The sequence below is a fragment of the Pseudomonas sp. JE3303 genome, from assembly GCF_056312565.1.
In genome coordinates this window covers 55,126-112,436 of record NZ_JBWGIF010000012.1, presented here as the reverse complement: position 1 = coordinate 112,436, position 57,311 = coordinate 55,126, and the positions used below count along the sequence as shown (strand labels likewise).

The 57,311-nt window shown below is 63.6% G+C and carries 48 protein-coding genes and 1 riboswitch (2 of these 49 only partly in view); of the genes, 28 read left to right on the top strand and 20 right to left on the bottom strand.

Annotated features, from left to right (window positions below; translation table 11 throughout):
- Positions 1-2,065: the 5' portion of a TonB-dependent receptor gene (locus tag AC0ZZU_RS17910; RefSeq protein WP_476342477.1), read on the bottom strand. Its footprint begins 104 nt before the window's first position; the window shows 2,065 of its 2,169 coding nt (coding positions 1-2,065); it begins with the start codon at positions 2,063-2,065; the stop codon falls past the left edge of the window.
- A 256-nt stretch (positions 2,066-2,321) separates the two neighbouring features.
- On the opposite strand from AC0ZZU_RS17910, the gene AC0ZZU_RS17905 reads away from it, so the two are divergent.
- From AC0ZZU_RS17905 to AC0ZZU_RS17885, 5 genes are all read left to right on the top strand, one after another.
- Complete coding sequence (locus AC0ZZU_RS17905) at positions 2,322-3,173, top strand: CAP domain-containing protein (protein ID WP_476342476.1); 852 nt, start codon at positions 2,322-2,324, stop codon at positions 3,171-3,173.
- Between the two features lie 231 nt (positions 3,174-3,404).
- Complete coding sequence (locus AC0ZZU_RS17900; protein ID WP_476342475.1) at positions 3,405-5,630, top strand: TonB-dependent receptor; 2,226 nt, start codon at positions 3,405-3,407, stop codon at positions 5,628-5,630.
- Positions 5,631-5,807: 177 nt separating this feature from the next.
- Positions 5,808-8,225, top strand: a complete 2,418-nt coding sequence (locus tag AC0ZZU_RS17895) for a glucose/quinate/shikimate family membrane-bound PQQ-dependent dehydrogenase (protein ID WP_476342474.1) — start codon at positions 5,808-5,810, stop codon at positions 8,223-8,225.
- A gap of 108 nt (positions 8,226-8,333) precedes the next feature.
- Entirely contained in the window at positions 8,334-9,620 is a 1,287-nt protein-coding gene (locus AC0ZZU_RS17890) for a carbohydrate porin (protein ID WP_476342473.1), read from the top strand.
- A 114-nt stretch (positions 9,621-9,734) separates the two neighbouring features.
- Entirely contained in the window at positions 9,735-11,543 is a 1,809-nt protein-coding gene (locus AC0ZZU_RS17885) for a GAF domain-containing protein (protein ID WP_476342472.1), read from the top strand.
- On the opposite strand, the gene AC0ZZU_RS17880 is transcribed toward AC0ZZU_RS17885, so the two are convergent.
- On the bottom strand, positions 11,540-13,756 hold the full coding sequence (locus tag AC0ZZU_RS17880; RefSeq protein WP_476342471.1) for an ATP-binding protein: 2,217 nt from the start codon (positions 13,754-13,756) through the stop codon (positions 11,540-11,542). The genes AC0ZZU_RS17885 and AC0ZZU_RS17880 overlap by 4 nt on opposite strands.
- A gap of 176 nt (positions 13,757-13,932) precedes the next feature.
- Here AC0ZZU_RS17880 and AC0ZZU_RS17875 point away from each other — a divergent pair, with 176 nt between their 5' ends.
- From AC0ZZU_RS17875 to AC0ZZU_RS17865, 3 genes are all read left to right on the top strand, one after another.
- The gene (locus AC0ZZU_RS17875) at positions 13,933-14,199 is read left to right on the top strand and encodes a hypothetical protein (protein ID WP_476342470.1); all 267 of its coding nucleotides are present in this window, start codon (positions 13,933-13,935) and stop codon (positions 14,197-14,199) included.
- Between the two features lie 69 nt (positions 14,200-14,268).
- On the top strand, positions 14,269-15,579 hold the full coding sequence (locus tag AC0ZZU_RS17870; protein ID WP_476342469.1) for a substrate-binding domain-containing protein: 1,311 nt from the start codon (positions 14,269-14,271) through the stop codon (positions 15,577-15,579).
- A 172-nt stretch (positions 15,580-15,751) separates the two neighbouring features.
- Positions 15,752-16,753 carry a TerC family protein gene (locus AC0ZZU_RS17865; protein WP_476342468.1) on the top strand — a complete coding sequence of 334 codons (1,002 nt, stop codon included), beginning with the start codon at positions 15,752-15,754 and terminating at the stop codon, positions 16,751-16,753.
- Here AC0ZZU_RS17865 and AC0ZZU_RS17860 read toward each other — a convergent pair.
- Positions 16,750-17,955, bottom strand: coding sequence for an acyl-CoA dehydrogenase (locus AC0ZZU_RS17860; RefSeq protein WP_476342467.1), 1,206 nt, complete (start codon positions 17,953-17,955; stop codon positions 16,750-16,752). The two genes, AC0ZZU_RS17865 and AC0ZZU_RS17860, sit on opposite strands and share 4 nt — an antisense overlap.
- A 136-nt stretch (positions 17,956-18,091) precedes the next feature.
- Here AC0ZZU_RS17860 and AC0ZZU_RS17855 point away from each other — a divergent pair, with 136 nt between their 5' ends.
- Together AC0ZZU_RS17855 and AC0ZZU_RS17850 are read left to right on the top strand one after the other, a co-directional pair.
- Positions 18,092-19,033 (top strand): LysR family transcriptional regulator, encoded by a 942-nt coding sequence (locus AC0ZZU_RS17855; RefSeq protein ID WP_476342466.1) that lies wholly within the window; start codon positions 18,092-18,094, stop codon positions 19,031-19,033.
- Positions 19,034-19,261: 228 nt separating this feature from the next.
- Positions 19,262-20,416: a cysteine desulfurase family protein gene (locus AC0ZZU_RS17850; RefSeq protein ID WP_476342465.1), complete on the top strand. Its 1,155-nt coding sequence runs from the start codon at positions 19,262-19,264 to the stop codon at positions 20,414-20,416.
- A gap of 93 nt (positions 20,417-20,509) precedes the next feature.
- Here AC0ZZU_RS17850 and AC0ZZU_RS17845 read toward each other — a convergent pair whose 3' ends face one another.
- The 3 genes from AC0ZZU_RS17845 to AC0ZZU_RS17835 are packed head-to-tail and all read right to left on the bottom strand — an operon-like array spanning position 20,510 to position 24,023.
- Entirely contained in the window at positions 20,510-21,613 is a 1,104-nt protein-coding gene (locus AC0ZZU_RS17845) for a glycoside hydrolase family 1 protein (protein WP_476342588.1), read from the bottom strand.
- A 56-nt stretch (positions 21,614-21,669) separates the two neighbouring features.
- On the bottom strand, positions 21,670-22,863 hold the full coding sequence (glf, locus tag AC0ZZU_RS17840) for a UDP-galactopyranose mutase (RefSeq protein ID WP_476342464.1): 1,194 nt from the start codon (positions 22,861-22,863) through the stop codon (positions 21,670-21,672).
- Positions 22,851-24,023: a glycosyltransferase family 1 protein gene (locus AC0ZZU_RS17835; protein ID WP_476342463.1), complete on the bottom strand. Its 1,173-nt coding sequence runs from the start codon at positions 24,021-24,023 to the stop codon at positions 22,851-22,853. The genes glf and AC0ZZU_RS17835 overlap by 13 nt, the downstream gene beginning before the upstream one ends.
- Before the next feature lie 317 nt (positions 24,024-24,340).
- Here AC0ZZU_RS17835 and galE point away from each other — a divergent pair, with 317 nt between their 5' ends.
- Positions 24,341-25,387 carry a UDP-glucose 4-epimerase GalE gene (gene galE, locus AC0ZZU_RS17830; protein WP_476342462.1) on the top strand — a complete coding sequence of 349 codons (1,047 nt, stop codon included), beginning with the start codon at positions 24,341-24,343 and terminating at the stop codon, positions 25,385-25,387.
- Between the two features lie 47 nt (positions 25,388-25,434).
- Here the strand turns inward: galE and AC0ZZU_RS17825 are convergent, their stop codons facing one another.
- Positions 25,435-26,850 (bottom strand): amino acid permease, encoded by a 1,416-nt coding sequence (locus AC0ZZU_RS17825; RefSeq protein WP_476342461.1) that lies wholly within the window; start codon positions 26,848-26,850, stop codon positions 25,435-25,437.
- Between the two features lie 462 nt (positions 26,851-27,312).
- Here AC0ZZU_RS17825 and AC0ZZU_RS17820 point away from each other — a divergent pair, with 462 nt between their 5' ends.
- The 3 genes from AC0ZZU_RS17820 (at position 27,313) to AC0ZZU_RS17810 (ending at position 30,944) form a co-directional block, all read left to right on the top strand.
- Positions 27,313-28,737, top strand: coding sequence for an aminotransferase-like domain-containing protein (locus AC0ZZU_RS17820; protein ID WP_476342460.1), 1,425 nt, complete (start codon positions 27,313-27,315; stop codon positions 28,735-28,737).
- A gap of 85 nt (positions 28,738-28,822) precedes the next feature.
- The gene (locus AC0ZZU_RS17815) at positions 28,823-29,581 is read left to right on the top strand and encodes a response regulator (protein ID WP_476342459.1); all 759 of its coding nucleotides are present in this window, start codon (positions 28,823-28,825) and stop codon (positions 29,579-29,581) included.
- Positions 29,582-29,606: 25 nt separating this feature from the next.
- Positions 29,607-30,944: an ATP-binding protein gene (locus tag AC0ZZU_RS17810; protein ID WP_476342587.1), complete on the top strand. Its 1,338-nt coding sequence runs from the start codon at positions 29,607-29,609 to the stop codon at positions 30,942-30,944.
- Positions 30,945-30,954: 10 nt separating this feature from the next.
- On the opposite strand, the gene AC0ZZU_RS17805 is transcribed toward AC0ZZU_RS17810, so the two are convergent.
- Positions 30,955-32,916: a TonB-dependent receptor domain-containing protein gene (locus AC0ZZU_RS17805; RefSeq protein WP_476342458.1), complete on the bottom strand. Its 1,962-nt coding sequence runs from the start codon at positions 32,914-32,916 to the stop codon at positions 30,955-30,957.
- Between the two features lie 610 nt (positions 32,917-33,526).
- Here AC0ZZU_RS17805 and AC0ZZU_RS17800 point away from each other — a divergent pair.
- The 7 genes from AC0ZZU_RS17800 to AC0ZZU_RS17770 all read left to right on the top strand — a co-directional run bounded on the left by AC0ZZU_RS17800 (position 33,527) and on the right by AC0ZZU_RS17770 (position 40,142).
- Positions 33,527-34,306: a transporter substrate-binding domain-containing protein gene (locus AC0ZZU_RS17800; protein WP_476342457.1), complete on the top strand. Its 780-nt coding sequence runs from the start codon at positions 33,527-33,529 to the stop codon at positions 34,304-34,306.
- A 51-nt stretch (positions 34,307-34,357) separates the two neighbouring features.
- Entirely contained in the window at positions 34,358-35,104 is a 747-nt protein-coding gene (locus tag AC0ZZU_RS17795; RefSeq protein ID WP_476342456.1) for an amino acid ABC transporter permease, read from the top strand.
- Positions 35,105-35,142: 38 nt separating this feature from the next.
- A complete protein-coding gene (locus tag AC0ZZU_RS17790) occupies positions 35,143-35,919 on the top strand; it encodes an amino acid ABC transporter permease (RefSeq protein ID WP_476342455.1) in 777 nt (258 codons plus the stop codon).
- A 25-nt stretch (positions 35,920-35,944) separates the two neighbouring features.
- Positions 35,945-36,685 (top strand): amino acid ABC transporter ATP-binding protein, encoded by a 741-nt coding sequence (locus AC0ZZU_RS17785; RefSeq protein WP_476342454.1) that lies wholly within the window; start codon positions 35,945-35,947, stop codon positions 36,683-36,685.
- A gap of 78 nt (positions 36,686-36,763) precedes the next feature.
- Positions 36,764-38,815, top strand: a complete 2,052-nt coding sequence (locus AC0ZZU_RS17780; protein WP_476342453.1) for an oxidoreductase — start codon at positions 36,764-36,766, stop codon at positions 38,813-38,815.
- 105 nt (positions 38,816-38,920) lie between these two features.
- On the top strand, positions 38,921-39,823 hold the full coding sequence (locus AC0ZZU_RS17775; protein ID WP_476342452.1) for a LysR substrate-binding domain-containing protein: 903 nt from the start codon (positions 38,921-38,923) through the stop codon (positions 39,821-39,823).
- A gap of 64 nt (positions 39,824-39,887) precedes the next feature.
- Positions 39,888-40,142, top strand: coding sequence for a hypothetical protein (locus AC0ZZU_RS17770; RefSeq protein ID WP_476342451.1), 255 nt, complete (start codon positions 39,888-39,890; stop codon positions 40,140-40,142).
- Positions 40,143-40,546: 404 nt separating this feature from the next.
- Here AC0ZZU_RS17770 and tenA read toward each other — a convergent pair whose 3' ends face one another.
- The 3 genes from tenA to AC0ZZU_RS17755 all read right to left on the bottom strand — a co-directional run bounded on the left by tenA (position 40,547) and on the right by AC0ZZU_RS17755 (position 43,188).
- A complete protein-coding gene (gene tenA / locus AC0ZZU_RS17765; RefSeq protein WP_476342450.1) occupies positions 40,547-41,203 on the bottom strand; it encodes a thiaminase II in 657 nt (218 codons plus the stop codon).
- Between the two features lie 3 nt (positions 41,204-41,206).
- A complete protein-coding gene (locus tag AC0ZZU_RS17760; RefSeq protein ID WP_476342449.1) occupies positions 41,207-41,854 on the bottom strand; it encodes a TenA family protein in 648 nt (215 codons plus the stop codon).
- Between the two features lie 79 nt (positions 41,855-41,933).
- Positions 41,934-42,049, bottom strand: a riboswitch (TPP riboswitch).
- A gap of 92 nt (positions 42,050-42,141) precedes the next feature.
- Positions 42,142-43,188 (bottom strand): class I SAM-dependent methyltransferase, encoded by a 1,047-nt coding sequence (locus AC0ZZU_RS17755; RefSeq protein WP_476342448.1) that lies wholly within the window; start codon positions 43,186-43,188, stop codon positions 42,142-42,144.
- 192 nt (positions 43,189-43,380) lie between these two features.
- Between AC0ZZU_RS17755 and AC0ZZU_RS17750 the strand changes: the two genes are divergently transcribed.
- Together AC0ZZU_RS17750 and AC0ZZU_RS17745 are read left to right on the top strand one after the other, a co-directional pair.
- The gene (locus tag AC0ZZU_RS17750; protein ID WP_476342447.1) at positions 43,381-43,641 is read left to right on the top strand and encodes a hypothetical protein; all 261 of its coding nucleotides are present in this window, start codon (positions 43,381-43,383) and stop codon (positions 43,639-43,641) included.
- Entirely contained in the window at positions 43,638-44,075 is a 438-nt protein-coding gene (locus AC0ZZU_RS17745; protein ID WP_476342446.1) for a DUF1810 domain-containing protein, read from the top strand. The genes AC0ZZU_RS17750 and AC0ZZU_RS17745 overlap by 4 nt, the downstream gene beginning before the upstream one ends.
- 15 nt (positions 44,076-44,090) lie before the next feature.
- On the opposite strand, the gene AC0ZZU_RS17740 is transcribed toward AC0ZZU_RS17745, so the two are convergent.
- The 6 genes from AC0ZZU_RS17740 to AC0ZZU_RS17715 all read right to left on the bottom strand — a co-directional run bounded on the left by AC0ZZU_RS17740 (position 44,091) and on the right by AC0ZZU_RS17715 (position 49,994).
- The gene (locus AC0ZZU_RS17740; protein ID WP_476342445.1) at positions 44,091-44,498 is read right to left on the bottom strand and encodes a heme-binding protein; all 408 of its coding nucleotides are present in this window, start codon (positions 44,496-44,498) and stop codon (positions 44,091-44,093) included.
- A 34-nt stretch (positions 44,499-44,532) separates the two neighbouring features.
- Positions 44,533-45,750 (bottom strand): glycolate oxidase subunit GlcF, encoded by a 1,218-nt coding sequence (glcF, locus tag AC0ZZU_RS17735; protein WP_476342444.1) that lies wholly within the window; start codon positions 45,748-45,750, stop codon positions 44,533-44,535.
- Between the two features lie 8 nt (positions 45,751-45,758).
- Complete coding sequence (gene glcE / locus AC0ZZU_RS17730; protein WP_476342443.1) at positions 45,759-46,811, bottom strand: glycolate oxidase subunit GlcE; 1,053 nt, start codon at positions 46,809-46,811, stop codon at positions 45,759-45,761.
- The gene (gene glcD / locus AC0ZZU_RS17725; RefSeq protein ID WP_476342442.1) at positions 46,811-48,310 is read right to left on the bottom strand and encodes a glycolate oxidase subunit GlcD; all 1,500 of its coding nucleotides are present in this window, start codon (positions 48,308-48,310) and stop codon (positions 46,811-46,813) included. The genes glcE and glcD overlap by 1 nt, the downstream gene beginning before the upstream one ends.
- A 63-nt stretch (positions 48,311-48,373) precedes the next feature.
- Positions 48,374-49,156 carry a cache domain-containing protein gene (locus AC0ZZU_RS17720; protein ID WP_476342441.1) on the bottom strand — a complete coding sequence of 261 codons (783 nt, stop codon included), beginning with the start codon at positions 49,154-49,156 and terminating at the stop codon, positions 48,374-48,376.
- Positions 49,157-49,241: 85 nt separating this feature from the next.
- Positions 49,242-49,994 (bottom strand): FadR/GntR family transcriptional regulator, encoded by a 753-nt coding sequence (locus AC0ZZU_RS17715; RefSeq protein WP_476342440.1) that lies wholly within the window; start codon positions 49,992-49,994, stop codon positions 49,242-49,244.
- A 250-nt stretch (positions 49,995-50,244) separates the two neighbouring features.
- Between AC0ZZU_RS17715 and AC0ZZU_RS17710 the strand changes: the two genes are divergently transcribed.
- The 5 genes from AC0ZZU_RS17710 (at position 50,245) to AC0ZZU_RS17690 (ending at position 55,806) form a co-directional block, all read left to right on the top strand.
- The gene (locus AC0ZZU_RS17710) at positions 50,245-51,669 is read left to right on the top strand and encodes a gamma-aminobutyraldehyde dehydrogenase (protein WP_476342439.1); all 1,425 of its coding nucleotides are present in this window, start codon (positions 50,245-50,247) and stop codon (positions 51,667-51,669) included.
- Positions 51,670-51,903: 234 nt separating this feature from the next.
- On the top strand, positions 51,904-52,509 hold the full coding sequence (locus AC0ZZU_RS17705; protein WP_476342438.1) for a dimethylamine monooxygenase subunit DmmA family protein: 606 nt from the start codon (positions 51,904-51,906) through the stop codon (positions 52,507-52,509).
- Entirely contained in the window at positions 52,506-53,474 is a 969-nt protein-coding gene (locus AC0ZZU_RS17700; RefSeq protein ID WP_476342437.1) for a PDR/VanB family oxidoreductase, read from the top strand. Before AC0ZZU_RS17705 ends, AC0ZZU_RS17700 begins: the two co-directional genes overlap by 4 nt.
- A gap of 17 nt (positions 53,475-53,491) precedes the next feature.
- Entirely contained in the window at positions 53,492-54,535 is a 1,044-nt protein-coding gene (locus AC0ZZU_RS17695) for a heme-dependent oxidative N-demethylase family protein (RefSeq protein WP_476342436.1), read from the top strand.
- Between the two features lie 68 nt (positions 54,536-54,603).
- Positions 54,604-55,806: an MFS transporter gene (locus AC0ZZU_RS17690; RefSeq protein ID WP_476342435.1), complete on the top strand. Its 1,203-nt coding sequence runs from the start codon at positions 54,604-54,606 to the stop codon at positions 55,804-55,806.
- Between the two features lie 60 nt (positions 55,807-55,866).
- Here AC0ZZU_RS17690 and ureG read toward each other — a convergent pair whose 3' ends face one another.
- The 3 genes in view from ureG to AC0ZZU_RS17675 are tightly spaced (at most 11 nt apart) and all read right to left on the bottom strand, a layout consistent with a single transcriptional unit that may run on beyond the window.
- Entirely contained in the window at positions 55,867-56,490 is a 624-nt protein-coding gene (ureG, locus tag AC0ZZU_RS17685) for an urease accessory protein UreG (RefSeq protein WP_476342434.1), read from the bottom strand.
- 11 nt (positions 56,491-56,501) lie between these two features.
- Positions 56,502-57,176, bottom strand: coding sequence for an urease accessory protein UreF (locus tag AC0ZZU_RS17680; protein WP_476342433.1), 675 nt, complete (start codon positions 57,174-57,176; stop codon positions 56,502-56,504).
- Positions 57,176-57,311, bottom strand: partial view of a HupE/UreJ family protein gene (locus AC0ZZU_RS17675; RefSeq protein ID WP_476342432.1) — the final stretch only. Its footprint extends 410 nt past the window's final position; only the last 136 of its 546 coding nucleotides appear in the window; the start codon falls outside the window, past its right edge; the stop codon is at positions 57,176-57,178. The genes AC0ZZU_RS17680 and AC0ZZU_RS17675 overlap by 1 nt, the downstream gene beginning before the upstream one ends.

The window sequence follows — 57,311 nt, the reverse complement described above, 5'->3', positions numbered from 1 at the left end:
CGTTCATCCGCAGGGTGACGGCCTTTTCCTGCACCTTGAAACGATAACGCGCGCCGATGTCGAAACGATTCCAGGTGGGCAGGCTCAGCGTATTGGCAGGATCGGCATACTGCCCACCGGTACGCAGCATGCGCGCATTGAGCGCAAGGCCCTCAAGCCCGGGCACATCCCAGTCGACGCTGGCATTGAGCTGGAAGGTCGGCACGCCGACCGCATGGTTGCCATCGTTGGCGCCGTCCTGGGTATTCTCGAGCTCGGTGTCCATGCGCGTACCACCAGCGATCAGGCGCAGGCCGGGGATCGGTTCGCCAAAGACGCTCAGCTCCACTCCGCGATTGACCTGCTCGCCATCCTGGACGAACACTCCGTTCTGGTTGTAACCATCGGTGGGCCGCTCGATGCGGAACACTGCAAGGCTGGCGCCGTAGGTTTCGCGGTCAAGCTTGATCCCGGCCTCGACCTGCTTGGTCTCCGCCGGCGGGAATATCTCACCCACGTTGACCACATCACCCGAGGCGGTGGCACCCTGGGCCAGGCCCTCGATGCGATTGACGTACAGCGACACCGATGGCGTGGGCTTCCACACAATGCCGTAGACCGGGGTCGTCACCGCCTCGTCATAGAACGCCGTGCGCCCGGCATCAGGTCCCTCCCCGTCATAGGCGTACCCCTCCACTCGCAATTGCTGGCGTCGAACACCGGCGGTCAGCAACAGGGTGTCATCGAACAGGCCGACGGTGTCGGAGATGGCGAGGCTGCGGTTGCGGGTCTTGCCCGTCACGCCGGGATCACCCAGCTTGCCGCCGGTGAAGGTGGCCGTGGTCGGCTTGGGCAATGGATCGGTGTTGTAGATATTGGTGTCGGCACTGTCGTAGAAGACAAAGGCGTTTTCCTGCTGGGCCCAGATACTCGCGCCGCCGATATTCAGCTGATGGCTCACCGGGCCAGTCCAGAAACGGCCATTGATTCCTCCCATGACAGTGGTGCTGTCTTCGTTGTGCGGGATCAGCGAGCCGCCGATGCTGGCGGCGCCGCTGGCGGCATCGGTCAGCACAGGGGTTCCGTAGAAGCCGGTTTCGCGGGTGTGCTTGGCACCACCGGCCAGATAGGCGCTCCAGTCATCGTTGAAGTCCCAGTCGCCGCGCAGCATGCCGAAGGTGTCCTCGGTTTCGGTATGCGTCCAGTCCTGGCCATAGTTGTGATCGGCGTCCGGCGCCCGCGGGATGTGCGTGACACCGGGCCCAAGGCGCACCGAGTTGCGCAGGAAGTTGACCCGTTGCTTCTGGTAGCCGAAGTCGGCGGATACGCGGAAGTCGTCGCCACGGTAGTCCAGTCCTGCGATGAACAACTTGCTGCGGTGGTGCTGGTCTTCGATGCCTGTCTCCCCTTCGCGCTGGGACAGGTTCAGGCGCGCGCCAAAGCGGTTTTCCGGGCCGAAGCGCTGGCCGATGTCCAGATGTTCGCCCAAGCGGCCATCGGTGCTGATGTCCTGGGTATAGCGCCGGGTAGGCGTGTCGCCAGCCCGCTTGGGCTGAAGATTGACGTTGCCGCCAAGGCCGCTGCCGGTGGGGCTGGCACCGTTGATGAAGGCATTGGGCCCCTTCAACACCTCGACACGCTCCACCGCATCGGTGGAAATCATCTGCCGGGGCAGCACGCCATACAGCCCGTTGAACGACACATCGTCGCCGCTCAGCGGCAGGCCACGTATGACAAAGACCTGGGACTGGTTGGCGAAGCCGAAGGACTGGCGCACCGAGGGATCATTGAGCAGGACATCGCCGATGTCCTCCGCCTGCTGGTCCTCTATCAGCTGCGAGGTGTAGCTGGTCATGGTGAACGGCACATCCATCATGTCCTGGTTGCCCAGCACGCCCATCTGGCCGCCGCGGGCCACCTGGCCACCGGCGAACGGTTCGGGCAACTCGCCACGCGGTGCGCCGAGGGCGTCGGCACTGACCGAGGTGGCGCCGAGTTCGATGGCGCCATCGGCTGCGGGTGCGGCGACGCTGACGGAACAGCACAGGGCAAGCAAGGTCGGATGTATAGGACGGAATCGTGACATGGAAGGCTCCCGAGGATTGATGGAGGGCCTTCATGGCAATGAGAGTGCTTCCCAACGATGCTTGAGGCTAGCAGACGCTAGTGGAAACAATTACCAATCCGATGCACTTTTTCGTTTACCGTGGGTCTACCCCCTCTTGTGACGCTTGCGATCCAATGCCCTGGGCCGATGTTCCGATCGACCGGGCGCAGTGAGACGCGCTTGTGTAGGATGGGCACGGCATATCGAGGCCGCTGCCAGCCATAGGGAGAGTTAAATGCGCGTCCTGTCATCCGTTGTCTGCCTTGCCACCTTGTCGCTGGGCCTGGCTTGCCCTGCCAGCGCCTTGGCAGGTGAAGAGGCGCAACTGATCGATTCGATCAACGCCTTTCGCAGTCAGGCTCGGCCCTGTGGGGGGGAGGCATCGCTGGAGCTTCCGCCGCTCAACAGCGACACTCGCCTGGCGCTGTCGCCGGAGGGTACCCGCGACCTGCAGCAGGCAATGACCCGGGCGGCCTATCCGATGGTCAACGTGCAGGCGATCAGCCTGTCCGGCCCGCGCGATGCACGTTCGGCCATGAGCGCCATCCGGGAAAGCTTCTGCCAGGTGGTGCTCGACCCCCAGTTCGTCGATATCGGCGTCAGCCAGGAGGGCCGTGACTGGCGTATCGTGCTTGCCCGGCCACTGCTCAGCGCCCGCCTGGGCGACTGGCAGGCCGAGGGCCAGAAGCTGCTGCAAGAGGTCAACGCCGCCCGCGCACAGCCGCGCCAGTGTGGCGGCCAGCCGTTTGCCGCCGCAGGCGCGCTGGGCTGGAACACCACCCTTGCGGGTGTGGCCGCCAACCATACCCGCTCGATGGCCAACCATAATTATTTCGACCATATCGACCGTGATGGCCGCACCCCTGGCGACCGCGCCGAACTGGCGGGCTACGCCTATCAGCAGGTCGGCGAAACCATCGCCGCCGGACGCGATACTCCCCGCAAGGTGGTTGATGGCTGGCTGGCCAGCTCCGGCCATTGCGCCACCCTGATGAACCCCGACTTCCGCGACCTGGGTGCTGCCTATGCCACCGATCCCAAGAGCGACGCCGGAATCTACTGGACCGCACTGTTCGGCGCCCCCTGAGCCTCGCGGTGGCGGGGCGGCCTGTCCCCCTGACGGCGTGGCGCTGGCGTTGACGCGCTCAGTACTGCAGCACGGTCCGGAAACATTCTGATTCGTCCCAGCTACGTGTCTCCGCGACCCATCCTTGAAATTGCGGAACGATCCTACAAGCCGCAGTGGCGCTCATGAACTGCCCGGACTTACGTGGCGACGCGATAGTGGAAGGCCTTCCCGCAACCCGAGGCCTGCTGCATGCCGCTTATCGAACACGCCCCCTCGTCCCTCCCCAGCCGTACCTCGCATCCGTTGATAGCATCCGCCCTTGGCCTTGCCGTCACTGCCGCGCCCATGGGCAGCCTGGCGGGCGACCTCCACCCGCCCATCCTGGAGCTGGACAACCTCAACATCGATGCCGAGCACTCTGGCAGCTACCGCACGGACCGCTCGGCGTCGACAAAGTACGCGGTTCCACTGCTCGACACTCCACAGACCATCACGGTGGTTCCTGGCCAGGTCATCCAGGAGCAGCAGGCATTGGGCCTGCGACAGGTGCTGGCCAATGTTTCGGGCATCACCTTCAACGCCGGCGAGGGCGGTGGCGGCTCGGGGGACAACATCAACATCCGGGGCTTCTCGGCCAACAGCAACATCCAGGTGGATGGGTTGCGCGACAGCACCCAGACCACCCGCTCCGACACGTTCAATATCGACCAGGTGGAGGTCATCAAAGGCCCCAACTCGGTATTCGGTGGCGCCGGCACCACCGGTGGGACGATCAACATCATTACCAAGCAGCCGCAACAGCACGCGTTCACCCACCTGGGCGGTGGCATCGGCACTGAGCAATACCGACGGCTGACCCTGGATACCAACCAGCCGCTGGAAGGCATCGGCCATGACAGCGCGATGCGCCTCAATCTCATGGCTCATCGCAATGACGTTCCGGGACGCGCGCAGGTCGAGCGTGGGCGCTGGGGCATTGCGCCAGCGCTGCGCCTGGGCCTGGACGAGTCCACGAGCCTGACCCTGACCGCGTTACACCTGGAAGACGACAATCTGCCCGACTACGGTGTCCCGGCCCTGGACGGCAAGAAACTGGACGGCGTCGACCGGCACGCCTACTTCGGCTGGAAAAACCTCGACAAGGAACGGATCCGGCAGAGCGCCCTGACGGCGGACTTCGAGCACGCGTTCAATGATGAGTTGCGCGTGCAGAACCTCACCCGCTACAGCCACACCGACCGTGACACCACGGTCTCGGCCTCCCACGTCAAAACCGAGGGCGTCTCCGCAGGCCGGTATTTGCCTGCCGGCCCTCAGGCCTACGGCCGCGATGCCGTCACGACACTGTGGATCAACCAGACGAACCTGACCGGCCAGCTGGATCTGGCCGGCATGCGCCATGACTTCGTCACAGGGGTTGAAGTCTCCCGAGAGACCCTGAACCTGGGTACCTACGACCATGGCCTGGGACGCGATTCGTATCCGGCCGATGGCTACGACCTCGGCAATCCGCCGGGGTACTGGTCGGGGCCGATCGCCAAGACCCGCAGCAGCCAGGCGCAGGCCGCGCTGACCAATCAGGCACTGTTTGTCTTCGACACCCTCGCGGTGCATGAGCAGTGGGACCTGAACCTGGGCCTGCGCTACGACAGTTTCAAGGGCGAAGTCGACAGCGCTGCCGTCGGCAAGTCAGCCTCGGGCTTCGAGTCAAGCGACAATGTGCTCAGCGGCCGAGCGGGCCTGATGTACAAGCCGTCCGAGAACGGCCGCATCTATATTGCCTGGGGTACCGCCTTCAATCCCTCCGCCGAGGGACTGGTGGGTTCCGGGCGAGGCCTCACCGCCGAGACCGAAGGCCTGTCGCCGGAAAAGAACCAGACCTGGGAGCTGGGCACCAAGTGGGTGCTGCTGGACAACCACCTCGACCTCGACGCGGCGCTGTTCCGGGTCGAGAAGCGCAATGCCCGCGAGAACATGGCCGATGGGTCCACCCAGCTGGCGGGGACGCAACGGGTACAGGGCCTGGAAGTCGGTGTGACCGGCCATATCAGCGACCAATGGGCGGTGTTCGCCAACTATACCTTCCTTGACAGCGAGACCCTCAAGGCCGCCGACACCCCAGCGGGTATCGCCCGTGAGGGCCAGGCACTGGGCAACACTCCACGGCACTCGATGAACCTGTGGTCCACCTATGCGCTGCCGGCGGGCTGGACCCTGGGCTACGGCGCGCGCCATGTGGGCGAACGCAACGTCACCTCAAGTACCACGGCCAAACTGGATGCCTACTGGGTGCACAACGCCATGGCTGCCTATCGGGTGAACGACAAAATGGACCTGCAGCTCAACATCAACAACCTGTTCGACAAGGCCTACGTAGAGCGGGTGCGCCAGCAGAGCGGTTCCACGTCGCGCTCCTCCGCGATCGAGTATGGCGATGCGCGGTCGGCGATCGTTTCCGCCTCCTATCGTTTCTGATCCGGCATGCCCTGTCGCACCGCGCCAGGGCGCAGCCCCCTGATGATCTATGCTTCAAGGTCCGGCCAGTGTCCAATTGTCGCAGCGACAACCGGTCTCAGTTTAATTATGTACTAACTTGTTAATTAGCTTGCTAAGGGTATAAACTTCGCCTATTCAACAGCGAGACTTTTTGGCATGAAGCAAGTACAGCGCGCCTCTGGCGCCACCTCTTTGATCCTGGTCGGCCTGGGCGTCATCATCGCCTTGCTCGGTCTTGCCCTGGCGGCCGGCGGCATCAAGCTCGCCGGTCTCGGGGGCTCGTGGTACTTCCTGATCGGCGGCGTGGTCATGGCCATAGCCGGTATCCTTGTTGCCCTGCGCAAGACGGCGGGTGCCTGGCTCTTCGCGGCGTTCCTGGTCGGTACCGCCGTGTGGGCAGTGGCCGATGTGGGCCTGGTGTTCTGGCCGCTGTTCTCGCGCATCTTCATGTTCGGCGCGATCGGCATGGTGGTGGCGCTGGTCTATCCCATGCTGTCGCGCGCCAATGGTGGCGCGCCGGGCCGCGCTGCCTACGGCGTGGCGGGTGTGATGGCGGTGGCGCTGGTGATCGCGGCGGGCAACATGTTTGTCGCCCACCCCACCGTCGCCCCGACCGGCACCGGCCCAGGCCTGACCCCCGTGGAGCCTGAGCAGGCGCAGAAGAACTGGGCCCACTACGGCAACACCGAGGGTGGCAGCCGCTTCGCAGCGCTGGACCAGATCAACCGCGATAACGTCGACAAGCTCAAGGTCGCCTGGACCTACCACACCGGTGACATCGCCGAGAGCGATGGCAATGGCGCCGAAGACCAGTTGACCCCGCTGCAGATCGGCAACAAGGTGTTCATCTGCACCCCGCACAACAACCTGATCGCCCTCGATGCCGACACTGGCAAGGAGCTCTGGAAAAACACGATCAACGCCAAGGCCGCTGTCTGGCAGCGTTGCCGGGGCATGGCCTACTTCGATGCCGCTGCGCCACTGGCCCAGCCGTCGCAACCCAACAGCTCGCAGGTGACCGCAGCGGTGGTACCTGCCGGTGCCAACTGCCAGCGCCGCCTGCTGACCAACACCATCGACGCCCGCCTGATCGCGGTCGACGCCGACACCGGCGAGTTCTGCCAAGGCTTCGGCAGCAACGGCCAGGTCGACCTGAAAGCCGGCCTGGGCAATGTGCCCGATGCCTATTACCAGCTGTCCTCCGCACCGCTGATGGCGGGTACCACCGTGGTAGTCGGCGGCCGCGTGGCCGATAACGTCCAGACGGACATGCCCGGCGGCGTGATCCGCGGCTTTGACGTGATCACCGGCGCCATGCGCTGGGCCTTCGATCCGGGCAACCCGCAAGACCGAAATGCTCCGGCCGATGGCAGCACCTATGTGCGCAGCACGCCAAACAGCTGGGCGCCGATGTCCTACGATCCAGCGATGAACACCGTGTTCCTGCCGATGGGCAGCTCCTCCACCGACATCTACGGCGTCGAACGCACCCGCCTCGACCACACCTATGGTGCCTCGGTGCTGGCGCTGGATGCGACCAGCGGTGAAGAAAAGTGGGTCTACCAGACCGTTCACAACGATCTGTGGGACTTCGACCTGCCGATGCAGCCGAGCCTCATCGACTTCACCAAGCCGGACGGCCAGACCGTGCCAGCGCTGGTCATCGGGACCAAGGCCGGGCAGATCTACGTGCTCGACCGTGCCACCGGCCAGCCGCTGACCAAGGTCGAGGACGTCAAGGTCAAGCCAGGCAATATCCCCAACGAGCCCTACTCGCCTACCCAGCCCAAGTCGGTCGGCATGCCGCAGGTCGGCGCGCAGACCCTGTCTGAATCCGACATGTGGGGCGCAACCCCGTACGACCAGCTGCTGTGCCGCATCGACTTCAAGCAGATGCGCTACGACGGCCTGTACACCGCGCCGGGCACCGACAAGTCGTTGAGCTTCCCGGGTTCGCTGGGCGGCATGAACTGGGGCAGCATTTCCACCGACCCGGTGCACGGCTTCATCTTCGTCAACGACATGCGCCTGGGACTGTGGATCCAGATGGTTCCCGCGCAGAAGAACGCCCAGGCGTCGTCCGGTGGTGAAGCACTGAACACCGGCATGGGCGCGGTACCGCTCAAAGGCACCCCGTACGCGGTAAACAAGAACCGCTTCCTGTCGGTCGCCGGTATTCCGTGCCAGGCACCGCCGTTCGGTACCCTGACCGCCATTGACATGAAGACCCAGAAAGTCGCCTGGCAAGTGCCGGTCGGCACTGTCGAAGACACCGGCCCGCTGGGTATCCGCATGCACCTGCCGATCAAGATCGGCCTGCCTACCCTGGGCGGCACCCTGTCGACCCAAGGCGGCCTGATCTTCATCGCCGGCACCCAGGACTTCTACCTGCGCGCCTTCAACAGCGGCAACGGCGAAGAAGTCTGGAAAGCCCGCCTGCCCGTTGGCAGCCAGGGTGGCCCAATGACCTACGTTTCGCCCAAGACCGGCAAGCAGTACGTCGTCATCACCGCGGGTGGCGCCCGCCAGTCCAGCGACCGTGGCGACTACGTCATGGCCTACGCCCTGCCGTAAGCCAGCGCACCCACCCCTTGCGGGTGGGTGCCGCGTTTGCGCGCGGTGCCCCAGGGCGCCGCGCTTTTATTTCCAACCCCCCGTTCGCGATTCCGTGGAAGTTTGCGCATGTCCTCCCCTATCCGTTTTTCCCCTGCCCGCCTCTTGCTGGCAGTCACCTGCAGCACAGCGCTGCCCGCCCTGGCCGACACCGGCTCGGACATCCTGACCCGCAACACCCTGACAGGTGACTGGGGCGGACTGCGCCATGAACTGGATGACGACGGCGTCCGTTTCACTGGCGACTACAGTGGTGAAACCGCCTACAACGCCCATGGCGGCATTCACCGTTCGGCTCGCTATTCGCAGAACATCAAGCTGGGCGTGCAGTTCGACCTGACCAAGCTGTACGGCCTGGAGAACGGCGGCAAGGTACAACTGACGATCAACGACCGGCGCGGCAACAGTGCCTCCGAAGACCTGGTTGGCAACCGCCTGCCCATCCAGGAAAACTACGGTGGCCTCTACACCCGCCTGACGGAGCTGAGCTACGAGCGCACCCTGTTCACCCCAGCGCTCAACGTCAAGCTTGGCTACATGGCGATGGGCAATGACATCGGCGTGCTCGACACCGGCATCCTGTGCAACTTCATGAACGCCGGCTTCTGCGGTCACCCGCTGAACATGTCGGGTGGCAGCGGCTGGACCAACTATCCGAATGCCCGCCTGGGCGTGCGCGTAAAATACGACTTCTCGCCCTCATGGCAACTGCGCGCCGCCGCTTTCAACGTCGACCCCGAAAGCAACGGCAACTCCAGCCGTGCCTGGCACCTGGGGCCCAAGCACACCACCGGCACGGTGGTACCCCTCGAACTGGTCTACAAACACCAGAGCGAGCTGCCTGGCGAGTACAAGCTGGGGTATTACTACGACAGCTCAGACGTCAAGCGCATTGGCAATGATGAGGAAGTGGCAGGGCGCGGTGGCCATTACTTCGTGTTCGACCAGGCTGTCTGGAACTCCGAATCCTCACCAGGCCGCACCCTGCACGCCTTCGGCCAGTACTCGGCAGCCAGCAGCGCGGCGTCCCCGTTCTCCAAGTGGTATGGCACCGGCGTGGTGCTCTACAAGCCATTTGCAGGCCGCCCGCGCGACACCGTGGCCCTGGGTTATGGCCGCGCCGTTCCCAACCCCCGCAGCCGGGATGTGCTGCAGGATGCAAGCCTGTCCCAAGGCGAAGCGTTCCCCAACCTGGACAGCGCCGAGCAACTTATCGAGCTGAGCTATGGGTATCAGGCGACGCCATGGCTGCTGCTGCGCCCGGACGTGCAGTACATCATCGAGCCGGGCGCGTTCTCGGGTGACAATATCGACAACGCACTGGTGCTGGGTCTTCAGGTCAGGGCGAGCTTCTGACCTGAAATTCTCCACGAACCTGCTCGTCAAGGCCTGACCTGCGCTACCATCGCAACAGCAGGCGCCCGCTGCTTCATCGCGGGCGCCAACCATTGTGGGGCGTTAGGGATAGACATGGCGAAATGGCTTGAAGGCGGCGGACTGATGGCTGAGCACATCCGCCGATACAACTGGGCGTCCACCCCACTGGGCCCACTGGAAGGCTGGCCGGATTGCCTCAAGACCACGGTGGCGCTGTGTCTGGCCTCACGCTTCCCCCAGGCAATCCTGTGGGGCCCAGAACTTGTAACCCTGCACAACGACTCCTTCTCGAGCATCCTGGGTGGCAAGCCCCTGGCGCTCGGGCGCCCCTTCCGGGACGTCTGGCAGGAAGCCTGGAGCGATATCGCCACCATGACAGAACTTGCCATGGCCGGCCAGGCGGTGTTCATCGAGGACTTCCCGCTGGTCATCCAGCGTAGCGGTGAGCCTGAGCAGGCATATTTCACGTTCTGCTACAGCCCCATCCGCGATCAGGATGGACAGGTGGTCGGCATGCTCGACACCGTTACCGAAACCACAGCGGCGGTACTGGCCAATCGTCGCCTGCGCTTTCTCGATGAACTGGGTCGCACGGTGACCGATATCACCGACCCTGGCGTGATCATGGCCACCACCACACGAATGCTCGGAGAACACCTGCAGCTATCGAGCTGCGCCTATGCACTGATGGCCCCGGACGAAAATGCCTTCACCATTTGCGGGGACTGGGTAGCGCCGGGCTCGCCGCACCTGCTGGGCGAATACCGCCTGGCTGACTTCGGGCAGCTGGCGGTCAGTAAACTGCGCGCCGGCCAGCCGTTGGTGATCAACGACAACCTCACGGAGCTGGCGCCTGATGAAGCGGCCACCTTCCAGGCCATCGGCATCACCGCGACGATCTGCATGCCGCTGGTCAAGTCCGGCCGCTTGACCGCACTCATGGCAATCCACGACAAGTCCCCGAGAGCCTGGACCCCCTACGAGCTGGGCTTGCTCAGCGAAGTGACCGAGCGCTGCTGGGCGCACATCGAGCGGGTGCAATCCGACGCCGAGGTGCACCAGACACTGGCCGCGCTGGAGGCCTTGAATGCCACCCTCGAGCAACGCGTCGATGAGCGCACTTCACAACTGCTGCATACCGAGGCCGTGCTGCGACAGGCCCAGAAGCTCGAAGCGATGGGCCAGCTGACCGGTGGCGTCGCCCATGACTTCAACAACCTGCTCACCATCATCCGCTCCGCGCTGCATTTCCTGCAGCGCAAGGAGCTTGCCGATGACCGCCGCGAGCGCTATTTGAAAACGGTTGCCGATTCGGTCGAGCGCGGTGCCAAGCTCACCACCCAGTTGCTCGCCTTTGCCCGGCGCCAGGCCCTGACACCGGAAGTTTTCGACGCGGGTCACCGGCTTGAGGCGATTGCCGACCTTCTCGATACGGCCACCGGCGCGCGCGTGCACGTCGAACTCGACCTGCCGGACACCCCATGCTTTATCCGCGCCGACCTCGGCCAGCTGGACACGGCCATCATCAACATGGCGATCAATGGGCGGGATGCCATGGACGGCGAGGGCAAGCTGATTTTCAGGCTCGAGGCCGACCAGCGCATGCCGGCTGCCGAAGGCGACAGCCCGCAGGACATACCCTTCGCCGCCATTTCGGTTATCGACACTGGCACCGGCATCGCTCCGCAGTTGCTCGAGCGGATTTTCGACCCCTTCTTCACCACCAAGGCAGCCGGCCAGGGCACTGGGCTTGGTCTGTCACAGGTGTTCGGCTTCGCCAAGCAATCCGGGGGTGACGTGCTGGTGAGCAGCATCGAGGGGCGTGGCACCACCTTCACCCTCTACTTGCCCCATGGCGACCCACAATCCTCGGAAACCGGGGGCGCCACCGTCCACCACTAGCCTCCAGGTTGTCGGCGCGACAGCGACAGAGCCAGGCTCTTGGCCAGCTCGATGCGCCGAAACGGCTTGCGCAGCACTTCGAAGCCACGCAGCTCGCGTGGGCTGAGGTTGGCGTATCCAGTGATGATCAGCACTGGCATCTCGGGGAAGCGCTCGCGCAGTTCCTGCGCAAACTGCACCCCCGTCTTGTTTGCCATGATGTGGTCGCTCACGAGGGCATCCGGCCGTAGCCCGTCTTCGATCAGTTGCAGGGCCTGCGCCGCATCGGCGGCTTCGGTCACCTCGTACCCCAGGTCACGCAACTGGAGAGCCGTGGTGTGGCGAACAATCTCTTCATCATCGACCAGCAGCACCTGGGTTGCGCCAGGCGCCAAGGCTACCTCCAAGGCATCGGTGACAGTATCTGGAGCCACCACCTCGCTGACGGGCAGCCAGATCGTCGCTTCGGTACCCTCCCCAGCCTTGGAGTGAATGCTGAAGCCGCCCCCAGACTGAAGCGCGAGTCCCTGCACCATGGGCAGTCCCAGTCCAGTGCCCTTGCCCACCGTCTTGGTGGAGTAGAACGGCTCGATGCAACGCTTGAGCACTTCTTCATCCATGCCACTGCCGCTGTCGCTGATCTGCAGCCATACGTAGCGGCCCGCAGCCAGAGGCCCTTGCCGTCCGTCATGTCTGCGCTCCTCCCCCGCGCGCAACAGCACCCGCCCTCCCTCGGCCATGGCGTCGCGGGCATTGACGACAAGATTGAGAATGGCCAGCTCAAGCTGGTGAGGGTCGACTACAACCGCAGGCAACGCCGGATCGATGAGGGTCACCAACTCGACGGTTGGCCCGATGGAGCGAGACATCAATTCCTGCATTTCGCTGACCAACGCCGCCAGGGCCACGGCCTGGGGCTTGAGGGTCTGACGGCGGGCAAAGCTCAGCAGCCTTCCCACCAGCACCCGCGCCCGGTCCGCCGAGAGCAGCGCGCCGTCGATGAGCCTGGTGGAACGTTCATCCTCCTGGCGCCGCCGGATCAACTCCAACGACGAAATGATGGGCGTCAGCATGTTATTGAAGTCGTGGGCGATGCCCCCGGTGAGTTGCCCGACCATTTCCATCTTGCGCGCTTCGTGCAATTGCAGCATCGCCGCTTCGCGCTGCGCGAACATGGCGGCCGCACGCGCTTCCAGGGTTTCATTGAGCGCCAGCAGCTGCGCCTCGGCGTTGATCCTTGCCGTTACATCGGAGCGCAGGGCACGCTCGGCCCTGGCATGGGTGATCGCTGACCAGATGCGCTTGGCAGCCTCCTCGACCAGTTCGCATGCATCCTCGACGAATACATGAGGAGGTTGGAAGTGTACGGCGAGCATGGCCTCGAGACCGCCAGCGCGCAGAACGGGGACATGCAGCGTTGACGTCAGGTCGACGCTGCTGGACGCATAACCTCGCTGTGCGCTGCGGCCCTCGCGCAGGGTGGCACGCAAATCATGACCAAAGTCCAGGTACCGGTTCTCACCTACCACCGAGGGCATGCCGTTGACCCAGTCCTGACGGACATTGAAGCTGGCGCCATCGCCGTTGTCCTCCCCGATGAAGACCCGGGCGGCACCTAGCTCTTCGCCGAGCCTGCGTATGGCGTAGGCTTCGATCTCTTCCGGTTCGGCAAGCGTGGGCAACGCCTGGCCCAGTTCCAGCAAGAACGCCTGGCGCCGCTGGAACTGCACGCGTTCAGTGGTTTCGGTAACGATGCACAGGACCCCGCCGATGTCGCCATTGGCGTCGCGCACCGGCGAATAAGACACATCGAAGTAGGCAGTTTCCCCCAGCCCGCGCCGTTCGATGTAGAACGGCCGGTCCTTGGCCGAGAAGGTTTCGCCAGTCTCGCGCACTCCACGCAGAAGCGGGCCGAGGTCGTCCCAGAGCTCCAGCCAGTTCTCCATGGCCGGGCGGCCCAGCGCCCGCGGATGCTTGCCGCCGATCGTCGGCGCGTAGGCGTCATTGTAGAGCGCCACGAATTGCTCGCCCCAGAACAACACGATCTGCGCGTGGGCGGGGAGGATCGTGGCCATCATCATTTTCAAGCTGGGCGGCCAGGCGTGCGGCGGCCCCAAGGGCGACTCAGCCCAGTCCATGTCTTGCAGCAAGGCACTGACCATGCCGCCGTTGAGCAAGAAGCTCCCCGGTTTTCTCTGGACGCCATCCGGGTCGTTTTCCAGAAGTGATTTCATGTCGTATCGCACGTCAATGGCTGGGCTGGTGACACCCGTCTCTGAATAAGAGGGTGGTGAATCCCTGTCGTTCCGCTGGTCTGGAATCTTTGCGCGGAGCACGCCGCCCATCCGTCAGCAGGAACGTCAGGAAGGGTCGCGGATTCTCTCGTAAAATCGCAGAGGATTTCAGGGCCATGAGCATAACCCGAGGCGTCACACTCAGTGCAGCGGATCAGCGATTTCTGCAGGCGCTCGCCCGTTGGCGCGCTTTGCTGGAGGACCGTGCGCTGCGCATGGAATGTCCGGACGTGTACCATGACGTGTTGCTGCGCGAGGCCGATGAGCTCGAGCGCCGTGGCGTGATCGGCTGGGAGGAGTGGCGCGACCTTCGCGTGGAAGCGGATGCGGCATATGTGCAGGCCGTGGCCGGGGCGGACTTTCATGGCAACCGCACGCGTTGACGGAAATAATTTCGTAATCTGGCTGACGTAATCTTTGTAACACTTCTACGCCAAAGAGCCCTGACAGGCATGCCCCGCCTCCTCCTCTGGCTTTTCGGCCTGCTCCCGCTGTTGGCCCAGGCCGATCCCGCACACCTGCGTATCCAGGGTTCCAATACCATCGGCGCTGCGTTGGCCCCGGCACTGGTCATGGGATTGCTGCGCGCCCAGCACGCCAGTGCCATTGAAACCCTGCCGGGTCCAGGCATCAACGAACTGCAGGTCAGGGCCAATGACATGACGGGCCAACGGGTGCGAATCGACATTGCCGCCCACGGCTCCAGCACGGGCTTCAGTGCCCTGGGCAGGGGCGATGCGGACCTGGCCGCTTCTTCACGCCCGATCAGTGACAGTGAGGTTGTCCGGTTGCAGGCACTCGGCGATCTGCGCAGCGCGGCATCGGAACAGGTCATCGGCCTGGATGGAGTCGCGGTGATCGTGCATCCGGACAATCCACTGCCGCAACTGAGCACCGCGCAACTGGCGCGCATCTTCTCGGGGCAGGTATCGCGCTGGGAGCAGTTGGGCATCACCGGCGGGGCGATCCATCTCTACGCCCGCGACGACCGCTCCGGCACGTTCGAGACCTTCAAGGCATTGGTGCTCGACCCGCGGCAGGCCATCCTCGCCGACACGGCCCGACGCTTCGAATCCAGCGAACAGCTCGCCGAACAGATCACGGCCGATCGCCAGGCCATCGGGTTCAGCAGCCTGGCGGCGGTCCACGGTGCCAAGGTGCTGGCCATTGCCGAGGGCCAGGCGCCAGCGATGCTCCCTACGCCGGCCTTGGTGGCCAGCGAAGACTATCCACTGTCCCGGCGCCTATACCTATATCTGCCCCAAAACGGCGTCCGCCACCAGGCCCTGGCCCTCGCCGAGTTTGCGCAGAGTCCGGCGGGCCAGCGCATCGTGGCCGCACAGGGATTTGTTTCCCAGCAGGTCCATGCCCTGCCGGCACCCGTGCAGGCCGACATGCCGCCGCGCTACCGGGCCTTGGCCAGCGAGGCTCGGCGCCTGACAGTCAATTTCCGCTTCCAGGAAGGAAGCGCCAGCCGCGACAACAAGGCCCTGCGCGATATCCATCGGGTCACCCAATACCTGCGTCAGGTCGGCAAGCTGCAGGCCCAGGCCGTTCTGGTCGGTTTCGGCGACCCCAAGGAAACCCCCGGCCGGGCTGCGCTGCTCTCGCGGCTGCGGGCCATGGCCGTGCGCCGCGAACTTGCCCGCGCGGGCGTCGAGGTCCGTTCGGTCACAGGTTTTGGCGACGACATGCCCGTGGCTGGCAACGATCAGGAACAGGGCCGCCAGCGTAACCGCCGGGTCGAGGTATGGGTCTACTGATGCCGGCGCGAGTGCGAAAGGCTGCGCAAAGAAATGTTACAGCGCCCCATTCGGCAACCCTGACAAGTCGAACTAGGCTCACACACATGTGATGCCGGGCCCCTCTGACGGCTGCCAAGCCGCCATGTCGGATCACTGTTGCTTGGCAACGTCGACAATCAAGGAGGGGCGCATGGCGGCTCTACAGGCATTTCTCTCCACACCGTTCCTCGGCACCGATACCTGGCTCTGGCTGGTCTTCATCGGCATCGTCATCGGCTTGCTGGTCCTCGACCTCGGCGTGCTCCACCGCACGGACCGCGAGATCGAGATGCGCGAGAGCCTGCTGTTGTATTCAGGCTATTTCAGCGTGGGCGTACTGTTCGGCATCTGGGTGTGGTTCGAGCTAGGCTCGCAATCGGCGCTGGAGTTCTACACCGGCTTCCTGGTCGAACAGTCACTGTCCATGGACAACGTCTTCGTCATGGCGATGATCTTCAGCTTCTTCGCCATCCCCCGCCGCTACCAGCACCGCGTATTGTTCTGGGGCATTCTCGGCGTCGTGTTCCTGCGGGCGATCATGATCGGCGTCGGCGCCGCCCTGGTGCAGAACTTCGCGTGGGTGTTGTACCTGTTCGGCGCCTTCCTGCTGATTACCGGCATCAAGATGTTCTTCTCTCGCGAGGACAGTCATCCCGATCTCGCCAACAACCCGGTATTGCGCTTCGTCCGCCAGCACATGCGCGTCACCGAACAGATCCACGGCGCACACTTCTTCGTTCGCCTGACCCCGCCTGGTGCGACCCACTCCTTGCGCTACGCCACCCCATTGTTCCTCGCGCTGGTACTGATCGAACTGGCCGACCTGGTGTTCGCCGTGGACAGCGTCCCGGCGATCTTCGCCATCACCCAGGACCCTTTCATCGTCTACACCTCGAACATCTTCGCCATCCTCGGCCTGCGCTCGCTGTATTTCGCATTGGCCGCACTGATGCACCGGTTCGTCTACCTCAAGTACGCGCTGGCGCTGGTACTGATCTTCATCGGCTGCAAGATCTTCTACCACGGGCTGATCGGCAGCGTGCCGGCGCTACTGTCGCTTGGGGTGACAATGGCATTGCTGATGGGTGGGGTGCTTCTTTCGCTGTTCCGGACGCGGGGCGAGGCAGGTGAAAGGCAGCCCCATCAGCGCTAGGCCTCGTATTTCCCAATCTCATACTTTCCAATCGCAGCCCGATGCACCTCATCAGGCCCATCCGCCAGGCGCAACGTGCGCTGCATGGCATACATGTACGCCAGTGGAAAATCACCGCTCACCCCGGCCCCGCCATGCATCTGGATCGCGCGGTCAATCACCCGCAACGCGACGTTGGGTGCGACTACCTTGATCTGCGCGATCTCGCTGCGGGCAACCTTGTTGCCGACGGTGTCCATCATGTAGGCGGCCTTGAGAGTCAGAAGCCGCGCCATGTCGATTTCCATGCGCGAGTCGGCGATCTTGTCGATATTGCCTCCCAGGCGCGCCAGGGGGCGGCCGAAGGCGCTGCGCTCGACCGAACGCTTGCACATCAATTCGAGCGCACGCTCGGCCATGCCGACCGAGCGCATGCAGTGATGGATACGACCTGGGCCAAGGCGGCCCTGGGCAATCTCGAAGCCTCGGCCTTCGCCGAGCAGGACGTTTTCATAGGGCACGCGGACATCCTCGAACAGCACCTCCGCGTGCCCATGTGGGGCATCGTCGTAACCGAACACCGGCAGCGGGCGGACGATCTTCACGCCCGGCGCGTCGGTGGGCACGAGGATCATCGAGTGCTGCTGGTGGCGTGGGCCTTCAGGATTGCTCAGGCCCATGAAGATCATGATCTTGCAGCGTGGATCGCAGGCCCCCGAGGTCCACCACTTGCGCCCGTTGATCACCCATTCGCCGCCGTCGCGCACGGCGGTGGCGGCCATGTTGGTGGCGTCCGAGGAAGCGACTTCGGGCTCCGTCATGGCAAAGGCGGAACGGATCTCGCCGCGCAACAGCGGCTCGAGCCACTGGCGTTTCTGCGCATCACTGGCATAGCGCACCAGCACTTCCATGTTGCCGGTGTCGGGCGCCGAGCAGTTGAAGGGCTCGGGGCCCAGCAGCGAACGTCCCATGATTTCGGCAAGCGGAGCGTATTCAAGATTGGTCAGGCCGGCGCCGTATGCCGACTCGGGCAGAAACAGGTTCCAGAGCCCTTCGGCACGCGCCCTTTCCTTGAGCTCTTCCATGATCGCAGTGGGCTGCCAGCGGTCACCTTCGGCCACCTGGCGTTCGAATACGGGTTCGGCGGGATAGACATACGCATCCATGAACGCGGTAACGCGTTCGCACAGCTGCTGGACCTTGGGCGAATAGGCGAAATCCACGGGTACACCTCACGAGATCAGAGTCATGGGCAAAGCCTAGATCAGCGAACCCGATCCACCTAACCTATTTTCCACGTGTATTACCATTCATAACCCATATAAGATCGGCCGATAAGATCAACAACGAGCGGCGCACATGAATCTCAGCAAAGTCGACCTGAACCTGTTTATCGTCTTCGACGCGATCTACACCGAAGCCAACCTGACCCGCGCAGGTCAGATCGTCGGCATTACCCAGCCTGCGGTGTCCAACGCCTTGTCCCGGCTGCGCGAGACCTTCAATGACCCGCTGTTCGTGCGCACTGCCCAGGGCATGGTGCCCACCCCCATGGCGCAGAACATCATCGGCCCCGTGCGCAATGCCCTGGCCCTGCTGCGTACCTCGGTGCAGGAAAGCCGCATCTTCAACCCGCTGCAGGCCAACAAGACCTTTCGCATCAGCATGACCGACCTGACCGAGGCAGTGATCCTGCCGCCGCTGTTCCAGCGCCTGCGCCGGCTCGCCCCTGCCCTGGTGATCGAGAGTTTTTCATGCAAGCGCCGCGAGACCACCAAGGAGTTGGCTGCGGGGCGCCTCGACTTCGCCGTCGACGCTCCGCTCAACACCGACCCACAGGTACGCCACGTCAGGCTCATGCAGGACCGCTACGTGTGCGCCATGCGCCAAGGTCACCCGCTGACCGGCACGCAGCTGACACTGGACCGCTACCTGGGCCTGACCCACATCCACATCTCCAGCCGCCGCAACGGGCTCGGCTACGTAGACCTTGCGCTGGGCAAGATGGGTGTGCAGCGCAGGGTCGCCCTGCGTTCGCAGCACTACCTGATGGCCTCCCAGGTGCTGCAGCAAACCGACATGGTCATGACCGTCCCCGAGCGCTTCGCACGACGTCACCAGCTGCGCTACCTGGGTCTGCCGGTGGAGGTGCCAGCACTCGAGACGCATCTTTACTGGCATGAGAGCACAGACCAGGACCCGGCCAACCGCTGGATGCGCGAGCAGATCATCGAATTGTGTCAGGCGGTCGTGGCGCAGGATGAACGCGAGGCGGCGCAGGTGCAGCTGTGTGAATCCTAAAGCCTGGAAGTGCGTCAATCCACATATAACCAAAAAGAATATAGATTTATAAACTAAAACTGACCTTGAAAATATTTTCTATATAACAGCGTAAATTAAGAAAAAAATTTTTCAATTCCCACTATCCGCCCAATAAAATAATAAAAAATTTCCCCCTCATCCCTAGTACCATTTTTTTAGTGATCGCCGGACAGCGGCGCCCTTTCATTGAATGGATCCGCCGCCACCATGACCAGCTCCCCGCTTTATTTCGATTACGCCGCTACCACTCCCGTTGACGAGCGGGTCATCGAGACCATGGTCGCCTGTCTGGGGCTGCAGTCCAACTTCGGCAACCCTGCCTCGAGTGGGCATGCATTCGGTCAGGCTGCCCGGACGGTCGTCGAGCGGGCTCGCCAGCAGGTTGCCGAGCGTGTGGGTGCCCGGCCAGAGGATCTGGTATGGACCTCCGGGGCCACCGAATCCAACAATCTTGCCATCAAGGGCATTGCCCAGAATTCGGGTGAATGCCGTCATCTGATCACAAGTGTGCTGGAACACAAGGCCGTGCTGGATACCGTCAATGAGCTTGAACGGCTAGGCTTTGCGGTCACACGACTGGCGCCGGATGCACAGGGGTTGATCCAGCCCGAGGCGGTCCGCGCCGCACTGCGGCCAGACACAGTGCTGGTTTCGCTGATGGCGGTGAACAACGAGCTCGGGACGATCACCGACTTCGCCCGTATCGGCGCCATTGTCCGTGAACACGGCGCACTCTTGCATGTGGATGCCGCTCAGGCCGTAGGCAAGGTGCTGATCGACCTGGGGCAGGTGCCGGTGGACCTGATGTCGTTTTCCGCCCACAAGGTGTATGGCCCCAAGGGTATAGGCGCGCTGTATGTCGGACCCCGTGCGCGTCCGGCGTTACGGGCGCAGATCCATGGGGGCGGACATGAAGGCGGATTGCGCTCGGGCACGCTGGCTACTCACCAGATCGTCGGCATGGGCACCGCCTTCGCCCTCGCCGGCCGGCCCGGTGACAGCGAATTCCAGCGTATTGCCGAGCTCAGCCAGCGGTTGCGTGAAGGTTTGCTCAGCCTGCCCGGGGTGACGCTTAACGGCAGCCCCGAACAGTGCATTCCCCACACCCTGAACCTGCGTATCGAGGCCAAGGGTTTCAACAGCACTGCGCTGGCGGGCGACCTGGCGCTTTCTTCGACCTCCGCCTGCAATTCCGCCGCCAACGCCGCTTCACATGTGCTGCTCGCCCTGGGCCTGGATGAAGCCCAGGCACGCAACAGCGTGCGGCTGAGCCTCGGGCGCTACACCGACCTGGCGCAGGTGGATGAGGCAATCGCAGTGTTCAAACGGGTGATCGGGGCAGGTGCGACGGCGCTCTGGTAGCTGTCATACGGCGTCGACCGGCGGCTGCAGGAGAAATTCGGTCAAGGTCGCGGCGCAGGCCTTGAACCCTCTCGAAACCATGCACAACGCATGTCAGCGCGCCCCCACCACCGACACGCCTGCGAACCGCTCCTGCAAGGCTTGCATCTCTACCCACAACGGATGGAAAGCAGCCCGCTCGCCTTGCCCATCCGGGTATCCGAACACACCCGCAGGGCAGTACCGTTCATCATCCCAGCCCGGATAGTCCAGCCACGGGTACCAGCACACTCCGGCCACCGGCAGCCCGCGTTGCAATGACAACGCCAGTTGCTCGGCCACATACCGCAGCCAAGGCACGCGCAGCATGTCCTCGGCGCCCGTTTCAGCCAGCAGGATCGGCCGCCGATAGCGCGCATACAGCTCGCTCAGCATGCCTGCCAGCGGCCTGAACTGCGGATCTCCGAACGCGATCCTGCCGCCATTGTGAATCCACTGGTTGTAGGGATAGACATTGGCGCCGAGGATATCCAGGTACTCTTCCCGCCCACCCAGCCCTGGCCAGAGCCTGCCCGTCAGCAAGTCCCAGGTCTCGAACTGCGCCAGCCGATAGCCTTCCGCCGCATCGATGTCATCGACGCGATGCGACGAGGGCAGGACATTGATCAAGGGATCACACTGCACCAACCTCGCGTTGGGCGCGACTTCACGGATAGCTTCGATCGCCGCGATGCTGGCACGCACCAGATGGTGCTTGAGCTCTTGGCCACGCCCATGGGTGCCGGGGTTGAAGTAGGCAACATCGCCACCGGCCCAGCTCCAGAAGGAAATCTCGTTGATCGGCGAATAGAACGGCGCCTCGATGCCCTCCTCGCGCATCAGCCGTGCAACCGCGCCAGCGAAGCGCGCGAACCGTTCGACAAAGGCCGGCCGCCAGATGTCCAGGTCATCAGGATAGCCGTAATGGCACAAATCCCAGACCACCTGCACCCCGCTGTCCCTGGCAGCTCGAAGCATGGGCAGGAAGCTGCTCCAGTCGTAGCCTGCGCCGGGACGGTCGATCAGGTGCCACCGCAATCCATCGCGGGCACAGCGCACACCCAGTTCGGCAAGCTGACGGTAATCGCGCTCCGCCCACCGCGCGTGACCGGTGGCCTGGAGCATGTCCAGGCGCAGGCCATCACGCCGCCGGTGCGTCGAGCACTCGTAGCCCGCCATCAGGAAGCTCTGAAACAGCCCTCCCGACAGAGGCAGGGCTGCCGCTCCCAGGCCGGTCAACCGGGCTCGGCCTCATGGGGGTCCAACGCGACGCCTGCTTCCTGGGCGATGCGCTGGTACAGGGCAAGTGCCTGCCCTACCACCTGGTCCATGTTGTAGTACTTGTAGGTCCCCAGGCGACCCAGGAACGTCACCCCCGGTGTCTTATCGGCCAAGGCCTTGTAGCGCTTGTAGAGCTCGGCATTTTCCGGGCGTGGCACCGGGTAGTACGGGTCGCCGTCGGCACAGGGATACTCACGGGTGATGCTGGTGTGCCGATGCACCTGACCCGTAAGGTGCTTGTACTCGGTGATGCGTGTGTAGGGCACCGCCTCGTCCGGATAATTGACCACGGCCACCGGCTGAAACTGCTCCTGCTCCAGGGTCGCATGTTCAAAACGCAACGAGCGGTAGGGCAAGCGCCCGAAGCAGTAGTCGAAGTACTCGTCGACCGGACCGCAAAAAACCAGATGGCGATACCTGACCCGGTCACGCACGGCGTTGAAATCAGTGCCCAGGAGCACGTCGATGGCCGGAAGATCCAGCATGCGCTCGAACATCCGCGTGTAGCCGTGCAGTGGCATGATCTGGAAGCGGTCAGTGAAATAACGGTCATCGGTGTCGGTACGGGTGGGCACGCGCGAGGTCACCGAGCGGTCCAGCTGCGAAGGATCGAGCCCCCACTGCTTGCGGGTGTAGCCGCGAAAAAACTTCTCGTACAGTTCCTGGCCGATCTGGTTGATCACCACATCCTCGGACGTCTGGATCGATGCGACCGGCTCTGCCCGCTGGGCGAGAAATTCCTGGGCCTCGATCTCGTTCATCGACAGGCCGTACAGGATATTGAGCGTGGTGAGGTTGATCGGGATCGGCACCCGCTGCCCGTCCACCTCGGCCAGGACCCGGTGCTCATAGGGCCGCCACTCGGTAAAGCGCGACAGGTAGTCGACGATGCGGGCCGCGTTGGTATGGAAGATATGCGGACCGTAGCGGTGCACCAGGATGCCGGCTTCGTCATGATGGTCGTAGGCGTTGCCGCCCACATGCTGGCGCCGGTCGAGCAGCAGCACGGTGCGGTTCATGCCCGCGGCCAGGCGTTCGGCCAGCACGCTGCCGGCGAAGCCCGCGCCCACGATCAGGTAGTCGTAGCCTTGTGCAGCCGGGCACTGGGAAGGGCCGTCGATGGCCGATTCAAGGGTTACCTGTGGCATTCGATCTGCTCCTTCATCGAGGCGCAGGTCTTGTCCCACGACATGCCGTCCAACGCCTTGTCAGCCCGCTGTACGAACGCATGTACGTCGTCATTGGCATCAAGCGCGGCCTGGATAGCGGCGATGAATGCCTGGGGGGAGTCGGCGATAGTGACTACCCCACTGTCGCCATAGCCTGTGATCACGTCGCGGATCGGAGTCGACACGACCGGACAGCCCCCGGCCAGGTACTCAGGCGTCTTGGTCGGGCTGATGAAGCGGGTCGACTCGTTCAGGGCAAACGGCATCAGCGCCACGTCCCAGCCAGACAGGTATGCCGGGAGCTCGTCGTATTGCTTGCCGCCCAGGTAGTGGAGGTTCGGGGCGCGCGGCAGCGTGTCGGGATCGATCTTGACGACCGGCCCGAGCAGCACGATTTGCCAGTCGGGGCGTTGCGCCGCGACGTCGCGTACCAGCTCTATGTCGAAACGCTCGTCGATCACCCCGAAGAAACCCAGCCTGGGATGGCCGATGCCCACCTGGTCAGCAGGCTCGGGCAAGCTGCCCCGTGCCTTGCCGAAGTGGGCGGTATCGACGCTGCTGGGCATGGGATGGACGTTATCATGGTGCTCGCGCTTGGCCTCCCACAGGCTGTAGCCGCCGGTAAAGACCACATCGGCGCGTGCGAGCAGCTCTCGCTCCATGTCCAGCAGCGCGGCGGGAGCGTTCTTGAAGGCCGAGAGCTCGTCCATGCAGTCGAATATCACCACCCGGCCTTGCAAATGACGGGTGAAGGTCAGGCTCATCGGGGTGATGTACCACAGCAACAGCTCACTGCTGCCCTGCTGGGACAGGCGGGTATCGAGCAAGGCCCGCAGGGCCGCATTGATCTCCGACTCACCCAGGCCGTGGGGCAACCTGGGCACCAGGACGCTGACGCCGTCGGCGCCGCGGTAGGACTCGAGCCACGGCGTGGGCGTGTCCTCGAACAGCGGTTCTTCGAAAAACAGCACGTCATAGTCGCGGGCAAGCCGGGACATCACATGTTGCGGGCGCTGGTAGACAAAGCCCCAGCGCAGATGAGACAGGCACAACAACGTCGGGCGCAACGCCACCGTCTGGAGCGGCTCCGGATCAGTTGCGCGGGGGGCAGGCTGTAGAAGGTGTTCTGGCTGATTCATGCGCGCTTCCTTTGTATGAATATCAATACCGGGGACGTCCCGACACCGCGAGATCAACCCTTGCGCTGAGCGCCGGGGCACCACGATCCCTGCACCTCCATGTGAAAAGTTGGAGCTGCCGCCCAGAGTGGGCGTTCAGCGTGCTTTTCTCCTACCCGATGAGCTGCATTGCCCGCTTGTCAAACTGCCTTGAACTCCTGCCCCGCCGCGAAGCCCTCTGCATAACAAGCCGCAGTCTCGAACGTGCGCATGGATGCGAGTCCGCCAGGAGGCGGCATGCCGATGACAACGGTCCTGGCAAACAAGGAGGCTTATCAATGATTCTGGTGACCGGAGGTACGGGCTACATAGGCGCTCATGTGGCCGTAGAGCTGCTGAACAATGGCGATGAGGTGCTGATCCTCGACAACCTGTGCAACAGCTCAAGGGCGACGCTGGGCCTGATAGCCAGCGTAGCTGGCAAAACGCCAGGCTTCGTGCAGGCGGACGTGCGGCACCGACGCACGCTCGACAGCTTGTTCAGGGAATACCCTATCGAGGCGGTAGTGCATTGCGCGGGTCTCAAGGCCGTCGGCGAAAGCGTGCGCGACCCGCTGCGATACTACGCCACCAATGTCGGCGGCAGTGTAACGCTGTGCCAGGCGATGGCCGATGCGGGGGTGTTTCGGTTGGTGTTCAGTTCATCCGCGACGGTCTATGGCGATTGCCCGCAGATGCCCATCGCCGAGACCTGTCCCACCGGCCAACCCACCAATCCCTATGGCCAGTCCAAGCTCATGGCCGAGCATGTGATGCGCAGCACCGCCGCATCGGACGCGCGCTGGTCGGTAGGCCTGCTGCGCTATTTCAACCCGATCGGGGCGCACCGCTCCGGCAAGCTTGGCGAGCGGCCCAACAACACCCCCAACAACCTGCTGCCCTATCTGCTGCAAGTGGCGGCCCGAGAGCGCGCGGTGCTCAAGGTATTCGGCAATGACTATCCGACGCCCGACGGTACCGGGGTGCGGGATTACGTGCATGTGGCGGACCTGGCGGATGGGCACGTGCGAGCGCTGGAGTATCTGAGCCATGAAACCGGCGTGCACGTCTGGAATTTCGGCACGGGCCGTGGTTATTCGGTCCTGGAGGTGGTGCAGGCGTTCGAACAGGCCTCGGGGATCAGGGTGCCCTTGAGTTTCGAAGCGCGCCGGGAGGGGGATATTGCCCGCTGCTGGGCGGACCCGGCCAAGGCGGCGCTCCAGATCGGCTGGAAAGCCCGGCACGGCCTGCAACAGATGCTTGAAGATGCCTGGCGCTGGCAGTGCTGCAGCCGGGCGCGCGATGAGGCAAGTGTGCTGGCGAACCTGCCGGCCACTGGCCGTTGAGTTCGCCCGCTAAGGGAAACCGGCCCTGAGCGGGCCGGTGGCACCGGTCAGGCCAGGCGCTTGGCGCTGCGGTACTGGTGAATCACTCCCATCAGCACGACCAACAGGGCGGCAATGCCGGTGGAAACCACCAGAATCTGGTAGTCAGGCATGAACGCCATTACCACCAGGCAGCTTACGATGAACGCGATCACCAGGTAGGTCAGCCATGGGAACAGCCACATCTTCAGGCGGATCTCCTTGCCCTCGGCCAGCAGCTTGCGGCGCATGCGCAACTGCGAGAAGGCAATGACCAGGTACACCAGCAGCGCGATCATGCCGGTGGTGTTCATCAGCGTATCGAGTACGTCCTTGGGACGCAGCTCTTCGCTGAAGTTGATCAAGGCACAGACCACCGCCACGGCGCATGAGCCGATGATCGCGAAAACCGGTACACCGGTGCCGGTGCGGGTGATCTTGAAGAACGACGGCGCATCGCCACGCTGGGCCAGGGAGAACAGCATCCGCGAGGCCGTGTAGTGACCCGAGATCAGGCAACTGCTCACCGAGGTCAGCACCACGAAGTTCATCAGCAGTTCGGCATACGGCACGCCCAGCAGTTCAAGGGTACGGCGATAGGCGCCATAGCCGGAGACGCCCAGATGCGGGTCGTTCCACGGCACCAGGCAGACGATCAGGAAGATCGAACCGACGTAGAACAGGCACACACGCCACACCACCGAGTTGGTGGCCTTGACGATCTGGCCGGCCGGGTCCTTGGACTCGGAGGCGGCGATGGTCACGATCTCGGCGCCCAGGAAGGCGAACATCACCCCGAGCAGCGCGCCGATCACCGTGGTGATGCCATTGGGCATGAAGCCCTCTGCCGTCAGGTGGGTGATGCCGCGCACCTCGCCGAACTGCCAGATGTTGAGCACCGCCGAGCCGCAGACGATCAGGAAGCAGACGATCGCGATCACCTTGATCAAGGCGAACCAGAACTCGAACTCACCGTAGTGCTTTACGTTGAAGAAGTTGACGGTGATCAGCAGCAGGGTCGTGGCCAGCACGAAGACATTGACGCTCACCCCCGGGAAGAAGCCGTGCAGGATCTTGCCCGCCACATAGGCTTCCCAGGCCATCAGGATGACCCAGTACCACCAGTACAGCCAACCGATGGTGAAGCCTGCCCAGCGGCCGATGGCGCGGTCAGCGTAGGTGGAGAACGAACCGGTGTCAGGCGAGGACGTGGCCATTTCCCCAAGCATGCGCATGATCAGTACCACCAGGATGCCGCCCGCGAGATACGCCAGCACTGCCGCAGGGCCGGCGCTGTGGATCACGCTGCCGGAGCCGACGAAGAGTGCGCCGCCGATGACCCCGGCGATCGACATCATCGTCAGGTGGCGCGGCTTGAGCGAAGCATTCAGCTTGCTCTCCGACGCACCCTTGGCGCTGGATGTGGTTGTGGATGTTGCGTCCATCAGTAGTCTACCCCGTGTTTCTTTTTATCCAAGGAAACTCGCGAAACCGCGCAAATGGCGGTTTCACCCATTCATCAGTGCTGTGTGAGCAGGATGGCGTGCACGACCGCGCGCCCAGGCCTTCCGTGGCGGCAAGCCTGCTACGCGGCCGAAGCGAAGACCTCGGGCCGACTGAACGGTGCAATGGCAGGACGGGAAACGTTCGTGTCAGAGCGGCCCGTCGTGTCGAAAGAAGTGAAGGGGAACAGCCCCATCGGTAAAGCAGCGGTTGCATTGTGATTGTTCATGACGCTATGTCGTGCTTTATCTGGCGATATCTGGCACCTAATGTAAAAATGTATGACCCATAGAGCCATGCACAGCGCAGTGAAATCTGAGCTGCACTGTACAGGCCGCCAATGCAATACACCCGCGTTTACCTGCAGGCGCTTGGCGTTACGCAACCCTGAAGGCAACTCACTGATGCTCGAACTACGCCCAGATTCCTCGACCCCGCTGGTCAACCAGATCATCGACGGGTTGCGTGAACTGATCGACAACCAGACCCTCAAGCCCGGTGCCAAGGTCCCTTCCATCCGGGCATTCGCCGCGACCTATTCGGTGAGCACCTTCACCGTGGTGGAGGCCTACGACCGCCTGGTGGCCCAGGGTCTTCTGGTCAGCCGTGGCAATGCAGGGTTCTTCGTCAACCGGGCGGCAGGCGAAGTCCGTGAAAGCCAGAATCTGACAGCAGGCCCTGCCCGGCCGACGTTCAATTCCGAATGGTACCTGCAGCAGATCTTCGAAACCCGTCAGCTTGCGTACAAGCCGGGATGTGGCTGGCTGCCGAACGCCTGGATGTACGAGGATGGCCTGCGCCGCGGCCTGCGCCAAGTGGCCGGCAGCCCCATGGAGCTGACTGGCTATGGCGACCCCATGGGTCTGCCGGAGCTGCGCACCCTGACCGCGCAAAACCTGCAGCAGGAGCTGAGCATCGTCGCCAACCCGGCGCAGCTGCTGCTCACCCACGGAGCCAGCCAGGCGCTGGACCTGGCGGTTCGCACCTTGGTTCGCCCCGGTGACGTGGTACTGGTGGACGATCCCGGCTACCCGAACCTGATGAGTATCCTGCGCTTTCAGGGCGCGACCCTGATTGGGGTGCCGCGCACCCCGACCGGCTACGACCTCGATCAGCTTGAGCGGCTGCTGGCGCAACACCGGCCGACGGTGTTCTTCACCCAGCCGCACCTGCACAGTCCGACCTGCTCGCGCACCCCGCTGGCGCAGCTGCACCGCCTGTTGCAGTTGGCCAACCAGCATGGATTCCGGCTGGTGGAGAACAACTTGTACGCCGACATGATCAGCGAACCGCAGCCCTGCCTGACCAGCCTCGATCACCTGCGGCAAGTGGTCTATGTAGGCAGTTACTCGAAAAGCATCTCGCCCAATGTGCGGGTTGGCTACCTGCTGGCCAATCCCGACCTCATGCAGCAACTGCTTCGCCTCAAGATGCGCTCCGGGCTGACCACCTCGCAGGTCATGGAGCGCGTGGTGTATGCCGCGATCATCGACGGACGCTGGCGCAAGCACCTCAAGCGTCTGCGCCAGCGCCTGGCCGAAGCCCACCAGGAAGTCGGCCGGCAGCTGCACCGGCTGGGCTTCGAGCTGTTCGTCGAATCGGACGAAGGCATGTACATCTGGACCCGCCACCCCGCCATCCCCGACAGCGCTGCCTTGCTCGACGATGCGCTTGAGCAAGGCATCATGCTCGGCCCCGGCCAGCTGTTCATGGTCGATGCCCGGGCCACTGGGTGGATGCGGTTCAACGTGGCGTTCAGTACGGATCCTGTGATGTGGGAGGTGTTGGAGAAGCTGCTGGTCAAGCACGTGCGGCACGCTGCGCTGTAAAACAGTGGGGGTAGGCCGAAAAGATACAAATGATAATGACTCGTAGTAATATCCCCCGCCTTTTCTCCTCCAACCCAGACCGTCCATGCCCCTGAGCCCTCCCCCGTCCTCCCCCCGCGTGCTGGTGGTCGATGATCACCGCAAGATCCGCGAGCCGCTGGCCACGTACCTGCGCCGCCACGGCTTCGAGGTCCGCACCGCCGAGGATGCCGGGGGCATGTGGCAACTTGTCAGGCAGCAGACCTTCGACGTGGTGGTGCTGGATGTCATGCTGCCCGACGGCGATGGCTTCGAGCTGTGCCGGCAATTGCACCACCGTTGCCAACTGCCGGTCATCCTGCTGACCGCGCGCGACGCCACCGCCGACCGGATACGGGGCCTGGACCTGGGGGCGGACGACTACCTCACCAAGCCTTTCGAGCCTCGCGAACTGGTGGCTCGCCTGCACAGCGTGCTGCGCCGGCACGGCGCAACCCAGGCGCGCCTGCAGGCCAGCCACGACACCGTTCCAACCCCGCAAGCTCCAGGCCGCTACCTGTTCGCTGGATGGCGGTATTGCGCCGGCAGCGCCACCTTGAGTCGCAACGATGCCGAATCGATCCGCTTGAGCACTGCGGAAGCCAAGCTGCTGCAGGTGCTGCTGGAACATCCCCACAGCACGCTGAGCCGCCAGCGACTGGTCGACCTCACCGCCGCCCACGACAGCGACATCAGCGAGCGCGCCATCGACCGCCAGGTCAGCCGCCTGCGACGCAAGCTCTGGATCGACGCCCAGGCCCCGGAGCTGCTGCGTACCCAGTGGGGCAGTGGCTACGTGCTGGCGGCCGACGTCTACCATGAGTAGGCTGCGCAGGCTCTGGCCACAACGTCTGCTGCACCAGTTGAGTCTCCTGCTGTGCCTGGCACTGCTGGCCTCTCACCTCATCGGCATGCTGCTGTTGCACCGCCACGGCAGCCTGCTGCATCCGCTGTCGCGCAATGCCAGCCTCGAACGACTGGCCACCGCCTTCTACACAGCCCGCGACCTGGAAGCTGGCCAGGCCAAGGTATTACTGGCGCACATGGGCAATCGCGAAACCCATTTCTGGATCGACACCGGGCCCGAGGTCGAGCCATTCATGCCGCGCGCCGAGGAGCGCCGCCTGGCCAGCGACTTGCGGGCACGGCTGGGGCTGCCCGCCGATACCGTGATTGCCCTGCAACTGGAAAGGGTCAGCGGTGTGGATGCCCGCAGCCACTTGCTCAGCCCTGCCGGCTGGGCGCCGTTACGCCTGCGCAGCAGCCTGGACCTGGGCGATGGCCGCTATCTGAATGCCGTACAGCACCCCAGCGGTGCCTATCAATGGAACAGCGTCCTGGCTTTCAGCCTGCCGATGACCACACTGCCGGTGCTGCTGGTGGTGATGTTCTGCATCAGCCGGGTGGTCCGCCCGGTCAAGTCCCTGGCCCAGGCCAGTGAAAAGCTCAGCCGCGGGGAGTGGATCGCCCCGCTGCCGCTGGACGGCCCTCAGGAAGCGCGCGAGCTTACCCACGCGTTCAATACCATGCAGGCCAACCTCGCCCGTCACGTCGAGGGCCGTACGCGCCTGCTCGCCGCAATCAGTCACGACCTCAACACTCCGCTCACCGAGCTGCGCCTGCAGGTAGAACTGCTCGACCTGGGACCTGTGCGCGACGATATGCTCGAAAGCCTCGATGAACTGACGGCGATGGTCCGCGAGACCCTTGATTTTGTCCGCGGCGACGCTATACAGGAGCCCACCCGGCGCATCGCCCTCGACGGCCTCCTCGATGACCTGGCGCGGCGCTATCGCCTGCTTCAGCAGCCCCTGGAGTGGGCCGGCACCCCTGGAGTGATGCTCAGTTGCCGACCTTTGGCGCTCAAGCGCGCCCTGACCAATCTGATCGATAACGCCCTGGCCCACGGCGGCGCCACCCGGTTGAGCGTGTTCGAGAATGCAGGCCAGGTGCGCCTGGAGATCCTCGATCAGGGTGCGGGGTTGCCGGAGGCATGGTTGAGCAAGGTGTTCGAGCCCTTCGTGCAGCTGGGCCGTGGAGGAATCGATGCCCGCCAGGGCGGCGGTCTCGGGCTGGGGCTGGCAATCGCCAGGGCCTGTATCCAGGCCCATGGCGGCGAGCTGGTTCTGGAGAACCGCCCGCCAGCGGGATTGTGCGCGGTGGTGCGCCTGCCCACTGCACCCGCCTGACATTGATGCTTCAGAAGTTGTAGGTCGCACCCATCCACAGCGTGCGGCCGTAGTTCACCGTGCCGTAGGTCTCGTCGTCCAGGCGTTTGTCGGTGAGGTTGTTGAGCGAGGCGTTGAGTGTCAGGTCATTGGTAATGTCGAACGAGCCGCCAATGTCCGCCGTGGTGTAGCCGGGTGCGGCTTCGGCCGTGAGGGTGTTGCCGGTTTCTTCGCCGTAGTAGCTGATGGATGCCCAGGCCTGTGCGCGGTCGTTGACCCTCCATTCGCCGCGCAGGTTGGCTTTCTGCTTGGGCGTCAGGGCCAGTGGAGCACCGGCGTTGGCACCGGATTTCTGCTCAGAATCGGTGTAGGTGTAGTTGGCCCGCAGCAGTACATCGTCGTTGATATCCCACTGCCCGGTCAGCTCCGCTCCGCGGATTACCGCCTTGTCGACGTTGACCCGGTCCATGACGATGTAGCCATTCCAGAGGCGGTCAGTGGTCACGGTGGACAGCTTGTCCTGGAAGTCGTTGTAGAACACGGTGACGCCCGCCGACAGGTCATCGCGGTTGGACCACAGCGCCGACGCCTCGTAGTTGGTGCTGGTTTCAGGCTTGAGGTCCGGATTGCCCAGCATCACGAAGCGGTTGCGGCGCAGGTAGGCATAGCCCTCCACCACGGCACGCAGCTCTGGCGTCTTGAAGCCGCGAGCCACGCCGCCCTTGAAGGTCCACTGGTCGGTGGCGCGCCAGACCCCGTACAGCCGCGGGCTGATGTGGTTGCCGTATTCCTCGTGGTTGTCCAGGCGGATGCCGCCGGTCAGGGCGAAACTGTCGGTGACCGACCACTCGTTCTCGGCGAACAGCGCTTTTTGCGTCACCGAGAACTCGTAGTCCACCTTGTCGCCCAGGCCCTGGTTCCAGTCGGTGATCTGGTTTTCCTGCCACTGCAGGCCGACCGTGCTGACATTGTGCGCGGTGGGCACTACCAGCTTGGCATCCAGCACGCGGTTGCGGATCTCGGGTTTGCGCCCGTAGATGTCGGTCTGGTCCGGCGTGGCCTTGCCTTCCCGGCTGGTGGTTTCCTGGTACAGCGCCACGTCGGAAGTGGCCCAGCCCCAGCGGCCCTGGTGCGACAGCGAAAAGTGATCGCGATTGTTTTCCTGCTCGCGGGTAGACCAGTTGGCGCTCAGGCCGTCGCCGTTCTTCAGGCGGGTGGCACCGGCTTCCAGGAGAATGTCGTGATCGATGGTCGGGGTGAACGACAGCCGCGCCGTCAGGTCACGGTGGTCGGCCTTGCTGTGGCCATTGTTGAGTTCCAGGTCATCGTCGGCCTGGCGGTTGAGGAACCGGCCCCACACCTGCAGGCCAAGCAGGTCTTCGCGCAGCGGCCCATTCAGATAAAAGGTGGTCTGCCCCGCATTGCCCTCTGCGCTGTGCTGGCGCAGGGAGTAGTCATAGCCGATCGATCCGCCCCACTCCGGCGAGACCTTGCGAGTGATCACATTGATCACCCCGCCGATCGCATCCGAGCCGTACAGCGAAGACATAGGGCCGCGCACCACCTCGATACGTTCGATGGCAGCGGCCGGCGGCACGAAGCTCTGCTCGTAGCCCGAGTTGCCATTGACCCGCGACTCGCGCGCACTCTGGCGCTTGCCGTCGACCAGTATCAGCGTGTAGTCGCCCGGCATGCCACGAATGGAGATGTCCTGCTCGTTGGCACCCCCGTTGACCGTCACCCCCTCCACATCACGCACCGCATCGCCCAGATCGCGATACGACTTGCGCCGCAATTCCTCGCCCTCGATCACCGTGATGGACGCCGGCGCATCTTCGACCCGCTGCTCGAAGCCTGCGGCGGTCACGACCATTTCTTCAAGCGTGAGCGGCACCGGCGGAACGGTTTCAGTGAGCGTCTGCGCCTGCGCGGCGCCGGCCAGCAAGGCGGCCAGGGTGGATGAACAGCGGAGGATGCGGCGTGGAGCGGGCATGCGGGTGATCCTGTGGATTCGATGTAAAAGCGAATCCTAATCAGGTGCATTGCAGGAAATGGGACAAAGTGTGACAGGCCAAGCCGCGTTGTGAATCCGCAGGCGCCTGGCGTTACGCAACCCTAGCCCCCCACTCTCAATGGTCCTCCAACAGGGACATAGCAAACGGGCTGTCGGCCGCAAACATGACGATCTCGTCTTCGCCATAGCCAAAGCCTCTTCCTTGAGGTTGAGGGTGTAGTCATGAATGCGGCGACCCGCACGGCGAAAGTTCGGTATCCGAGTGGCTGATCAAGCGACGGCACCACTGTTACATTAAATACCTTACATGATAATCATTCCACCAAAAGTCCGTTATGCAGAGAACGCATACCGAACTTCATACTTCTGATTTTACGTAAAAGAGCATCTCTGAGAGTATCGAGAGCACGTCAAGGGACGATACATAAGAATAAGTACGCCGCCCGACAGCTCGACTACCGTTGTGCCTATTCTATGTCTGCCCAAGATCTGTGCTCACCGCCTGAGAGGAATAGACTGTATGAAATGTAGTCAAACTGCATCGGTCCCGGTCGCAATCGCATTGCTTGCAACGCTCGCATCTCCCCTCTTGTCACTGAATGCCCAGGCAGCAGAAGACCGCCTTGCCGATATTGTCGAGCGCGGCGTCCTGAGGGTTGGAGTCCAGGGCTCGTTCAAGCCCTGGTCCTATCCGGCTACCGACGGCTCGATGCAAGGCATCGAGGTGGATCTGGCCAAGGACGTGGCCGACCACCTGGGCGTCAAGCTCGAGCCGGTGGTCGTGACATCGGCCAACCGCATGCACTTCCTCGAGCAAGGTAAGGTCGACCTGCTCCTGGCGGGGATGTACGACACGCCGGAGCGCCGCAAGGTGGTGGGCATCATCGAACCCGCCTACTGGACCTCCGGCCCCACCATGATGGCCAGGCAAGGTGTGATCAAGGACTGGAAGGACATTGCCGGCAAGCCGGTTTGCGCCAAGCAGGGCGTGGTCTACAACAAGAAAGTGGAGCAGCAGTACAAGACCAGGATCGTCGCGTTCACAGGCAACCCCGAAGGCAAGGAGGCGCTGCGCTCGGGCAAGTGCGTGGCTTGGCTCTACGACGACGTGGGCATCCAGGCCGACCTGAAGCTGCCAGAGTGGGCGGGCTATGAAATGCCCGTTGACGTGCTTTACAACAATCCCTGGGGCGCCGCGGTCGCTCTCCAGGACCTGGACAAGCCCTGGGGCGTGTTCATGTCCGGCATGGCCTATCGCTGGCATACAAGCGGCAAGCTGATGGCGCTTGAAAAGACCTATGAGCTCAAGCCAGCCGCCTGGTTCGCGCAACAGCATGAAAAACATCTCCAGGACAACCCTGAACAATAGCTCGTCGATTGGAAAACATTGATTCCCGTTGCCTGAGTTGTCGGAGGGGATATGGTTGAAGCTATTGCAGAGTTCTTTCGAGACTTGTACGAAAAGACCGGGCTGAATTTCAACGTGTTCTATGATGCGTACGAGTTCGACCGATTCCTTTCCGGAGCCCTTACTTCACTTCAACTGATGTTCTGCGTGATCGTTATTTCCGTGATGATCGGTCTGGGCGGGGCTACCCTGCAACGGTCGAGGATCGCGGTTGTCAGGATAGCGGTCGAGGCCTATGTCCAGGTCTTTCGAAACACGCCGCCGATGGTGCAGTTGCTGTTCTTCTATTTTGGGCTGGGCAGTCTTACGCCACAGGTCGACATGGGCGGATACAGCCAACCGTTGGTGTCTTCGTTCGCCTGGGCAGTCATTGCGCTCGGTGCATTCGGCGGTGCCTACAATATCGAGATCTTCAGGGCCGGCATCGAGGCCGTGCCCAGGTCGACGCTCGAGGCGTGCGAAAGCCTGAGCTTCAGTCGCTGGCAGATCAACCGCCATGTGTTGTTGCCATTGGCGCTCAGGACATCCTTCCCTTCCCTGGTCTCCAACATCATCAGCCTGGCAAAGACCACGTCGCTCGCCTATGTCATTTCCGTGCCTGAAATGACCTATGTGCTGAATCAAGTCTGGTCCGACAACGTCAATGTGCCGGAGATGATCATCGTTCTGTTTGTCTTCTACATCGCAGTCATCGCGATTATCGCAAGAGTGGCTGCGCGGGTTGAGAAGAAACTCAAGGTGCCGGGGTTCGGACAATGACAGAAGAACGAGTCCAGGAAGGCGCAAAGCGATTCGAATTGCGCCTGGCGAGCGTGAAGTGGTACCACGCGGCCGCCTTGCTAGTGGTCGCTGTGGTCGCGTATGGGGTACTGAAGGCAGGAACTTCCGCTCAAGACAGCGCCATCCTGGTCCTGTGGAAATGGACGCCCTACATCCTCCAGGGCTATGGGCTGAACCTGCTGATGAGCTTTGCTGCCATGGCCCTCGCCACGTTGCTGGGAGTTCCCCTGGGGGTGGCTCAGACCAGTCGTTTCTACCTGGTCAGGAAGTGCGCCTCGGGGCTTACCAATTTGTTCAGGAACACGCCCTGGCTGGTCTTCCTGTTTGCGGTCATGTATCTGCTGCCGATGCAGGTCGACATCGGTACCGGGACGGTGTATCTGCCCGACTGGCTCAAGGCGACCTTCGCCTTCACGTTGCCGGTCATGGGGAACCTGAGCGAAGTGGTGAGAGGCGCCATCGCCTCGATCCCCAGCGGCCAGTGGGAATCCGCCAACAGCCTGGGGCTGAGCCGCTACCAGACGATGACGCATGTGATCCTGCCTCAATGCATCAAGCGCGCACTGCCTTCATGGATGAACTGGTATTCACTGCTGGCGCTCGCGACGCCCATGGCGGCGATCATCGGCGTGCGTGAAGCCGTCGGCAGCGCGCAGGCGGCCATGGAAGCCGCTGGTGGGCGCCCGGACTTCCTGATTCCCTTCTATCTCTTCTTGCTGGCGCTCTTTTTCATCTATATCTATCCGATTGCGCTGCTGACTAAAAGACTGGAAAGAAAATACTCGGTGAAATGAGTATCTTCCGGCGAGGATTAAGTTGATGAATGCTTCCAAACCAATCGTTTCGATTCGAGGCGTGAAGAAAGCCTACGGTAGCCTGCAAGTATTGAAAGGGGTTTCACTGGATGTGCGCAAGGGCGAGGTCGTCTGCATCATCGGGCCTTCGGGCTCGGGAAAGTCGACATTGATTCGCTGCATCAATGGCCTGAGCGACATCCAGGAAGGCTCGATCAATGTAGACGGCATCGAGGTCAATGATGCAAGGCTGGATACTGCGCAACTGCGAAGAAAAGTAGGCATCGTCTTCCAGCAGTACAACCTGTTTCCCCACAAGACCGTGCTGGAAAACGTGATGCTCGCTCCGCTGCTGGTGTTGAAGGAACCAGAAGCTTCAGCACGGCAACGTGCGGGTGAGTTGTTGAGGAAGGTCAAGCTCGACGGGAAAGAGCATGCCTATCCTGGCGAGTTGTCCGGAGGACAGCAGCAGCGCGTCGCCATCGCCCGGAGCCTGGCGATGCAACCTGAAGTCATGTTGTTCGACGAAGTCACCGCGGCACTGGACCCCGAGACGGTAAAGGAAGTGCTGGTGACCATCAAGGAACTTGCCGCCGAGGGCATGACCTGCATTCTGGTCACTCATGAAATGGGTTTTGCGCGCGAGGTCGCGGACCATGTCTATTTCACCGATGGTGGATTGATCGTCGAGCACGGCGCGCCAGACCAGATATTCAATGAAGCAAAAGACCCTCGAACACGGCAGTTCCTGAGCCAGGTTCTCTAGTCGTCCAACCCGCTTTGCAGTGCCTCCCGGAACGTTCAAGTTCCAGGTGATACTCCCGGCTGCCAGAAGGAAACGTTCATGGACAACATCATCGCCTCTTCGAAAAAGAATGACCCGCTGCTGCAGCCGCTCAAAATCAAGAACCTGGTGCTCAGGAATAGGATAATGAGTACCAGCCACGCCTGCGGCCTCGAGGAAGGCGGCATGCCCACGACCGCGTACCAGTTGTACCACGCGGAAAAGGCCAAGGGCGGGTTGGCGCTGTCGATGTTTGGAGGGTCCTCGAACATCGATCGCGACTCTCCCAACATCTTTCGGCAACTGAATGTTGGCACCGACGAGATCATTCCTCATTTCCAGGCGTTCTCCAGTCGCCTGCATGCGCAAGGCGCCGCACTGATGTGCCAGATCACTCACCTGGGCCGCAGGGGGGATTCATTTGCCGGCGATCGACTGCCCACCATCGCGCCCTCGGTCATCCGCGAGACGCTCCACCGAAGCATTCCCAAGGAAATGGACGAACACGATATCGCGCGGGTGGTGAAGGCTTATGCCGCCGCAGCGGTGCGGTGCAAGGAAGGCGGACTCGACGGTATCGAGACACTCGCCGGCGGCCATCTGATCGGGCAGTTCTTCTCGCCGTTGACCAACCGGCGGACCGACCGGTTTGGCGGCAGCCTGGACAATCGCTGTCGATTCGCCCTCATGGTGCATGAAGCGATTCGCAAGGCGGTGGGAGATGACTTCATCGTCGGCATCCGCATGAGCGTGGACGAGGGCACACCCGGTGGCCTTGCGCTCGAAGACTGCATCGAGATCGGTGTCAGGCTGCAGAGGGAGGGCGCGGTCGACTTCTTCAACGCCGTGTATGGGGGAATGGACACTATCCGCGGCCTGGTCATGGAGAACATGCCGGGCATGGGCGCGCCCCTTGCGCCCTGGGTCGAAGCCATCGGACAGTTCAAGCAGGCGGTGCAACTGCCGGTGTTCCATGCCGCGCGCCTGGCCGATGTCGCCTCGGCACGCTACGCCGTTTCGCAGGGCAAGATCGATATGGCGGCGATGACCCGCGCGCAGATCGCCGATCCCTACCTGGTCGAGAAGATCATCTCGGGCCGGGAGGAGGAAATCCGCCCATGTATCGGCGCGTCCCATTGCCAGTCCGCGCAGCGGCCGTCCTGCCTGCACAATCCCGTGAGTGGCCGGGAGACCACGCTGTCCCACAAGATCGCCAGGACCCATGGGCCAGCCAAGCGGGTCATCGTCGTGGGTGGAGGCCCGGCGGGGCTCGAGGCCGCCAGGGTCTGTGCGCAGAGGGGCCACGAGGTGACACTGCATGAAGCGGCATCGCAACTGGGCGGGCAAGTCCTGCTGGGGGCGGGGGGCAGCTGGCGCAGGGACCTGATCGGGATCGTCGACTGGCGAGTTGCCGAACTCGACCGGCTGGGTGTCCGGACGCACACCGACTCCTACCTTGAGAGTGCCGACATTGCAGCGCTCGGCGCCGATGTGGTGATCCTGGCTACCGGTGGGCTTCCCAACATCTCGCTGGCTGCCGGCGCCGACCTCTGCCATTCGACATGGGACGTGGTGTCTGGAAACCTCAATCCGCGTCCCCACCAGCGGGTGTTGGTCTTCGACGGTACCGGACGCAATCCTGGGCCGTTGGCCGCAGAGCGTCTTGCAGGGCTGGGTGTGGAAGTGTGCTATCGCTCGATCGATGGCCAGCTTGCCGAGGAAGTCACCTATGCCGAGCGGTACCGGTGGAAAAGGCGCTTCGTGGAGCTGGGCATCTCACCGGAGTTCGAATCCAGGCTGGTTGCGGTGGCTCGGTCGGGTGACCGTCTGGTCGCCACGCTGTGCAACGAGCTGACTGCCCGTGAACAACAGCTCGAAGTCGATGTCGTGGTGGTGGAACAAGGCACCCTTCCCTTCGACGATATCTACCACGAGCTCAGGGCGAGTTCTGCCAATGACGGTGTCATCGACCTCGATGCCTTCGTGGCCGGGCGCGCGCAGCCTCTTTCCGGCGACGATGCCTTTGCGCTGTATCGGATCGGCGATGCTGTCTCCAGCCGTAATATCAACACCGCCATATTGGATGCCTATCGGCTGTGCAGTAACCTGTAGGCGAGCAACGCGCCCGGGAAATCCCTGGGCCAGGGTGCGGCAAACAACGATGATAATGAGCTGTCATGGACTGGCCCGGTCGTGGGCCCATAGGATGCCTGAACGATGAACCTCAATTATTTCGCGGCGTTCAGAGCGGTCATGCTGTCGGGTACGGTCAGTGGCGCGGCCGTGATCCTCGGTCGCAGCCAGCCGGCCGTCAGTCGTCTTCTGGACAAGCTCGAGCACGAGCTTGGCGTTCAACTGTTCGAGCGCAGGAAAGGGTTGGTCACCCCAACCAAACATGCGCATGACCTCATGGCAGACGTGCAGAGGGCCTATCTTTCGCTCGATTCACTACGTCAATCGGCGTTTCGCCTGGGCAAGGGCCAGGACTCCCATATCACAATCGCTTCGATGCCGGCCCTGGGTCTGGATTTCGTGCCGTACGCGATGGCCGAGTTCAACAAAGCCCATCCCACTATCAAGGTCACCCTCAGCGTACAGACCTCTGGCAGGGTCGAGGAATACGCCACGGCACAACAGATCGATTTCGGCTTCGTCGAAATGCCGTACCAGACGGCTGGCCTGAAGATCGAGACATTCAGCACGTCCCCGTACGTCGTGGCCGTTCCTGTCGACCACCCGTTCGCGCTCAAGAGCAGCGTCTCGCTCGAGGACCTGGCACGCACCGACTTCATTTGCTATTCATCCTTCGCGCCGGTACGACAGTTCATCGACCACGTGGCCCGCGAGTCGGAAATCCATCCCAGCTATACCTATGAGACCAATGTATCCGCCTCGGCATTGGCCATGGTGAGGCGCGGACTGGGCGTGGCGATCATCGATCCATTCACTGCCATGCTCAATGGTTCGGCTGACATCAAGTTCCTGCCCCTGGTGCCGTTGATCCCCTTCAAGGTCTCATTGTTGAGGCCGCAGGCACGAACCAGTATTCCCGCGCTCGAGGAACTGATCGAGATCATGTGGGCACTGAAGTCCAGACTGCTACAGGATCTACCGTCCTAGTGGGTCATACCGGTGGTATGCATCACTGACTCATCTTCAATCCCATCATCAGGCAGGTAAAGTCATGGCGTTCATTGCGGTGAATATTCGTGCAACAAAGGTCTACCATGGTTACGACAGCGACAGACACCTGATCATTGTCGACCTTCCCCCTGCGCCATGGGTCAGGAAACTCATCAAGGTCGATCGCATACTGTCTGTGACCAAGGACTACATCTTCATCGAGTGCCCGCATGACACCGTCCAGACCTGGGAATACGAAGGTTCTCTGGCTGACATCATGACCAGGCTCACTGCTGCGGGTGTCGCGGCCGTGTAGCCTGCTCACCTGCCGGTCGCAGGGCCTGCCCGCGATGGCAAGCCAGCTTTCACAGACACGGCGCTGAATCTGCGGTTGCGCTGACCTGTAGGAGCGGCCTTGTGTCGCGAAACGGGGGCGCAGCCCTCGCTGGTACGCAGGTATCTCGGACCGTGCGATTTGAGACGGGTACACGCTTTGCGGTCTTGTATTGCTGTGTTGGTCTTGCAATTTTGGGGCCGCTTCGCGGCCCTCTCGCGCGGTCCGGCGTCCCGGCACGAGGCCGTTCCCACAGATCGGCGCAACCTCAAACTCAGCGCCGTATCCGTGTGGCTTGCCAGCACATGCGGTAGACCGGCCACACGCACCCCGGTAGGTCTTGCGCCGTGCCCAGGGTAACCGCGCAAGCCGTGGCCCAACTCAGCTTACCACCGCCCTTCCAGCCCCATCTGCCAGAAGTCCGCTTCCAGCTTGGAGGCTTGCGCGAAGATCCCTGCGAGCTCGACAAATCGTTGCTCGGTCATGCTGCGCGCCGCCAGTTCGTCCAGGTGCTGGCGCGCTGCGTTGGCCACGCCCTGGTAGCCATTACCGGCGTACTCGCCGATCCATTCGCGATAGGGGTGCTGGGCCAGGTCGACGCCGGCCGACAGGTTGCGGCCGATTTCGGCGTAGCCGATCACGCAGGGGGCCAGCGCGACATGCAGGTCGAGCAGGTCGCCGGCGGCGCCGCAATCGAGGACGAAGCGGGTGTAGGCCACGGTGGCCTGGTGTTCGGGCGCTGCCTCGATATCGGCCTGTGAAAGGTCCCAGCGGGCACACAGGCGCAGGTGCAGGTCGGTCTCGTCGAGAATCGCCGCCAACCCCGCCTGGGCGGCGCGAATATCGGTCGGGCGGCGGCTCTTGTAGGCGGCCAGGGCCCAGGCACGGGCGAACTGGATGAGGAACAGGTAGTCCTGCACCAGATAAGTCCGGAAGGCATCCTCGGCCAGGGTGCCATCACCCATCTGGCGCACGAAAGCATGGTTGACGTAGCTGTCCCATTGCGGCGCGCAGGCGGCCTTGAGGCGGTCGAAGATATCCATGGGTTACGCCTCCCCTTCGTATACGGCGTCGAAGAATGCACGCTCCAGCGCCACGGTGCGCAGGAAGAAATCGGTGGTGACCGCTGCCTCCCTGGGTCCGACGCGGTCCAGCTCGGTACGCAGGAACGCGACGAAATCGCGGAATGCCGGGTTGTCGTGGAGGGTGATCCACTCGGCATGGACGAAGTTCTCCGGCAACGGCTGCGGCGCTTTGACGGCCCAGTCCAGGTAGAGCCATTCGGCCACGTTCAGCACTGCCAGCGCCGCTGCGTACGAGCGGGTCGCCGCGGCTTCGCGCATGATCGACTTGAAGCCTGCGGTGGGGAGCGTGTCCTGCGGCCGCTCACGCTCCGTGGGACTGACGCCCAGCGCTTCGAACGCGCGCAGGAAGTAGGTGTTTTCCTCCCCCGAGATCATCCCGGCAAAGCGTCCCAGCCGCAGACGCGCCTCGAAGGTGTCCGCCGTCGCGATAGCCGCGCCCAGCAGAGTCAGGAAACTGTCGAGGAAGCGATGGTCTTGCACCAGGTAGCGGACCATCACGGTATCCGGCACGCGGCCCTCGAAGAGTTCGTTGACAAAGCGGTGTTCGACCGCCGCTGTCCAGGAGGGCTCGCTCTGGCTGCGCAGGGTTTCGGTGAAGCGTTCGGTCACGGTGCTGTCCTCGGGAGAGTGGCAGCGAGACCGCAGGTATCGGGCATGGAGCGGCCTCGCGATGAGACCGGCAAAGAAGGCAGGTTGGCTATCCCATCCCTTCGCCGGCATGATCCGGATCAGGTTCGAAGGGTCACCGCGCTGCGAAGTGCCAGCGGTTTCTCAGCCCGTTGCAGGGCTCCCCTTGGTAGGCGTCATGTATACAGCAGGTAAAGGGTGGCTGTCATGCAGGGCATGTCCACGAAGCGCCGCCAGGCGGCGCTCGTGCTCCGGATCTCGCGGGGCCGCTATTTGCGGGCCTCCAGTATCAGATTGAAAGGTGTCTCGGCCGCTCGCCGGAAATGGCTGAACCCTGCCTGCGCAAACACATCGCGCAAGCGCGTTTCGCCGGCTTGGGCGCCGAGCCCGAGGCCAACTTCCTGGGACAGGGAGTTGGGCGTGCAGATGAACGTCGATGCTGCGTAGAACAACCTCCCGACTGGGTTGATGTTGTCGTCCAGCGTGTCCTCGGCGTAAGGCTCGACCAGCAACACCGTGCCGTCGGCCTTCAACGACTGATAGGCGTGGCGCGCGGCGCCAACCGGATCACCCATGTCGTGCAGGCAATCGAAGTAGCACACCAGGTCGTAATCGTTGCCGGGATAGTCCTTTGCTGCGCCCTGCTCGAAGCGGACTTGCTCGCTGACCCCGCCCTCTTTCGCCCGCTCGGTGGCGGTGGTAATGGACGGCGCGTGGTAGTCGAAACCGACAAACCGTGAAGCGGGATATGCCTTGGCCATGACGATGGTCGAGGCGCCATGCCCGCAGCCGACGTCGGCGACCTTGGCGCCCGCCTTGAGTTTCTCGACCACGCCCTCCAGAGCAGGCAGCCACTCGGCCACCAGGAAGGTCTTGTAGCCCGGCCGGAAGAAGCGCTCGGTGCCGCTGAACATGCAAGGGTGATGGTCTCCCCAAGCCAGACCGCCGTCGCCGCGCATGGCGGCCACCAGCTTGTCCTTGTCGTGGAACAGCGAGGCAATCACCATCGCGCCGCCGGCGATGTACACCGGCGAGTCTTCAACCGCCAGCGCCAGGGCCTGTTCTTCGGGCAGCACGAAAGTCCCGTCGTGGTGTTCCATGTAACCCGAGGCCGCCTGGGCGCTGAGCCACTCGCGGACCAGGCGTGGGTGACAGCCGGTCTTGGCGGCCAGCGCCTCGGGGGTAATCGGCTGGCTATCGGCCATGGCCTTGTACAGGCCAAGTTCATCACCGAGGATGACGTTGGCCAGGATGGCCGCAGCACCCATGTCGGACACCAGTCTGCCCATGAATTCGTGAAGCTTGGCTTCGTCCATGTCATGCCCTCCTGCACAGGATGAAGGGACACTAAGTTTAGTTCGCGGCACGGCGTGTGATGCGTCAGGCGGACAAACGTCGCGTTTTGCTGTCGAGACCGTTTGTCGAGACGTCTCGTGTTTATGCCAACCGCTGCGCCGGTTCTTGCTCTAAACAGGTGTACTCATCAACAGCGTCTCAAGGAGAGCTCCATGCCTGTGTCCCATGATCTTTACCAGGATCTGCATTACCCCCGCGAAATCGTCCAGCAGCGCCGACAGCAAGACCCCGAGCTCGATCGCCTGCTGGATGAATACGTGGACATCGACAATCAGGTACTGGCGGCGGAATCGATTTCGGCGGGCAATTTCGAGGATGATGACCTGCGCCGGCTGAAAGAGCGCCGCCTGGCGACCAAATACCGGATCGAGCTGCAGCTGGACAAGAGCAACAAGGCTCGGGCCGGTTCATGACCCGCCTGGACCCCTTCGAGCTGCAGCGCTTTGTCGAGGCGCAGGACCCTGTGTTCGACCGGGTGATGCAAGAGCTGCGCAGGGGGTCCAAGCGCAGCCACTGGATGTGGTTCGTGTTTCCGCAGATCCAGGGCCTGGGCCACAGTACGATGGCTGAGCGGTATGCCATTACGGGCGTGGCCGAGGCACGGGCATATCTTCACCATGAGGTGCTGGGGCCCAGGCTTCGGGACTGTGTCGAAGCCCTGCAGCTGCACTCGGACAAGAGCGCGCTACAGATCCTCGGGCATCCGGATGACTTGAAGCTGCGGTCCTCGTTGACGTTGTTTGCGGGGATCGAGCCTGAGGGCTCGGTATTTCACCAGGCCCTCGATTGCTTCTTCGAAGGCAAGCCGGACGAAAGAACTGTCCAGCGAGTGCGCTCGGTGCAATGAATGGACAACGGGTCTTCAGCTGCTGATCAGGGCGCTGGCCCCCGCATGGGCAACCAGTGCGTCCTGGTCCGGCTTGACGCCTGAAACCCCGACGGCCCCCACCACCTGCCCGTCCACCACAACGGGTACCCCACCTTCCAGCGAGGTCAGCAGTGGTGCCGAGAGAAACGCGCTGCGCCCGCCATTGACCATGTCTTCATACCCCTTGGTTTCCCGGCGCCCCAAGGCCGCCGTACGGGCCTTTTCGGTCGCGATGTAGGCGCCGATCGGCGCGCAGCCGTCGAGCCGCTCGAGGGCCAGCGGGTGACCGCCATCATCGACCACGGCAATCGCCACGTTCCATTGATTGGCGTGGGCCTGCGCACGTGCCGCGTGCAGGATCTGCAGGGCATCGCTCAGGCTGAGTACGGCTTTGGTAAACATGGCAAGTCCTCGAAAAAAACCTAAGAGTAGCGTGTCAGGCCATGGCCTGATCAACCAGTTCGATCCAATGCCTGACCGGAGTGCGGCCAGCGCTGTCCAGATGGACCTGGCAGCCGATATTGGCGGTGGCGATTACCTGCGGACGGCCGCTCTCAAGGGCGTTGAGCTTGTTGTCACGCAACTGGCGCGACAGCACCGGCTGAGTCAGCGAGTAGGTTCCGGCCGATCCGCAGCACAGGTGGGCATCGGGCACGGCGGTCAGGTGAAAGCCCAGCCGGGCAAGCACCGATTCCACGGCACCCCCCAGCTTTTGTGCGTGCTGCAAGGTACACGGGCAGTGGAAGGCCAGGCTCCGTTCGGCATGCACGCCGAGCTGCTCCAGCGGCGCGTCACGCAGCACTTCCACCAGGTCCCTGGCCAGCTCGCTGACATGCCGGGCCTTGTCCGCATAGCGTGGATCGTGCTCCAGCAGATGGCCATAGTCCTTGATGAACGCGCCGCAACCACTGGCGGTCTGCACGATCGCCTCGGCTCCCGCCTCGATGGCCGGCCACCAGGCATCGATATTGTGCCGGGCACGGTCCAGCCCCGCTTCCTGGGCATTGAGATGGTAGTCCACCGCCCCGCAGCAGCCGGCCTGCCGCACCGGCTCGACGCTGACCTGGAGGCGATCGAGCACCCGCGCCGCGGCAGCGTTGGTATTGGGCGACAGCCCCGGTTGCACGCAGCCTTCGAGCATCAGCACGCGCCGCGCATGGCGCAGCGCCGGGCGCACGCCGGCCGGATCCACCTGGCGCGGCAGCTTGGCCTTGAAGAACCCTGGCAGGACGGGTCTCAACAGGCTGCCAGTGTCGACCAGCGCCTTGAACAGCCCGGCATGCGGGACTACCGCCCTCACCCCAGCGCGCAGCATCCGATCGCCCAGCGAGCGCGGAACCTGTTGCTCGACAACCTCGCGGCCGATGTCCAGCAGATTGTGGTACTGCACCCCTGAGGGACAGGTGGTTTCGCAGTTGCGGCACGTCAGGCAGCGATCGAGGTGCTCGAGCGTGCTGGCGGTGGGCGTGTGGCCCTCCATGACCTGCTTCATCAAGTAGATACGTCCACGCGGGCCGTCGAGCTCGTCGCCCAGCAACTGGTAGGTAGGGCATGTGGCGTTGCAGAAACCGCAGTGCACGCAGCTGCGCAAGATGGCTTCGGCTTCCTCGCCGCGCGGCAGCGCGCGGGCCTGTTCACTCAGATGGGTTTGCATGGTCGGCCTCAGAGGTCTGCGTACATACGCCCGGGGTTCAAGATGCCCTGCGGGTCCATTTGCGCCTTGAGCTGGCGGTGGTAGCGCAGCAGCAGCGTGGGCAGCGGGTGAAAGGGGCTGTCGCCCCCGGCAAGGCACGTTGCATGGCCGCCTGCGCGGCTGGCCAGGGCACGGATCGGCTCGGCCTCGGCGTCACTCTTGAGCCAACGCTGGGCACCGCCCCAGTCGATAAGCTGCGCGCCGGGCAGGTCCAGGGATGGCGTGGCCTGTGGCAGGCTCAGTCGCCAGAGCGGCCTGGGGTCGTCGAAAAAGGCCAGGCGCTGCTCGCGCAAGGCCTCCCAGAAACCCGGTTCGACGGTCTCGCAGCCAAGCCGCTCACGGGCAGCCGCGACCGAGCCTTCCCCGCCCTCGAGACGCAGGTGCAGGGCCCGGCCGTCATGGCAGGCTGCGGTCAGCGGCAGCGGTTGCTGGCCCCATTCGGCGAGCCGGCGCAGGGCCTCGCTGGCGTCGACGGCCAGGCGCAGATTGGCCACCGCACGCGGCTTGGGCAGCACCTTGAGCGACACCTCGGTGATCACGCCCAGGCAGCCAAAGCTGCCCGCCATCAGCCGCGAGAGGTCATAACCGGCGACATTCTTCATCACCTCGCCACCAAAGCGCAGGTGCTTGCCATGACCGGTGATCAGCCGCGTGCCGAGCACGTAGTCGCGCACCGAACCGGCCCAAGGGCGCCGCGGCCCGGACAACCCCGCCGCGACCATGCCACCCACGGTGGCGCCCGGCCCCAGGTGCGGTGCCTCACAAGGCAGGCACTGACCCTGGGCGTCCAGCGCCTGCTCCAGTTCCAGCAGCGGTGTGCCCGCGCGTACGGTCACGACCAGCTCGGTGGGGTCGTAGCTGACAATACCCTGATGAAGCCGGGTGTCCAGGGTTTCGCCGCTCACCGCCCGGCCAAGCCCGGCCTTGCTGTCGCTGCCCTGGATACGCAAGGGGCGTCCTGCCGCCAGGGCATCCTGGACCTGTTCCAGCAACGACGCGCTGGCATCACATGCGCTGCTCATCAAAAACGCTCCAGTTCGGGAAATGGCAGCTTGCCCAGATGCACGTGCATGGCGCCGAACTCGGCGCAGCGGTGCAAGGTGGGGATATTCTTGCCGGGGTTGAGCAGCCCGCCTGGATCAAATGCCGCCTTGACCCCATGGAACAGGGTGATCTCATCGGCGCTGAACTGCGCGCACATCTGGTTGATCTTCTCGCGGCCTACCCCATGCTCGCCGGTGATGCTGCCGCCGACCGCCACGCACAGCTCCAGTATCTTCCCGCCCAGCGCCTCGGCGCGCTCCAGCTCGCCGGGCTGGTTGGCATCGAAGAGGATGAGCGGGTGCATGTTGCCGTCCCCTGCATGAAACACGTTGGCCACGCGCAGGCCGTATTCGCTGGCGAGTTCGGAGATGCCATGCAGCACGCCCGGGAGCTCGCGCCGTGGAATGGTGCCGTCCATGCAGTAGTAATCCGGAGACAGACGCCCCACGGCCGGAAACGCATTCTTGCGCCCCGCCCAGAACCGCACGCGCTCGGCCTCATCGCGGGCCAGCCGTACCTCGGTGGCACCCGCGCGCTCGAGCACCTGGCCCACACGCACGCAGTCTTCGTGCACATCGGCTTCAACGCCATCGAGCTCGCACAACAGGATCGCCTCGGCGTCGACCGGGTAACCCGCGTGGATAAAGTCCTCGGCGGCGCGAATCGCCAGGTTGTCCATCATTTCCAGGCCCCCTGGGATGATGCCTGCGGCAATGATATCGGCCACCGCGGCGCCGGCTTTTTCCACCGAATCGAACGCCGCCAGCAGCACCTTGGCCACCTGGGGCTTGGGCAGGAGCTTGACTGTCACCTCGGTGATCACGCCCAGCATGCCCTCGGAGCCAGTGAACAGCGCCAGCAGGTCGAAGCCCGGGCTGTCGAGCGCGTCCGCGCCCAAGGTCAGCGGCTCGCCTTCGACGGTGAGGATGTCGACCTTGAGCAGGTTGTGCACGGTCAGGCCGTATTTCAGGCAGTGCACGCCGCCTGCGTTCTCGGCCACGTTGCCGCCGATCGAGCAGGCGATCTGCGAGGACGGGTCGGGGGCGTAGTACAGGTCGAAAGGCGCGGCGGCCTGGGAGATGGCAAGGTTGCGCACACCAGGCTGCACACGGGCGTAGCGCCCCGCGGGGTTGACCTCGAGAATCCGGTTGAAGCGCGCCATCACCAGCAACAGGCCCTGCTCCAGCGGCAGCGCGCCGCCCGAGAGGCCGGTTCCCGCACCGCGCGCCACCACGGGCACGTGTTTCTCGTGGCACAGCCTGAGCAGCGCCTGCACCTGCTCGATGCGCTGGGGCAGCGCCACCAGCAGGGGCGTGGTGCGGTAGGCCGACAGGCCGTCGCATTCGTAGGGCCGCAGGTCCTCCTCACGGTGCAGGATGTCGAGGTCGGGGAGGCGTTCATGCAGCGCCGCAAGGAGCTCGGCCTTGTTCACTTCTGGCAGTGCGCCATCGACGCGTTCGTCGTAGAGGATGTTCATGGCAGGCTCTGGGGTCTTGTTGTTATCGGTGGGCGTGTCCTCTGAGTGTAGCGGTAACGGTTTTCACCGGGTGCAGCTTGGGCCAGCGATCGGCTGCGTCAATCCGGGCCGCATTACAGGCAGACGCACCAGTGACCACCCTGCCTCGGACTGCGCCAGCGCAAGGCGCACACCATCCTGAGGCACCGTGTCGAGCAGTTCGACGGCCAGGTCGCCCACCATCCAGTTGGCGGTGTTGGAGGCGATCACGCGGCCATCGGCGGACAACAGCACAGCCTCATGCTCCAGGCGCATCAGACTGCGCACCAGCAGGCGTTCGACGTTGTGCAACGACAGATCCAGCCCGGCCACGCCGATGAAGCGCCCCTGAACCATGATCGGAATCGTGAAGGTCAGCACGTACATGTTGGTGCCGTAGAGGTCCACGTACGGGCCTTCCACCACTGGCTTGCCGCTGTCACGCGGGCGGCTGTACCAGGGCATGGCGGTGTAGTCGTAGTAGTTCTCGCGGCGCCGGTCGAAGTTGGGGCGCAGCGGCAGGGTCTTGCCGGCGTCGGCCAGGTACCACCATTCCAGGTGCATCTCCCGGTCCGCCAGACACCCCGGCTCGAGAATCACCCCGCCACCACAGCCAAACGCTCCCGTGGCCAGCAGTTGCCGGTCGATGGCCGGGCGCAGCGTGGCAAGGTCCTTGGCGCCTGGCTGGCGGCCTTCGGAGAGGACACGCTCCCAGAGCGCCTGGGTTTCATCCACCAGCTGGCGCACCTGGCTGAAAATCGTCTCCAGGGTAGTGTCGAGCTGTCGGGCGCACACCGCCAGCGGGTCGTTATCGCTCAGGGCAAACATGGCATTACCTCACGCAGATTCGGCTTTCTTCTTATGTAGAGCGGTAGAGCACGCAAATACCTCGCCAGCCTGGCGTGCGTCGGCTTCAAGCCTCGTCTGTTTCCGCCAGCAACTCCAGGCGCAGGCTGATCAGGCGCTTGATGCCCCGGCTGACATGAGCCTCGGCCAGTGCGCCGGCCAGCACTGCGTCACCCCCGACCAGTGCCTGCAAGATCGCCCGGTGCTCCTGCTCGACCACCTCCACATCGCCGCCACCGGCAGCCTCCAGCCACAAGAGCTCACCGACCTCTGACTGCAGGCGCATTTCGGCATGGGTCAGGCGCAGGGACTGGGCGGCAGCCGCCACTTCGATGTGAAAGCGCGCATCGGCGCGATGACGGGCCAGGCGCGTGCCCGCCTGGTGCAGCGTCTCGATATGCTGGGCAATGCGCGACTGCTGCTCGCCCGTGCTGCGCTTGGCAGCCAGCCGCGCGGCGGTTCCGGAGATGGCGGTCTGCTCGTCGCCCAGGTCGCGCAGGTCCGGCCCGCTCATGTCGCGCAGGCGTTGCAGCAGATGTGCCTCGGGCAACTCGACGGGCGCACACACGAAGCTGCCGCCATTCCGTCCGCGCCGGGTCTCGATCAATCCGCGCTGGCGCAGCACCACCAACGCCTCGCGCAAGGTGACCGTGGCCACGCCGAGCTGAAGCGCCAGCTCCGATTCGCTGGGCAACTGCTGGCCCTCGGCAAACAGACCGAGCTCGATGGCTTCCACCAGCCTGCGTGCCACTTCATCGGTCCGCCCTTCCTGGCGCAGCCGAATGAAAGCAGTATTACGAGCAGTGTTCAGGGCATTCATTGCCTCTCCTAATCGAGCGGTGCAAGGCTTGGCTGACGGGCCTCGGGTAAAAGGTTGGTTTCGCATCTTATAGCTAACCGACCGCCGTGCGATACCGCTGAAACGCAGCTTCAAGCCGATGAATGCAACAGTTGGCAATACTCAAGGTTTAAGATATGGTTTTATAGGTTTACTGATTTCTTACAGGCAAGCGTTCCCCTTTGCCTGCGCAAGCGACTTTCCAACTACAAGACCGACCAAGGAATACGCCATGCAAACCAAACTTCTGATCGACGGCCAATTGGTCGAAGGCCAAGGCAACCCCTATGCCGTCTACAACCCCTCCGAGGGGTCGGTACTGGTGAACATCGCCGAGGCCAGCAGCGCCCAGGTCGATGCCGCAGTCCAGGCCGCCGACCGCGCATTCGAGGGCTGGTCGCAGACGCCGCCCAAGGAGCGCGCGCTGTTGCTCCTCAAGCTGGCCGACCGTATCGAAGCCGAGGCGCAGACCCTCGCCCGCCTCGAGTCGCAGAACTGTGGCAAGCCCTTCCAGGCCGCGCTCAACGACGAAATCCCCGCGATCGCCGATGTGTTCCGTTATTTCGCGGGCGCCAGCCGCTGCCTGTCGGGCTCTGCGGGCGGCGAGTACCTGCCGGGGCATACCTCGATGATCCGCCGCGACCCGCTCGGCGTGGTCGCCTCCATTGCCCCGTGGAACTACCCGCTGATGATGGTCGCCTGGAAGATCGCCCCAGCGCTCGCGGCCGGTAACTGCGTGGTGCTCAAGCCCTCCGAGCAGACCCCGCTGACCGCACTGGAGCTGGGCCGCATCATCGCCGACCTGTTCCCGGCCGGCGTGGTCAATATCCTGTTCGGCCGCGGCCCGACCGTGGGCGAGCCCCTGGTCAATCATCCCAAGGTGCGCCTCGTGTCCCTGACGGGCTCGATTGCCACCGGGGCGCGCATCATCTCCAGCACCGCCGCCAGTGTGAAACGAACCCACATGGAACTGGGCGGCAAGGCCCCGGTACTGATCTTCGACGATGCCGACATCGACGCCGCTGTCGAAGGGATCCGCGCCTTCGGCTTCTACAATGCCGGGCAGGACTGCACCGCCGCGTGCCGCCTGTATGTGCAGCAAGGCGTCTACGACCGTTTTGTCAGCAAGCTTGGCGAGGCCGTGGCCAGCCTGCGCCATGGCCTGCAGGACGATCCGCAGACCGAGCTCGGCCCACTGATCACCCGCGAGCACCTGGAGCGCGTCGAAGGCTTTGTCGAGCGCGCCAAGGCCCAGCCGCACATTCGCGTGGTCACCGGCGGCAAGCGTGTCGAAGGTCCGGGCTTCTTCTTCGAACCGACCGTGCTGGCCGACGCCCGCCAGGATGACGAGATTGTCCAGCGCGAAGTCTTCGGTCCGGTCGTGAGCGTTACTCCCTTCACCGACGAAGCACAGGCCCTGGCATTCGCCAACGACTCTGAATATGGCCTCGCCTCCTCCGTGTGGACGCGCGACGTCGGGCGTGCGAACCGCCTGGCGGCGCGACTGCAATACGGCTGCACCTGGGTGAACACCCACTTCATGCTGGTCAGCGAAATGCCTCATGGCGGCATGAAGCAGTCGGGCTATGGCAAGGACATGTCCATGTACGGCCTGGAAGACTACACCTGCGTGCGCCACGTGATGTTCAAGCACTGATTCTGCCCCGCGGCGCACCTCACCAGTGCGCCGCGCACTGACCCAGTGCCCTCCCTGAAGTGATGACCCCCTGAAACACCTGAAACAACGCCCTGTTTCAGCGTTCGGTATAAAACATATAAAACCATAGGCAATATGGCATGGGATCTGCTTTGTTCCTTGCATGAGTCTTGAACCAGCCGACTTTGTTACCGCCGGGCACATCCGGGGTAACGGCTTACGAGGTGTGTCACCATGCTAATCACCGGCATCAAGAGCCGCCCGGTCTACGACCAGCTGCACCCCATGACAGGCGGCCTGCGTCACCTGGTTGCGGGCCAGGGCAGTGGCGGCGCCGCCATGCTGCGACTGATCGCGGACATGTCGCCTTCCCAGCGCCAGCGCAGCACCCTGCTCTATTCCACTGAGTCCTTCTCTGGCCACGACCACCTGCACGCACTGCAGACCGTCGAGGCCGCTGGCCTTGAGGTGTTTCCCAGCAACCAGGCCCTGATCGATGCCCTGCACCTGCACCTGGGCGCCGCCCACATGGGCACCCGGCTGTACCTGAGTGGCTCGGAAAGCTTTATCGGTACCGCCATGCAAGCGGCCAATGCGGTAGACCTGAACCGTGATGAAGTGTTGCGCGAACACAGTGGCACCCTCGTACGCCGAGTGTGGTGCGCGCACTGCGACACCTACACCGAGAACGTCACCCACCGTGTGTTCACCTGCCCCGGCTGCCAGCTCAGCCTGGTGGTGCGTGACCACTACTCGCGTCGCCTGGCCGCCTTCCAGGGCATCAAGGCCGACGGCGAAGTCCCGGGCGAAATGCCAGCTGCCGAGGAGCTCGACACATGAATACCCATAACGGCACCTTGAGCGTGCGCGTGGCCCGCATCGAGTCGCTGACCCCGGAGATAAAGCGTTTCACCCTGGTCGACCCGGAAGGCAAGCACTTGCCCGCGTTTTCAGGCGGCAGCCACGTGGTGGTCGTCCTGGAAGCGGGCGACAAGACCCACCGCAACGCCTACTCGCTGATGAGCTCGCCCTACGACTCCAGCGCCTACCAGATCGCTGTGCGCCGGGTGTGCGAAGGACGCGGCGGCTCGCGTCACCTGCACGACCAGGTGGTGGAAGGCGACCTGCTGCAGATCCTGCAGCCCGCAAACCTCTTCCCGCTGGCCAAGCACGCCCGCCAGCACCTGTTCATTGCCGGGGGCGTAGGCATCACGCCGGTCTACTCGCAACTCGAAGAGCTGCAGATCAAGCAGGCGGCCTTCGAGCTGCACCTGGCCGTGCGCGGTCCGGAGCACACGGCGCTGGGCCTGGAACTCAAGGCGCGCTTCGGCGAGCGGGTGCACCTTTATGTGCAGGGCCACGGCCCGCGCCTGGAGATCCGTGATGTGCTGGCGTCGCGCCCCTTGGGCAGCCACGTGTATGTGTGCGGCCCGGACAGCATGATCGACGACACCCTCGACAGCGCCCACGCCTTGGGCTGGACAGACAGCCACATCCATTACGAGCGCTTTGTCGAGCAAGGCTCAAGCGGCCAGCCGTTCAGCGTCACCCTGGCGCGCCAGGGCGTGACGATCGAGGTGCCGGCCGAGCAGTCGCTGCTCGAAGCCGCCGAACAGGCCGGGTACAAGGTGCCCTACCTGTGCCGCGGTGGCGCGTGTGGCTACTGCGAGACCGAAGTGCTAGAGGTCGAGGGCGAACTCGACCACCGCGATGACTGGCTCAGCGAGGAAGACAAACTGAGCCGCCGCAAATTCATGCCTTGCGTATCCCGCGCCAACTGCAGCCGCCTGGTCGTAGACCTCTGAGACAGGACAATAAAAAGATGACCGTTTTCAAGCCGATCGAAACCTACGCCGATGTTGGCGGGCACACCTACTCCAACAGCCGCGACGCAGTGCTGCGCCTGCCGTTCCCATACCCCGAAGACCAGTACATGTACTCGATGAACGTCGAGCCGCATGTGCCCTTTGGCACCGGTGCGCTGCGCGCGCAGTTCGACATCGACGAGCATTACATCTCCGAGTGTCATCACCGGGCGCAGACGCTCGATGGCCAGCCCGGCGTGCACTATGCCGCACTGCCGCACATGATGGAGGCGCAGTGGGACCTGCTCGAACTGCTCATGGAATCGTACTCGCGCGATTTTCCCGAGCATTTCACCCTGGAAAAAAAGGGCAGCCAGTGGCACTGGATCAACCGCCCGCTGCAGATCGACCAGACCTTCACGTTCGGTGACGCCAGCACCCTGCCGATGGACCCGATGGAGTACATCACCCGACAGGCGCAAGGCGAGTTCATCCTGCTCGAAGAGCGCGACGAGACCCTGGTGATGGGCGCGGGCATGGCCACCCAGCGCGCGGACTATTCGCTGCGCTTCAACCTTGGCATGAGCTTCATGGAGTTTCACGGCCCGGTGCCCAAGCTTCATGAAATGGGCATCCTGCAGCGTGCGCTGAAGTTCCTGCTGCGCCTGCGCCCAGGCCACCCGGTGCGCCGTACCAACTGGTCGATCACCGTCAATCCGCGCCTTGAGACCTCGGCCGAGACCCTGCCTGACTGGGCGCCGGACCGCACGGTGGTCACCGCCGAAAACGTCGGCCAGCTGGTCAACCTCCGCGTCGAGCTGCAACCCCTGCACCGCCTGCCGCGCAGCAACGCCGTGCTGTTCCCGGTGCGCACCTACCTGGTCAGCCTCGAGCAATTGGCCGAGTTCGCCCCGCAGTGGGCCAAGCGCATGCACCGGGTAATCCGCGACCTTGACCAGGAGCTGGTGGACTACAAGGGCTTCACCCGCTATCGCGATGCCATGGTTGCCTGGCTCTCGCAATATGACGACGGCACTCCGGTCGACGAGAGCCGGCAGTAACGCTTCCACAGGCGCGCCCGCTCGGCGCGCCGCCACCCATCGATGTGCTTGCCATCCAGGGATCACCCATGAAAACAATACGAAATTTCCTGCCTGAGAGCTGGAGTCTGGTGTTCTCCGCCGCAGCATCTGCCTACGGCGTCGGCCTGTTGGGCCTGTGGGCCTTGCCCTTTCTGATCAGCGCGATCATTCATGATCTTGCGCTCAATGAGGCCCAGGCCGGGATCCTGATGTCCGCCGAATTCGGTTTCACCATGCTCGCCTCGTTGGTGATCGCCCCGTTCATGGGGCGTGCGCCACGCAGGACGCTTGCGCTCGGCGGCACCCTGCTGGCCATCGTGGCCAACATTGCGAGCGCCAACATAGGGGATATCTACGCCCTGGCCGCCGTACGCTGCCTGGCCGGACTCGGTGCAGGCCTGGCGCTGGCCTGCGGTAACGCCGCGGTGTCGAGTGCCCGGCATCCGGACCGCATTGCAGGGCACATGAACGTGCTGTCGGTGCTGCTGATGATCGTGGTCATGCTCGGCTACGCCAAGGTCATGGCGCTGTATGGCCTGCCGGGGCTGTACTACGCCATGGCCGCGACCATGGCAGTGATGCTGCTGGCCATCCCCATGCTCGCGCAACGCGCACCTGTCGCCGAGGCCGTCCCTTCCACTGCGCGCAAGAGCGGTACGGGCAACGTGCTGCTGAGCCTGCCGGCCATCTGCATGATGCTCGCGATGTTCGTCTTCCAGGCCCGTGACACCATGGGCTGGGCGTTTGTCGAGCGCATTGGCACCTTGGTTGGCTACACCGGTGACGAGCTTGGCGTGCTGCTCTCGGTGCAGTCGGTGGTGGGTTTGATCGGCCCGTTGATCGCCGCGATGATCGGCAAGCGCTTCGGCATGAGCACCCCGGTGATCCTGGCGATCCTGCTGACCGGTGGGACCAGCCTCAGCTACGTGCTCGGGGAACATTCCAAGACCTTGTATACCGCCGGAGTGATGACCATTTGCGTCACCTACTTCTACGCGCTGAGCTACCTCACTGGCCTGGCTGCGGAGCTCGACCGCGAAGGCCGCGTCGTTGCGGCGGCCAGCAGCTTCCTGAGCCTGGGGCTGGCGGTGGGGCCGGCGATCTCTGGCGGGTTGATCTCGCTGGGCGGGTTCAGTCTTGCGGCCTGGGGGATTGGCGTGACCGTGGTGTTGACCTTGCTGCTGGTGATCGTGCCGTTGGCCAGTGTTCGACGGGAGTCGGTGGGGTTATCGCCGGTGATGGCGTTGTAACGCTCGCGCGCGCCGTTCCGGGACGACGCAACGCCGTTCCGGGACGACACAGCCGGGCCATCACCCCCGCGCGCGCAACATTCCACGCTCGATGATGAAATCGATCACCGCCTGCAACCCTTGTCCCGTCTTCAGGTTGGTAAACGCCCAGGGCCGCTCAGGGCGCATCCGGTGGGTGTCCTTTTCCATGACTTCCAGCGATGCGCCGACATAGGGCGCCAGGTCGATCTTGTTGATCACCAGGAAATCCGACTTGGTAATGCCCGGCCCACCCTTGCGCGGGATCTTCTCGCCTTCGGCCACGTCGATCACGTACACCGTCAGGTCGGCGAGCTCAGGGCTGAAGGTGGCGCTGAGGTTGTCTCCTCCGCTCTCGACAAAGATGACTTCCAGGTTGCCGAACTTGCGCGCCAGGTCCTCGACCGCCGCGAGGTTCATCGAGGCATCCTCGCGAATGGCGGTGTGCGGGCAGCCGCCTGTCTCGACACCGACAATGCGCTCGGGCGCCAGGGCGCCGGCTTCGGTGAGGATGCGCTGGTCTTCCTTGGTGTAGATGTCGTTGGTCACCACGGCAATTTCATAGTGGTCGCGCATGGCCTTGCACAGGGCTTCGAGCAACGCGGTCTTGCCGGAGCCGACAGGGCCGCCGACACCGACGCGCAGGGGTTGTTGGTAGCTTTGCATGGGGGCAATCCTCAAGAACGGAACAATCGGGTGTATTGGGTTTCGTGTCGCGCCGAGGCGATGGCCAGCAGCGGCAGGCTGCCGCCAAGCTGGTCGTCGCCCAGTGCCAGTGCCTGGTCGAGCACCTCGGGCAGCGCTTGGCTGAGGTCACGCAGCAGGGTCTGGGCAGCCTGCTGGCCAAAGGGCACAAGCTTGACCCCGGCCATGACCGCGCCTTCGAGCCAGGCGAAGCCATGGCCCAGAGAGAGGTCGCGCAGGGGCACGTTCCAGTGCGCACCCAACCAGGCCATGCCGGCAAGCTGGCTCTGCGCGAGACTGTCGCGCCAGGCAGGATCCTGTGACAGTTGCCAGCCATCGAGCAGGCGCGCCAGGGCGCTGCCGCGCTGGCGCTCTTCAAGGCGCAGCTCGGCGGTTTCACGGTTGGCCAGCAAGAATCGCGTCCAGTAGGCGAAGGCCTGGGCATCATCGCCCTGGCAGGCGCGGTACAGCCGTGCCAGTACAGGCCAGTCGAGGCAACCCAGGGTGTCGTGCAACTGCTCGCGCTGCCAGGCGCAAAAGCCGGCGGTGTCAGCCACCCACCCCGCCTCCACGGCCCATTCCAGGCCCTGCGAGTAGGTGAAGCCGCCCACCGGCAAGCCGGGGCTGGCCAGCTGCAGCACGCGCAACAGCGCCAGGTCGGCCTGCATCAGCCTGCCAGGACCAGCGCCGCGCCCGCCAGCAGGCCGCCACCAAAGGCTTGCTGCAAGCGAGCATGACGACGCAGCAGAACGCCCGCGCCGAAGCCTGCCGCCAGCAACAGGCCGCTGACCGCCACAAAGCCT

Excerpts from the sequence above, each read along its gene's own strand:
- glcF (WP_476342444.1), bottom strand. The coding sequence starts at position 45,750 with ATGCAAACCCATCTGAGTGAACAGGCCCGCGCGCTGCCGCGCGGCGAG.
- AC0ZZU_RS17890 (WP_476342473.1), top strand. The coding sequence starts at position 8,334 with ATGTCCTCCCCTATCCGTTTTTCCCCTGCCCGCCTCTTGCTGGCAGTC.
- AC0ZZU_RS17885 (WP_476342472.1), top strand. The coding sequence starts at position 9,735 with ATGGCGAAATGGCTTGAAGGCGGCGGACTGATGGCTGAGCACATCCGC.
- AC0ZZU_RS17905 (WP_476342476.1), top strand. The coding sequence starts at position 2,322 with ATGCGCGTCCTGTCATCCGTTGTCTGCCTTGCCACCTTGTCGCTGGGC.
- AC0ZZU_RS17785 (WP_476342454.1), top strand. The coding sequence starts at position 35,945 with ATGAATGCTTCCAAACCAATCGTTTCGATTCGAGGCGTGAAGAAAGCC.
- AC0ZZU_RS17780 (WP_476342453.1), top strand. The coding sequence starts at position 36,764 with ATGGACAACATCATCGCCTCTTCGAAAAAGAATGACCCGCTGCTGCAG.
- AC0ZZU_RS17710 (WP_476342439.1), top strand. The coding sequence starts at position 50,245 with ATGCAAACCAAACTTCTGATCGACGGCCAATTGGTCGAAGGCCAAGGC.
- AC0ZZU_RS17770 (WP_476342451.1), top strand. The coding sequence starts at position 39,888 with ATGGCGTTCATTGCGGTGAATATTCGTGCAACAAAGGTCTACCATGGT.
- AC0ZZU_RS17845 (WP_476342588.1), bottom strand. The coding sequence starts at position 21,613 with ATGGCGGGCTACGAGTGCTCGACGCACCGGCGGCGTGATGGCCTGCGC.
- AC0ZZU_RS17825 (WP_476342461.1), bottom strand. The coding sequence starts at position 26,850 with ATGGACGCAACATCCACAACCACATCCAGCGCCAAGGGTGCGTCGGAG.
- AC0ZZU_RS17755 (WP_476342448.1), bottom strand. The coding sequence starts at position 43,188 with ATGGACGAAGCCAAGCTTCACGAATTCATGGGCAGACTGGTGTCCGAC.
- AC0ZZU_RS17870 (WP_476342469.1), top strand. The coding sequence starts at position 14,269 with ATGCCCCGCCTCCTCCTCTGGCTTTTCGGCCTGCTCCCGCTGTTGGCC.
- AC0ZZU_RS17805 (WP_476342458.1), bottom strand. The coding sequence starts at position 32,916 with ATGCCCGCTCCACGCCGCATCCTCCGCTGTTCATCCACCCTGGCCGCC.
- AC0ZZU_RS17740 (WP_476342445.1), bottom strand. The coding sequence starts at position 44,498 with ATGTTTACCAAAGCCGTACTCAGCCTGAGCGATGCCCTGCAGATCCTG.
- AC0ZZU_RS17875 (WP_476342470.1), top strand. The coding sequence starts at position 13,933 with ATGAGCATAACCCGAGGCGTCACACTCAGTGCAGCGGATCAGCGATTT.
- glcE (WP_476342443.1), bottom strand. The coding sequence starts at position 46,811 with ATGAGCAGCGCATGTGATGCCAGCGCGTCGTTGCTGGAACAGGTCCAG.
- AC0ZZU_RS17855 (WP_476342466.1), top strand. The coding sequence starts at position 18,092 with ATGAATCTCAGCAAAGTCGACCTGAACCTGTTTATCGTCTTCGACGCG.
- AC0ZZU_RS17865 (WP_476342468.1), top strand. The coding sequence starts at position 15,752 with ATGGCGGCTCTACAGGCATTTCTCTCCACACCGTTCCTCGGCACCGAT.
- AC0ZZU_RS17750 (WP_476342447.1), top strand. The coding sequence starts at position 43,381 with ATGCCTGTGTCCCATGATCTTTACCAGGATCTGCATTACCCCCGCGAA.
- galE (WP_476342462.1), top strand. The coding sequence starts at position 24,341 with ATGATTCTGGTGACCGGAGGTACGGGCTACATAGGCGCTCATGTGGCC.
- glf (WP_476342464.1), bottom strand. The coding sequence starts at position 22,863 with ATGCCACAGGTAACCCTTGAATCGGCCATCGACGGCCCTTCCCAGTGC.
- AC0ZZU_RS17775 (WP_476342452.1), top strand. The coding sequence starts at position 38,921 with ATGAACCTCAATTATTTCGCGGCGTTCAGAGCGGTCATGCTGTCGGGT.
- AC0ZZU_RS17700 (WP_476342437.1), top strand. The coding sequence starts at position 52,506 with ATGAATACCCATAACGGCACCTTGAGCGTGCGCGTGGCCCGCATCGAG.
- AC0ZZU_RS17820 (WP_476342460.1), top strand. The coding sequence starts at position 27,313 with ATGCTCGAACTACGCCCAGATTCCTCGACCCCGCTGGTCAACCAGATC.
- AC0ZZU_RS17720 (WP_476342441.1), bottom strand. The coding sequence starts at position 49,156 with ATGTTTGCCCTGAGCGATAACGACCCGCTGGCGGTGTGCGCCCGACAG.
- tenA (WP_476342450.1), bottom strand. The coding sequence starts at position 41,203 with ATGGATATCTTCGACCGCCTCAAGGCCGCCTGCGCGCCGCAATGGGAC.
- AC0ZZU_RS17745 (WP_476342446.1), top strand. The coding sequence starts at position 43,638 with ATGACCCGCCTGGACCCCTTCGAGCTGCAGCGCTTTGTCGAGGCGCAG.
- AC0ZZU_RS17795 (WP_476342456.1), top strand. The coding sequence starts at position 34,358 with ATGGTTGAAGCTATTGCAGAGTTCTTTCGAGACTTGTACGAAAAGACC.
- AC0ZZU_RS17895 (WP_476342474.1), top strand. The coding sequence starts at position 5,808 with ATGAAGCAAGTACAGCGCGCCTCTGGCGCCACCTCTTTGATCCTGGTC.
- AC0ZZU_RS17715 (WP_476342440.1), bottom strand. The coding sequence starts at position 49,994 with ATGAATGCCCTGAACACTGCTCGTAATACTGCTTTCATTCGGCTGCGC.
- glcD (WP_476342442.1), bottom strand. The coding sequence starts at position 48,310 with ATGAACATCCTCTACGACGAACGCGTCGATGGCGCACTGCCAGAAGTG.
- AC0ZZU_RS17900 (WP_476342475.1), top strand. The coding sequence starts at position 3,405 with ATGCCGCTTATCGAACACGCCCCCTCGTCCCTCCCCAGCCGTACCTCG.
- AC0ZZU_RS17690 (WP_476342435.1), top strand. The coding sequence starts at position 54,604 with ATGAAAACAATACGAAATTTCCTGCCTGAGAGCTGGAGTCTGGTGTTC.
- AC0ZZU_RS17880 (WP_476342471.1), bottom strand. The coding sequence starts at position 13,756 with ATGAAATCACTTCTGGAAAACGACCCGGATGGCGTCCAGAGAAAACCG.
- AC0ZZU_RS17695 (WP_476342436.1), top strand. The coding sequence starts at position 53,492 with ATGACCGTTTTCAAGCCGATCGAAACCTACGCCGATGTTGGCGGGCAC.
- AC0ZZU_RS17815 (WP_476342459.1), top strand. The coding sequence starts at position 28,823 with ATGCCCCTGAGCCCTCCCCCGTCCTCCCCCCGCGTGCTGGTGGTCGAT.
- AC0ZZU_RS17680 (WP_476342433.1), bottom strand. The coding sequence starts at position 57,176 with ATGCAGGCCGACCTGGCGCTGTTGCGCGTGCTGCAGCTGGCCAGCCCC.
- ureG (WP_476342434.1), bottom strand. The coding sequence starts at position 56,490 with ATGCAAAGCTACCAACAACCCCTGCGCGTCGGTGTCGGCGGCCCTGTC.
- AC0ZZU_RS17835 (WP_476342463.1), bottom strand. The coding sequence starts at position 24,023 with ATGAATCAGCCAGAACACCTTCTACAGCCTGCCCCCCGCGCAACTGAT.
- AC0ZZU_RS17850 (WP_476342465.1), top strand. The coding sequence starts at position 19,262 with ATGACCAGCTCCCCGCTTTATTTCGATTACGCCGCTACCACTCCCGTT.
- AC0ZZU_RS17705 (WP_476342438.1), top strand. The coding sequence starts at position 51,904 with ATGCTAATCACCGGCATCAAGAGCCGCCCGGTCTACGACCAGCTGCAC.